This is a genomic window from Streptomyces sp. NPDC007095 (assembly GCF_040634475.1).
In the GTDB taxonomy this organism is placed as follows: Bacteria; Actinomycetota; Actinomycetes; order Streptomycetales; family Streptomycetaceae; genus Streptomyces.
Window position 1 is genome coordinate 57,060 of sequence record NZ_JBEYFS010000006.1, and the last position, 55,082, is coordinate 112,141.

The following is a 55,082-nucleotide window of genomic DNA, read 5'->3' on the forward strand; positions in this document are numbered from 1 at the left end:
AGGGCCGGGGTGCCGGTGGTGTACGTCGATCCGGCGTACACCAGCCAGGAATGCTCCCGATGTCATCACATCGAACGCGGCAACCGGCCCTCCCAAGCCCGGTTCGCCTGCCGGTCCTGCGGATTCGTTGATCACGCGGACCACAACTCGTCCCACAACATCGCCCACCGCGGGTGGATGGCGTGGGTCTGCGGGGTCCAGTCAGCGGCCCCTGAACTCACGCTCATCGCGTGAGTTCTGGACGCGGCCGGCGCCATCACCGCCAGTGATGGTCACGAGCTGCAAGCCCGGGAATACATTCTCGGGTCGTTGACGTACTGGTCCATGCCCGGAACCCTCGTCCTTGCCCCAGGGGCAGGGTCAACCCAGCGCCGCCATGTCCTCGGCGGTGAGCCGCACCGCGCCCGCGTCGAGGTTCTCCTCCAGATGGGCGAGGGATCCCGTGCCCGGGGTCGGGCAGAGCACCGGGGAGCGGTGCAGCAGCCAGGCCAGGGCGATCTGCCCCGGTGCCGCCCCGTGCGCGGCGGCGATCCGGGCGCACTCAGGGTCGGCGGTGAGGGAGCCGTTGCCCAGCGGGAACCAGGGCAGGAAGGCGATGCCGCGCGCCTCGCACAGCTTCAGCAGCGGCTGCGAGTCGCGGTCGAGCAGGTTGAATCGGTTCTGGACCGAGGCGATGTCGGTCAACTCCAGTGCCTCTGCCAGCTGTTCGGGGGTGACCGTGTCGAGCCCGATGTGCCGGATCTTGCCCTCTGCGCGCAACTCGTCGAGCGCGCCGAGCTGTTCGGCCATCGGTACGGCCGGGTCGAGCCGGTGCAGCTGGTACAGGCCGATCGTGTCGAGCCGCAGCCGCCGCAGGCTCGCCTCGCACATCGCCCGCAACCGCTCGGGCCGCCCGGCGACGTGCCAGGCACGGTCACTGGTGCGCACGACGCCGCCCTTGGTCGCGATCAACAGGTCCTCGGTGTACGGGTGCAGGGCTTCGGCGACCAGCTCCTCGGCGATCGCGGGACCGTAGTTGTCGGCGGTGTCGACGAGGGTGACCCCGCGCTCGACGGCCCGCCGCAGCACGGCCACCGCGTCCCGGGCGTCCCCGCGCGGCCCCCAGTAGCCGGGACCGGTCAACTGGGCGGTGCCGTAGCCGAGCCGCCGCACGGGCGGCTCCCCGCCGAGTGCAAAGTCCGGCGAGAAGCCTGCTGCGGAGTCGGTGGCAGATCTTCCCGGAACCATTTCATGGAGGGTACACGCGACTGTGCGAGGCTCGTTTCAGGCGTTACCTGGATTCATCCGCAGCGCACCGGTCTTGAGGCGGGTGGTGAAGCGGATCACGTGATTGCGGTGCGGAGCGCCGCGGAAGTGTCCCGGTGGAGTTGGGGGAGCGCTCCGTCCAGGCTACCGAATCGTTGCGGAAGATCCGGATTCGACCGATCGGGTACTGAGTGTCGGTGGTGGGTGTTAGCGTCCGGATCATGCAGCTGCGGTATGCCTTCCGTCTCGACCCGGGTCCGCGCCAGCGCGTCGCACTGGCGCGGGCGTTCGGGTGTGCGCGGGTGGTGTACAACGACGCGGTCGCCGCCCGTGAGCGGGCCCGGCGGGAGGGCGCCGCGTACCCGGGTGCGGCTGAACTGTCGAAGGTGCTGATCACCCGGGCGAAGACCATGCCGGAGCGGGCTTGGCTGTCCGAGGTGTCGGCGGTGGTGTTGCAGCAGGCATTGCGGGATGTCGAGCGTGCTTACACCAACTTCTTCTCCTCCCTCAAAGGCGCGCGGCAGGGGGCGCGGGTGGGGGCGCCGCGTTTCAAGTCGAAGCGCGATGCCCGACAGACGATCCGGTTCACTGCCAATGCCCGCTGGAAGATCACCGAGGCGGGGCGGCTGCTCCTGCCGAAGATCGGCGAGGTGCGGGTGGAATGGTCCCGCACTCTGCCGTCCGTTCCTTCGAGCGTGACGTAGATCCGCGATGCGGCTGGGCGGTTCTTCGCCTCCTTTGTGGTGGAGACCGACCCGAATGCAGATCTGGCGCGGATGCCCGGGGCCGATGACCTGCCGAGTGTCAGGATCGACCTGGGACTGACCCATTTTGCGGTCTTGTCCGACGGGACGAAGACCGACAGCCCGCGATTTCTGCGGCGGGCGGAGAAGAAGTTGAAGAAGACCCAGAAAGAGCTGTCCCGCAAGCAGAAGGGCAGCAGGAACCGGGAGAAGGCCCGCCTCCGAGTCGCCCGCGCGCATGCGCAGGTGGTCGATGCCCGCCGGGAGTTCCACCACCAGCTCTCCACCCAGTTGATCCGCGAGAACCAAGCGGTCGCGGTGGAGGACCTGGCGGTCAAGGGGCTCGCGCGCAGCCGGCTCGGCAAGTCCGTCCATGACGCCGGATGGGCGTCTTTCCTGGCGATGCTGGAGTACAAGGCGCAACGGTACGGGCGCGCGTTTGTGAAGGTCGGCCGGTTCGAGCCGACCAGTCAGGTGTGCTCGGTCTGCGGCATCAAGGACGGGCCCAAACCTCTGCACGTACGGGAGTGGACCTGCACGTACTGCGGTGCCCGGCACGACCGGGACCACAACGCCGCCAAGAACGTCAAACAGGCCGCCGGACTGGCGGTGACAGCCTGTCGAGCGCAGGTAAGACCAGAACCTAAGGTTCCGGCGCAGCGCGAAGAAGCAGGAAGCCACGGAATCCGGTCCGGTGCCGTGCCGCTATGTGGCACGGCACCGGACCGGAAGGCCGGAATCCTTGGGCTTTAGCCCGAGGAGCAGGTCAAATCATCATCGGAGCGGGAGCGGTCGATGGCACCATCGAGGCCGACTACCTCAACGGCGAGATCGTCCTCCTCGGCCGGCTGCACGGTGTGCCGACCCCGCTCGACGAGCTGCTCCAGCGGCTCGCGAACACCTTCGCGCGCGAGCGCAGGGCTGCGGGGTCGCTGCCGGTCGCGGAACTCGTACGCCTGGCCGACGAGGCTGTCGCGTTTGTTCAAGAGGAGCGCGCGCCGCGTCCCTAGCGTGGAGGGCATGAGCAATCCGTACAAGAACGTGCATCCGTACATGGTGGAATGCGCCGCCGAGGCGGCCCGCGTGGCCGGCGGTGTCACGGTGGCGCAACTGGCGCAGCCCGGTCCCACGCACTGCCCGGACTGGGACCTGCGCGCCCTGGTGAACCACTGGGTCCTCTACACCTCGCACGGCCTGGAGCGCCGTGCGCTGCGCAAGCAGCTCTCCGAGGAGCTGACCGGCCGTGACTTCACGGCGGATCCCGGCTGGGCGCGGGCGTACGCCGAGCAGCTCGACCGTGCCGTGGCCGCCTGGGACGACCCCGAGGTGTGGGAGGGCGAGGTCGAGCTCGGGACGGCGAAGATGCCCGCCGCCGACATCGCCTCGATGATCGTCAAGGAGATGGCGGTGCACGGCTGGGACGTCGCGACGGCCACCGGCCAGGAGTTCCGGATCTCGGACGGCGCGGCCAGGTTCGTCCTGGACGTCGTCGACACGCACGCCGAGCTCTACCGTCAGTACGACGGCTTCGCCGACCCGGTACCGGTGTCCGACGAGGCACCCGTCTTCGAGCGCGCCCTCGCCCACAGCGGCCGGAATCCGCACCTGGCCCACACCGCATTGGACCAGTAATTCAGAGCGGAATTGGATCGTGTCGCTGTGCCATTGGCTGGCTAGCCTCGACGGTATGACGAACCCGAGGACGGACGACTCGCCCACCCGCGTCGACTTCTACTTCGACCCGGCCTGCCCCTTCGCCTGGATCACCTCACGCTGGATGCTGGAGGTCGAGCGTGCCCGCCCGCTCGACCTCCGCTTCCGTGTGATGAGCCTCCACCTGCACAACCTGGGTAATGAACTCCCTGGCTGGTACCGGGAGTTGGTCGACAAGTCCGTCGGTCCCGTGCGGGTCGCGGTGGCCGCCGCCGGACAACACGGCGAGAAGGTGCTGCGCGACCTCTACACCGCCTTCGGCACCCGCATCCACGACCGAGGGGTCGAGGACTTCGACGCCGTGGTCGCCGACTCCCTCGCCGAACTGGGGCTCCCGGCCGAGTTGGCCGCCGCGGCCCACGACCGCGCGTACGACGAGGCGGTACGCCGCAGTCACGAGGCGGGGCGGGAGCCCGGCTCGGACGGCTATGTGGGGACCCCCACCCTCCACGTCGACGGAACGGTGTGGTTCGGCCCCGTCCTGCGGGCCGTTCCACGGGGCGAGCGCGCGGCGGAGCTCTTCGACAGCTTCCGTGTCCTCGCCGCCGACCCGGACTTCTTCGAGCTCAAGCGGACGAGGACGGGAGGACTGTCCTTCGACTGAACGGTGGTCTGGCATATGAACGTTGCTCGGATGAATAGGTGCCCAATAGAAGGGAGTTGGGTAGTTCTCTGTCGCATTCATTGACGATGGCGCGTCATAGATCCTACCTTTCTCGGCGTTGGGTACAGGCTGATCCCACGGGAGGGGAACATGCCCATGCGCCGAAGAGCCGCCTTAGTCACCCTGATCTCCACGGTCCTGGCCCTCGGAATTCCGGGCGCCGTGTCCTCCGCCCAGCCCGCGTCGTCCGACCTCTACGTCTCACCGAGCGGGAACGACCACGCCAACGGCACCGCCCGCCACCCCGTACGCACCCTGGAACGCGCCCGCGACCTCGTCCGCAAGCGCGTCACGGGGATGAAGGGCGACCTGACGGTCCACCTCGCGTCGGGTACGTACCGGCAGACCGCACCCCTCACCCTCGACGCCCGGGACTCGGGTACCGGGGGCCACCAGGTGATCTGGCAGGGCACCGGGAACACCGTCGTCAGCGGTGGTCGGCAGGTCCAGGGCTGGAGCCAGGTCACCGGGAGGCCGGGCCTGTGGTCCGCGCCCGCCCCCCAAGGCCTCACCGACACCCGGCAGCTGTACGTCGACGGGGTGCGCGCCCAGCGGGCCCGCGGGGCCGTGCCGGTGACCCTCACCCAGACCGCCACCGGGTACACGGCGTCCTCCGACACCCTCGCGCACTGGAAGCACCCTTCCGACGCCGAGTTCGTCTACACCAGCGGCGAGTCCCTGTGGAACGTCGAGCGCAACGGCCTGGGCCAGTGGACCGAGCCGCGCTGCCGCATCGCCGCCGCCGAGGGCACCACGATCACGATGGTCCAGCCGTGCTGGGACAACTCCAACAAGCGGGTCGAGTTCCCGGACATCCCCGGCCGCACGGTCAGCATGGTCGGGCCCGGCCACCTCACCAACGGCGGCAGGGCGACCTACGTCGAGAACGCCTACGAACTCCTGGACCAGCCCGGCGAGTGGTATCTCGACCGCACCGCGCACCGGGTCTACTACCTGCCCCGCAAGGGCGAGAACCTCGCCCGCGCCGACGTCGAGGCGGCACAGGCCGAGAAGCTGATCGACGGACGGGGCACGGCCGCCGCGCCCGTCCATGACCTCGCCTTCCGTGGCCTGCAGTTCAGCTACGCCACCTGGCTCACCCCCTCGGGGCCCGAGGGCTTCTCCGAGATCCAGGCGGGCTACACCATCACCGGCGAGAAGGGCTGGGCGACGCAGGGCCTGTGCCAGTACGTCGAGGGCGGCACCTGCCCCTTCGCGTCCTGGACCAAGATGCCGGGCAACGTCTCCTTCGCGTACGGACAGCGCATCGCGTTCAGCGACGACGTCTTCGCCCATCTCGGCGCGTCCGGCCTCGACCTGGGCACCGGCTCGAAGGACTCCACGGTCAGCGGCAGCGTCTTCACCGACATCTCCGGCAACGGACTGGAGATCGGCGGGGTGGACGGACAGACCCCGGCCTCCGGAGTCCAGGTGACCGACAATCACCTCTACGGACTGCCCCGCGAGTACCACGGCGGCGTGGCGATCCTCAACGGCTGGACCCAGCGCACCACGATCGCCCACAACCAGATCGACCACGTCGGCTACAGCGCCGTCTCCCTCGGCTGGGGCGGCTGGCCCGACAAGATCGGCGACCCGGCGACCCCCAACCCCAGCCACGACAACGCGGTCCGCGACAACCTGATCTTCGACTACATGCAGATGCTCGACGACGGCGGCGGCGTCTACACCCAGGGACTGACGGGCACCTCGCTGGCCGACGGCGAGAAGGTCACCGGCAACGTCATCCACGACCAGTGGGGCCTGGGCAAGAACGTCTACACCGACAACGGCTGCACCTACGAGACGGTCGAGGGCAATGTCCTCTACAACGCCTCGTACGCCAACGTCGCCTCCCGCCACACCGACTACCGCGACACCCTCGGCAACAACGACCCGACCCTCGTCAAGGACAACTGGTGGGAGGAGGGGACCTCCGACGGCGACAACAAGGGCCTGGTGACGACCGGCAACAAGATCATGGCGGCCCCGTCCGACGTACCGCCGGAGATCCTCGGCGACGCGGGACTCGAACCCGCCTACCGAGGACTGCTGAACCGCAGCGTCGGCGCAGTCTCCACCCCGCAGGCGCCCTCGCGCGTCGGTACGAGCACGGCGGGCGCCGACGCCCTGTACGTCACCTTCAACCCGAGCTTCGTGGACGGCGGTTCACCGGTGACGGGCTACACGGCGCGGGCGTACGACGCTTCCGGACACCAGGTGGGCGAACAGGCCATCGGCGCGGCCGAGTTCAAGCGCACGGCGGTCGTGCGGATCGGCGGACTGCCCGCGCCGGCCGGCCCGCTCACGGTCACCGTCAGCGCGAGCAACGCCCACGGCACCAGTGCCCCGTCGCTCGCCTCGCTCCCGCTGACCCCGACGGCCGTGACCGTGCTGCCGGGCGCACCGACCGGCCCCAAGCTGCGTGCGGCGTCCACCGCGGCCACCGTCGCCTGGACCCCGCCGACGGCCACCGGCGACGCCAAGGTCGTCGGCTACCGGGTCACCGTCTCCGACGGCCGCGCCCCGATCGACGTCACGGGCCGGGACGTCCTGGTCGGCCAGCCCTCCGCGAAGGGCATGTTCCGGGTGATCGGAGGCCTCAGGCCGGGCACGGCGTACACCGTCACGATCGCGACGGTGACGGCGGCGGGCACGGGACCGGCGGCCACCGTGACGGCCACCACCAAGTCGTGACGGCTCAGGCGCCGAGCGCCGCCAGTACCGGGACGCGTGTCTCGTCGTAGCGCTCCAGCAGGACCCGTGCCACCTCCGGTGCCGGGCCCAGTACGTCGGCCAGTACGTCCGCCTCGGCGGCGCCGCGGGCGATGCGGTCCGGGAGGAAGCCGGGGGCGAGGACGTAGGGGGCGACGGCGACACGTTCGCAGCCGAGGGCGCGCAGTTCGCGCACCGCGTCCTCGGTGCGCGGAAGGGATGCGGAGGCGAACGCGGGCCGCACGGCGCACCAACCGGTGTGCCGCCACTCCCGCGCGATTTCTGCGATCACCGCGATCGCCTCCGGGTCGGTGGACCCCGCGGAGGCCAGCACGACCCCCGTCGAGGACTTGTCGGCGGGGGTCAGCCCCGCCTCGTACAGCCGGCGTTCGAGCGCCGCCGTCAGCAGGGGGGAGGGGCCGAGCACCTCCGTCTGACGGATGCGCAGGCGCGCCGGTGCCTCCCGCAGGACAGCCGGGATGTCCGCCTTCGCATGGAAGGCACGGGTGAGCAGGAGGGGGAGGGCGACCACATCGCGTACGCCCTCCGCCGCCAGGGACTCCAGCACCCCCGGTACCGAGGGGATGTTGAAGTCGAGGAAGCCGGTCTCCACACGCAGGCCCGGACGCCGGGCCCGCACACGCCGCACGAGGGCGTGCACCGTCGCGGCATGACGCGGATCGCGGCTGCCGTGGGCGATGACCAGGAGGACCGGCTGATTCGTCATGGCTTGGCTCAGCTCTTCACCAGGAGACCGCGGCTGCGCAGCACCCACCGCTCCAGCGGGCTGAAGATCAGCAGGTCGATGGCGATACCGACGAACAGGATGAGGAAGATGGCGAGGAAGACCATCGACATGGAACTGGCAGTGCGGCCGTTCTCCAGCAGCTGACCGAGGCCGATGCCCAGGTCGGGGGAGGAAGCGATGATCTCCGCCGCCATCAGGGAGCGCCAGGAGAACGCCCAGCCCTGCTTCAGACCGGCCAGATAGCCGGGCAGCGCGGCCGGCATCACGATGTGCCAGGTCCCGCGCAGGCCCGTCGCGCCCATCGTGCGGCCCGCCCGCAGGAACAGCGGCGGCACCTGGTCCACGCCCGACACCAGGCCGTTGGCGATGGACGGGACGGCGCCGAGCAGGATCACCGCGAACATCATCGAGTTGTTCAGGCCCAGCCAGATGACGGCCGGCGGCACCCATGCCACGGAGGGCAGCGACTGGAGGCCGGAGAGGATCGGGCCGATCGCGGCGCGGACGAACTTCACGCGGGCCACCAGCAGACCCAGCGGGGTGCCGATCACCAGGGCGAAGAGGAACCCGAGCAGACCGCGCGAGACACTCGTCCAGATGTAGCCGAGCAGTGTGCCCTGCAGCCAGGCGTCCTTGACCTCGCCCCAGACGTCGGACGGGGAGGGCAGCTTGCTGGGGTCGGTGACGACCTTGAACGAGATCAGCGCCTGCCACACCACCAGCACCAGCGCGATGGCGACGAGCGGCGGCAGTATCTTCTCGACGAAGGTCTGGCGGAACGTCGGCCGGCCCGTGTGGCCGGTCGTCTCCAGGGCGTCGAGGCCCGCTTCCAGGCCCGCCATGTCGCTGCCGGGGCTGTCCTCGACGGGCTGGTCGGCCGCGTCGGCCTTCGTCTCAGTGCTGGCCATGGCGGCGGATCTCCCCACGCAGTTGTTCGGTGATCTCGACGGACAGCTCCGCCACGGCCGCGTCCTCGATACGGCGCGGCTGCGGGATGTCGACCCGCCACTCGTGGGCCACCCGGCCGGGGCGGGAGGACAGCAGGACGACCCGCTCGGCCAGCCGCACCGCCTCACGCACGTTGTGGGTGACGAAGAGGACGGACAGCTGGGTCTCGCGCCAGATCCGGGTCAGTTCGTCGTGCAGGACGTCGCGCGTGATGGCGTCCAGCGCCGCGAACGGCTCGTCCATCAGCAGGATCTGGCTGTCCTGGGCGAGCGCGCGGGCCATCGCGACGCGCTGGCGCATACCGCCGGACAGCTCGTGCACCCGCTTCCCGTACGCGCCCTTCAGACGGACGAGTTCGAGCAGCTCCTCCGCCCGGTCGCGGCGCTCGGACTTCGCCACGCCGCGCAGCCGCAGGGCGAGTTCGATGTTCTTGCCCGCGGTCAGCCACGGGAAGAGGGCGTGCTCCTGGAACATCAGGGCCGGACGCCCGTTGGTCGTGATGCTGCCCGAGGTCGGGGCGTCGAGGCCCGCGACCAGGTTGAGCAGCGTCGACTTCCCACACCCCGAGGCCCCCAGGAGGGTGACGAACTCGCCCGGCGCGACATCGAGGGTGATGTCGTCGAGGACGAGCTGCTGCCCTGCCGGTCCGGCGAAGGACTTCGAGACATGCTCGATCCGGGCGGCTTGCTCCACCACTTCGGCGCCGTCGGCGGCCTTGGCGAGGGTCGTGGCCATGGTCGTCACCTCCTGGGAACTCATCGGTGTGGGTCCTTACTTGACGCCGAGACCGGCGTCGGCGACCGTGCTCTCGCCCGCGGCCCCCAGGACCTTGTTCAGGAGCGTGAGGTCGTAGATCCCGTTCAGGTCCGGCTTCTCCAGCAGGCCCGCCTTGACCGCGTGCTCCGCCTCGGTGCTGAGGGTGGCGGCCAGCGGGTCATTGGTGATCTGGATGGACTTCCAGGCCGGATCGAGGACGTTCGCCGGGAGCTCCTTGCCGGAGTCGACCTTCAGCTGGGCGTTGGCCGCGGCCTTCGCCTGGTCGGGGTTGGCGTTGATCCACTTGTTGGTGTCGACCGAGCCCTTCAGCACGGCCTCGACGACCTTCGGGTGCTCCTTGAGGAACTTCTGCGACACGATGACGTTCGTGATCACGAACTTCTTGTCGGGCCACAGCGAGGCCTCGTCGAGCAGGACCTTGCCGCCCTCGGCGACCAGCTTGGACGCGGTCGGCTCCGGCACCCAGGCGCCGTCGATGGAGCCGGACTTGTAGGCGTCCGGGGTGATCTTGTTGTCCGTACGGACGACCGAGACGTCGCCCTTGCCGCTCTGCGCGTCGACCTTCCAGCCCTGGTCCGCGATCCAGTTGAGGAACGCCACGTCCTGGGTGTTGCCGAGCTGCGGGGTCGCGATCTTCTTGCCCTTGACGTCCTTCAGGGACTTGATCTTCTTCGGATTCACCACGAGCTTCACGCCGCCGGACGCCGAACCGCCGATGATGCGCAGGCTCTTGCCCTGGGACTTGGTGAAACCGTTGATCGCCGGCGAGGGGCCGATCCAGCCGATGTCGATCGAGCCCGAGTTCAGGGCCTCGATCTCGGAGGGGCCCGCGTTGAAGATGGAGTACTCCGCCTTCGTGCCGCCCAGCGCCTTCTGGAAGAGACCTTCCTGGCGGCCGACCAGCGCGGTCGCGTGGGTGAGGTTGCCGAAGTAGCCGATCTTCACGGTGTCGAGGCCGTCGATCTTCGAGGATCCGGCGGCGACCTTCTCCTTGGAGGAGGAGTCGCTCTTCGACTCGGAGCCGTAGCTGCAGGCGGCGAGCGCGAGCAAGGGGAGTGCGACGGCGGCGGCTATGCCACGGCGTACAAGGTTCGAGCGGATGGCAGGCACGGGAGGGGTTCCTCTCGTTGGCCCGGCGGTCACGTTTTCAGGTCGTGGCCGGGAGGTCGGCAGGTCTTCGTCGTCGCATCCGGGACGTCGGGTGGGGGGACGGGGCGCGCAGGCAGTGCGCGTACGTCATTCCGCACATCGCGCCACTCCGCCCTGCCCGCTGCCGAGGGCGCCGCTGCCGACGCGGCCGCCCTCCTTGGCGAACGTGGAGTAGAAGTCGGTGGACGTCATGTCAGAAGTCCCACCCGTCGTCGTCGCCCTCGTCCTTGACCGGCTGCGGCGCGGCGAACGACTCGCCGACCATGCCGGCGGTCAGCGTGGTGCCGTCCGCCGGGTCGATGAGGATGAACGCGCCGGTGCGCCGGGAGTCGGCGTACGAGTCGAGCGGAAGCGGTTCGGCGGCACGGATCTTGACGCGGCCGATGTCGTTGGCGACGAGCTGGCCCGGGTGCGGGTGCAGCGACAGGTCGTCCAGTGTCAGCCGGGACGGGATGTCCTTGACGATCGCCTTCACCGTGCGGGTGCCGTGCTTGAGCAGCACCCGGTGGCCCACGGTGAGCGGCTGGTCGGCCACGTGACAGACGGTCGCCTCGACGTCCTGCGTGGTCGGGGGAGCGTCCTTGCTCGGCACGATCAGGTCGCCGCGCGAGACGTCGATGTCGTCCTCCAGCAGGAGGGTCACCGACTGCGGGGTCCATGCCACGTCGACCGGCTTGCCCAGCAGATCGATCCCGGCGACCTTCGTGGTGCGCCCGGAGGGCAGCACGGTCACGCTCTCGCCGACCCGGAAGGTACCGGCGGCGATCTGACCGGCGTACCCCCGGTAGTCGGGGTGCTCGGCGGTCTGCGGGCGGATCACGTACTGCACGGGCAGACGGGCGTGGCAGTGTCCCAGGTCGTGGCTGACCGGGACCGTCTCCAGGTGTTCCAGGACCGTCGGGCCGCCGTACCAGTCCATGTTCGCGGAGGCGTCCACCACGTTGTCACCGGCGAGCGCCGAGATCGGGATCGCGGTGATCTCGGGAACGCCCAGCTCGGAGGCGTACGCCGTGAACTCCTCGGCGATCGCCGCGAAGACGGACTCCTTGTACTCGACGAGGTCCATCTTGTTGACGGCGAGGACCACGTGCGGGACGCGCAGCAGCGCGGCGACGGCCGCGTGCCGGCGGGTCTGTTCGATGACGCCGTTGCGGGCGTCGACGAGGACGACGGCCAGGTCGGCGGTCGAGGCGCCGGTGACCATGTTCCGGGTGTACTGCACATGCCCGGGGGTGTCGGCGAGGATGAACCGGCGGCGCGCGGTGGCGAAGTAGCGGTAGGCGACGTCGATGGTGATGCCCTGTTCGCGCTCGGCGCGCAGGCCGTCGGTGAGGAGGGCGAGGTCGGGGGTGTCCTGGCCACGGCTCGCCGAGGCCCGTTCCACGGCCTCCAGCTGGTCCGTCAGGACCGACTTGGAGTCGTGCAGCAGACGTCCGACCAGCGTGGACTTGCCGTCGTCGACGGAGCCGGCGGTCGCGAAGCGCAGGAGCGTGGTGGCCGACAACTGCTCGACCGACAGCGGCTCGGTGGGTTCGGTGGTGCTGGTCATGTCTAGAAGTACCCCTCGCGCTTGCGGTCTTCCATCGCGGCCTCGGACATCTTGTCGTCGGCGCGGGTGGCGCCCCGCTCGGTGAGGCGGGAGGCGGCGATCTCGGTGATCACGGCGTCCAGCGTGGTCGCGTCGGAGTCGACGGCGCCCGTGCAGGACATGTCGCCGACGGTCCGGTAGCGGACGAGCCGCTTCTCGACCGTCTCGCCGTCCTTCGGGCCGCCCCACTCACCGGCGGTCAGCCACATGTCGGACCGCTGGAAGACCTCGCGCTCGTGCGCGAAGTAGATCTGGGGCAGTTCGATGCCTTCGCGGGCGATGTACTGCCAGACGTCCAGTTCGGTCCAGTTGGACAGGGGGAAGACGCGGACGTGTTCGCCGGGTGCGTGGCGGCCGTTGTAGAGCTGCCACAGTTCGGGGCGCTGGCGTCGGGGGTCCCACTGGGAGAACTCGTCGCGCAGGGAGAAGACGCGTTCTTTCGCGCGGGCCTTCTCCTCGTCGCGGCGTCCGCCGCCGAAGACGGCGTCGAAGCGTTCGGACTGGATCTTCTCGGTGAGGGGCACGGTCTGCAGGGGGTTGCGGGTGCCGTCGGGGCGTTCGCGCAGGATTCCGCGGTCGATGTAGTCCTGTACGGAGGCGATGTGGAGGCGCAGTCCGTGCTTCTCGACCGTGCGGTCGCGGTATTCGAGGACTTCGGGGAAGTTGTGTCCGGTGTCGACGTGCAGCAGGGTGAAGGGGATCGCGGCGGGGGCGAAGGCCTTCAGTGCGAGGTGCAGCATGACGATGGAGTCCTTGCCGCCGGAGAAGAGGATCACCGGCCGTTCGAACTCGCCCGCGACCTCGCGGAAGATGTGGACGGCCTCGGACTCCAGGGCGTCCAGGTGCGAGAGCGCGTACGGGGTGCTGTCCGTCTCCTCGGAGACACTGGCGACGGTCGTCATGCGAGACCCCTTTCGGTGAGCAGCGCATGGAGCGCGGCCGCGGACTCCTGCACGGACTGGGTGTGCGACTCGATGCGCAGATCGGGCGACGCGGGCTCCTCGTACGGGTCGTCGACGCCGGTCAGCCCCGAGATCTCACCCGCGGCCTGCTTGGCGTAGAGGCCCTTCACATCGCGTACGGAGCAGACCTCGACCGGGGTCGCCACGTGCACCTCCAGGTAGGGGGTGCCGCCGCTCCGGTGACGCCCCCGGACCGCCTCACGGCTGTCGGCGTACGGCGCGATCACCGGGACGAGCGCCTTGACGCCGTTGCGGGCGAGCAGCTCGGCGAGGAAACCGATCCGCCGCACGTTCGTGTCACGGTCCTCGCGCGAGAAGCCGAGACCCGACGAGAGGAACTCGCGGATCTCGTCGCCGTCGAGCACCTCGACGCGGTGGCCCTCGTCGCGCAGCCGGCCGGCCAGCTCGTACGCGATGGTGGTCTTGCCGGCGCTCGGCAGACCCGTGAGCCAGATGGTGGCTCCGGTCGTCACTTGCTGCTCCTGAGAGATCTGGGTGGTCGTGGTCATCCGTGCAGCCCGCACTCGGTCTTGGATCGTCCCGCCCAGCGTCCGGCGCGGGCGTCCTCGCCCTCCAGAACACGGCGGGTGCAGGGTGCGCAGCCGACGGAGGCGTAGCCGTCCATCAGCAGCGGGTTGGTGAGGACGCCGTGCTCGGCGACGTACGCGTCCACGTCGTCCTGTGTCCACCGGGCGATCGGCGAGATCTTGACCTTCTGCCGCTTCTCGTCCCAGCCGACGACCGGGGTGTTCGCCCGGGTCGGGGACTCGTCGCGGCGCAGTCCGGTCGCCCAGGCGTCGTACCTGGTCAGGCCCTCTTCCAGGGGCTTGACCTTGCGCAGGGCGCAGCACAGGTCGGGGTCGCGGTCGTGCAGCTCGGGGCCGTACTCGGCGTCCTGCTCGGCGACGGTCTGGCGCGGGGTGAGGGTGATGACGTTGACGTCCATCACGGCCTCGACCGCGTCCCGGGTGCCGATGGTCTCGGGGAAGTGGTAGCCGGTGTCGAGGAAGACTACGTCGACTTGGCTGTCGCCTGGCTGGGCGCGGGAGGCGAGGTGGGCGACGACCGCGTCCTCCATGGAGGAGGTCACGCAGAACGTCTTGCCGAAGGTCTCGACGGCCCACTGGAGGATCTCCAGAGCCGAGGCGTCCTCGAGGTCACGCCCCGCCTGCTCGGCGAGCCGCTTCAGATCCTCGGCCGTACGGTCTTCCCGGTCCTTCTGAATCGTCGTCATATCTCGTCCCCTCCGCCTTCGTTGCGCTGAACCCCACGGGCGAGCAGCCCGAGGAACTTCAACTGGAAGGCTCGGTTGCATGCCGCGCATTCCCACGCGCCGTGGCCCTGCTCGCTCGGACGGAGGTCTTCGTCGCCGCAGTAGGGGCAGTAGAAGGGAGCGGCCCGCTCGCTCATGACAGCGACTCCTCAGAGGCGCGGGTGGCCCACGTGGCGAAGCGCTCGCCGTCCTCGCGCTCCGCCTGGAAGCGCTTGAGGACCCGCTCGATGTAGTCGGGCAGTTCGTCCGAGGTGACCTTCAGGCCACGGACCTTGCGGCCGAAGCCGGCTTCCAGGCCGAGCGCGCCGCCCAGGTGCACCTGGAAGCCCTCGACCTGCTCGCCCTGGTCGTTGAGGACCAGCTGGCCCTTGAGACCGATGTCCGCGACCTGGATACGGGCGCAGGCGTTCGGGCAGCCGTTGATGTTGATGGTGATGGGCTCTTCGAACTCGGGGATACGGCGCTCGAGTTCGTCGATCAGGGAAGCACCGCGCGCCTTGGTCTCGACGATCGCGAGCTTGCAGTACTCGATGCCGGTGCAGGCCATCGTGCCGCGCCGGAAGGTGGAGGGCCTGACGGTCAGGTCGAGGGCTTCGAGGCCCTCCACCAGCGAGTCGACCTGGTCCTCCGTCACGTCGAGCACGATCATCTTCTGCTCGACGGTGGTGCTCAGCCGGCCCGAGCCGTGTGCCGCGGCCAGCTCGGCGATCTTCGTGAGGGTGGTGCCGTCCACGCGGCCGACGCGCGGCGCGAAGCCGACGTAGAAGCGGCCGTCCTGCTGGCGGTGCACCCCGACGTGGTCGCGCCAGCGGGCGACCGGCTGGTCGGGCGCCGGGCCGTCGACGAGCTTCCGCTTGAGGTACTCGTCCTCCAGGATCTGGCGGAACTTCTCCACGCCCCAGTCGGCGACCAGGAACTTCAGACGGGCACGGGTGCGCAGGCGCCGGTAGCCGTAGTCGCGGAAGATCGAGATCACGCCTTCGTAGACGTCCGGGACCTCGTCCAGCGGGACCCAGGCGCCGAGGCGCTGGCCGATCTTCGGGTTGGTGGAGAGGCCGCCGCCGACCCAGAGGTCGAAGCCGGGGCCGTGCTCCGGGTGGTTCACGCCGACGAAGGCGACGTCGTTGATCTCGTGTGCCACGTCGAGCAGCGGCGAGCCGGAGATCGCGGACTTGAACTTGCGGGGCAGGTTCGAGAAGTCCTTGTTGCCGATGATCCGGCGGTGGATCTCGTCGATGGCCGGGGTGCCGTCGATGATCTCGTCCTCGGCGATGCCGGCGACGGGCGAGCCGAGGATGACGCGGGGCGTGTCACCGCAGGCTTCGGTGGTGGACAGCCCGACGGCTTCGAGCCGGTTCCAGATCTCGGGGACGTCCTCGATACGGATCCAGTGGTACTGCACGTTCTGGCGGTCGGTGAGGTCGGCGGTGCCGCGCGCGAACTCCTGCGAGATCTCGCCGATGACGCGCAGCTGGTCGGTGGTCAGCCGGCCGCCGTCGATGCGGACGCGCAGCATGAAGTACTTGTCGTCCAGCTCCTCCGGCTCCAGGATCGCGGTCTTGCCGCCGTCGATCCCGGGCTTGCGCTGGGTGTACAGCCCCCACCAGCGCATACGTCCACGAAGGTCGTTGGGGTCGATCGAGTCGAAGCCGCGCTTCGAGTAGATCGTCTCAATGCGTGTCCGCACATTGAGACCGTCGTCGTCCTTCTTGAACTGTTCGTTTCCGTTGAGCGGGGTGAAGTGACCCACGGCCCACTGACCCTCGCCGCGGTGACGACTCACCTTGCGGCGGGGCGCGGCGGCGGGATTCTGCGGGGTGGCGGCCATGGCTGATACGTCCTTCGGGACTGCGGGACAGGAAGGAGAACGGCTCTCATCTGCGCATGCGGGCGCATACGGAAGTGCGCGCGCGTCATTGCGCAGAGGGAGGCAAAAGGGAGAATGTCGGCTGGGCCGGGGCTGTCAGCTCGCCGGACAGATGGCGCTGGACATGCGGCCGAGGTCGACGTGCCGCCGACTCACCAAGGCAATTCCAGTTCCAGACATGACGGAAGCGTGTCACGGGGATCTCGGACCAGTCCACCGTCATCCATCATGTGGACACCCTTGTCCCGAATGGCGAGACAAAGGTGTTGTCGGTCACACGGCTGGGCATGAATGGACGATCCGACGGCCCGGTGCCCGCCGGATGGCGGGCCGAGGGTCGGTCCGTGGCAGGTCAGAGCGCCCGTGCGCCCGGCCAGGGTCCGGGTGTGGCGACCTCCGGCTCCTCCTCCACCTTGGTGTCGAAGAGCTTGAAGCCGCGGCGCAGGTAGTTGTCCATCGCGTGCTCCCCGTCCTTGCTGCATGTATGCAGCCAGACGCGCTTCGTCTCCGGCCGTCCCGGCCAGCGCTCCGCCAGGTCCCAGGCGCGTGCCACCCCGTAGGAGAGCAGGTGCCCGCCGATCCGGCGGCCCCGGAAGGCCGGGATCAACCCGAAGTAACTGACTTCCACGACGCCGTCGTCCTGCGGGTCCAGCTCGACGTAGCCCGCGGGCGTTCCCCGGTCGTGGGCGACCCAGGTCTCCACGCCGGGGCGGTCCAGGAACCCCAGCCACTGGGGGTACGTCCAGCTCAGGCGGTCGGTCCAGCGGATGTCTCCGCCTACGGAGGCGTACAGGAAGCGGCTGAACTCGGGCGAGGGGACTTCGGAGCGCACGATCCGGACGTCGCCGTCGGGCGCGATCGCGGGGAGCAGGTCGCTCGACGCGGTCTGCTCCAGGGACCAGGTGGTCACAGTGACGTTGCTCATGGGGGCCAGGGAACCACGGGGTTGCGCCGCGCTCCAAAGCGGGCCAGGTGTCTTCGACGGGCCGGGAGTCGCGCGCCGACGCCCTTCAAGGGGCGCGGGGAACCGCGCTACCAGCCCCCACCCACCCGCAGCCGAAGAACCCCCTCCAGGCTCTAGCCCAGGGACTTGTCCACCGCGGTCAAGGGGACCGCGTACAGCACGCGCTCGGGTGTCGTGTCCGGGTCCGCACCGGTAAGGGTCCACAGTTCGCCGGTCTCCTGCCAGTAGGACAGGGAGGCGGTGTGCTGGCCCCAGCAGGCGTAGGACTGGTCCCCGGTGCACTGCACCGCCTCGGCGGTGTGCCCGCTCTGGCGCCACAGCGTGCCGTGCCGGCCACCGCTGGCAGGGGTGTGGCCGACATACCAGTCGGCCCTGCGCGCCCCGGCCGGCGTGTACGAGAGGACGCCCGAGAGCCCGGCGGCCTTGGTCGTGTAGGCCTCGCGCGCGTCGACCCGCCCCAGGGAGTCGCTGCCGAGCAACCCCGCCCGGCCGGCGACGGTGCTGTACGAGTACCGCCAGATCCGGGTCCGCTCCGTGCCGTCGGCCGGTGCCGCCTCGGCGGCGACCAGGCTGTCCGGCGTCGAGGTGCGGTCCAGCGAGAGGGAACCGAAACAGGGGTTCGCCCGGGCCTCGCCCGAGCCGCACGTGCCGCCCGCCGGGCTGTACGAGCCGACGGCCGGCAGCACGTACTGGTAGCCGTGCGCGGAGTAGCCGCCGCGTACCTTGCCGATCGCCCCGCTGTTCACGCCCGCCTTCAGGAGGTGGCGCAGGTCGAAGACGAGCAGGGAGTCGTCCTGCCCCGCGCCGTTCTGCGCGGTGACGATCAGCTTGCCCTGGTACCAGACCATGCCGCCCATCCGGGAGCGGACCGCGCCGAAGTCCCTGCCGCCGTCGCGCGGCGCGACCAGCAGCACCCAGCGGTACCTGAGCGCCGCCGGGTCGCTCGCGTCGATGAAGGCGACCCGGGCCAGGCCCCGGTCCGTGGCGGAGGCGCCCGCGGCCCGGTCGTCGTGGTTCCAGCCCGCCAGGATGACCCGCTGGCCGCCCCACCGGCCGTCGTCGTCCGCGTCACCTGAGGTGGTGACGGAGGCGGGCGCCCACTGCTGGGTCTGCGCGTCGTCCGAGGCCCAGCAGTACGCGCGGGTGGCGACCGGTTCGAGCGGCAGCGCGGCCCGCTCGGTCCCGGAGCAGTCGGCCTCGTCGCGCATCGTGTGGTCGGCGCTCGCCAGCACGCCGGAGACCCCGACGTTCCCGCCCATGTTCCGGCTGAGCGTGCTGAGGGTGTCCCCGGCGACCAGGTTCTCGTGCAGCCGGAGCCTGCTGGTCTCGGAGGCCGAGGTGAGCGGGGTCAGCGCGCCCGGACTGTTGCTGCCGGTGGCCTGGGAGGTGCTGATCAGCGTGGCGGCCGCGGTGAGCGCGAGGGCGGTTCCGGCCAGGGTGGCGCGCAGCGCCTGTCCCCTTCGCCTACGACGGTGCCTGCCGCGGTGCTTCATGCGTCCTCCCGAGGTAGGCCAACTGCCTCTCATGATCAGAACGTTGACGGAGAGACGGGTGGGGTGGCCTGTGGAGGGATGCTACGTCAGAGAGTCACGTGCCTGGTCAAGGACCCCGGAAGACGGTCCCGAAATACGCTCCTTGCCTCCCGCAGGGGGCATATTCGGCCGGTCGGGTGACGCGTCGGGGCCCGGTGCGGTACAAGGGGGCCCGGATTTCCGCGCCCTGCGCACCGCCGGCGCCGTCGAATGGGGGAGCAGGTCCCGGGGGTCCTCCGGGAGCACCAGCTGGACCTCCGCGGCCTCGCAGAAACGATACGGCCGGTGTTCCAGAAAAGCCCCGAGATACCGCCGTACGCGCGACATCTCGGCCCGCACCGTCACCGTACGACCGGGGTCGTCGAACAGGTCGTCGGCGAGCCCGGAGGCGCTGCGCCCGGCGGGCCGGACGGCCAGCAGATACAGCAACTCGGCGTGGCGGGGGCTCAGTTCGTGGCACCAGGAGCCCGCTTCGGACGAGACGGTGACCGAGGAGCGGCGCGGGTGCGCCAGGTCCAGGACGATCCGCGCGGCCCGCCGGGGTCCCTGCTCGTCGGCGGCCCGGAGCAGCCAGCCGCCGGGCAGTGGCTCCACCACGCACAGCCCGAGCGTCGGCAGCCAACTCCGCCCGGCAGCGAGCGCCTTGGGCAGTGCGAGCCTTCCGGTGTACGGCATCCCGGTGACCGCGGCCGTCCAGCCGTCCTGGTCCACGGCGAGGGCGCGTCCGCCGAGCCGGGCGAGCACCGGCGCCGCCACCGCGCGCAGCCCCTCCAGCGAGGTCAGGTGCAGCTCGCGCAGGCGCGCCTCGGCGAGCTTGGCCACCGAGCCGACCAGGGCGAGCGTCGCCGGGTGCAGGGTGTCCAGCGGCCCGCTCACGTCCACGACGCCGATCAGACTGCCGTCGCGCGGGTCGGTGATCGGGGCGCCGGTGCAGGTCCACGAGTGGTGGGTGCGCACGAAGTGCTCGGCGGAGAAGACCTGGACGGGGCGCCGGGCGACCAGCGGGGTGCCCACACCGTTCGTACCGACCATGCCCTCGCGCCAGTCCGCCCCGAGTTCGAAGCCGAACCCGTCGGCCTTGCGCAGCACGGACGCACTGCCCTCCCGCCACAGCACCCGGCCCTCCGCGTCCGCGACCACCATGATGTGGTGCGCGACGTCCGCGACCGAGACCAGGCCCTCGCGCAGCACCGGCAGGACATGCCGCAGCTGCGAGGCCTGGCGCCGCCGCTCGACCTCGTCGCGGACCAGCAGCCCGGCCCGGAAGTCGTGGTCGGGGTCGACCCCGCTGCGCAGCATGCGCTCCCAGGACTGCTCGATCACCGGGCGCGGCGCGAGGCGGGCGGGCTGTCCGGAGAGCGTGGCGTCGCGCACCTTGCGCAGCACACGGGCCGCCTGGGCGGCGTCCAGGGCGGCGAGCCGCGTCACGTCGATCGGCGAGTGCGCCACGGAGTCCTCCCCGGACGGGCTCGGGCACCGGTGGCCCACCACTGCCCGGCCCTTTTCGGCCACGGTCACCCGGGCCCGTACTGACTGCTGTTCTCATAGTGCCGCCCGGCGCCGACGGAGGGACACAGTCCGGCCACAGAAGCCGGAAAAGTTGCAACCCCCTGCAACCCTGGCGAACAGCCGTACGGGGTCGGAAACTTGAGCAACGCCGCCCGTGCGGCGTTCGCGCTCCTCACAACGGGGCCAGAGAGCGGGGGTGGTGCCGTGTCGGCGCAGCACCACCCCCGCGCCACCGGTGCGGAGACCGGATCAGGAAACCGGTCGGGCCCGTTCCACCACCGTGGCCAGATCGAGACTGTGCGGCAGGGTGCCGAAGGCCGAGCCCCAGTCGCCGCCCAGCCGTGAGGCGCAGAACGCGTCGGCGACCTCCGGAGGCGCGTACTGGACGAGCAGCGACCCCTGCAGCACCAGCGCGACCCGCTCCGCGAGCCTGCGCCCGCGCCCCTCGATACCGTCCAGGTCGGCGAGTTCGCCCAGCAGGTTCTTGATCGCGCCGTCGAGCCGGTGGTCGGCGCCTCGGGCCCGGCCCACCTCCTGCAGGAACGCGTTCAGCGCCTGCGGCTCCCGCTGGAGCGCGCGCAGCAGGTCGAGGGCCTGCACATTGCCCGCTCCCTCCCAGATGGAGTTGAGCGGCGACTCGCGCAGCAGCCTCGGCATGCCGGACTCCTCGACGTACCCGTTGCCGCCCAGGCACTCCAGCGCCTCCACCGCCACCGAGGTGCAGCGCTTGGTCACCCAGTACTTGGCGGCCGGCACCGCGAGCCGCAGGAACGCCCGCTCGTCCTCGCCGCCGTTGTCGTAAGCCGCCGCGAGACGCATCGCCAGTGTCGTCGCCGCCTCCGACTCCAGCGCCAGGTCCGCCAGCACGTTGCGCATCAGCGGCTTGTCGATCAACTTGCCGCCGAAGGCCTCCCGGTAGGTGCAGTGGTGCACGGCCTGCGCCACGGCCTGCCGCATGATCGCCGCGGCGCCGAGCACACAGTCCAGCCGGGTCACCGCGACCATCTCGATGATGGTGCGCACTCCGCGTCCCTCGTCCCCGACCCGGCGTGCCCAGGTCCCGTCGAACTCGACCTCGCTCGACGCGTTCGACTTGTTGCCGAGCTTGTCCTTGAGCCGCTGGATGCGGAACACGTTGCGGGTCCCGTCCTCCAGCACCCGAGGCACCAGAAAACAGGTGAGGCCGCCCGGGGCCTGCGCGAGCACCAGGAACCCGTCCGACATCGGCGCCGAACAGAACCATTTGTGCCCCGTCAGCTCATACGCGCCGTCCTCGGCGAGGGGCCGCGCCTCGGTCCTGTTCGCCCGTACGTCACTGCCGCCCTGCTTCTCCGTCATGCCCATCCCGAAGAGCACACCGGCTTTCTGGGAGGCGGGCCGCAGCCCCTGGTCGTAGACGGTGGACGTGAGCAGCGGCTCCCAGAGGGCGGCGAGCGCCGGGTCGGTGCGCAGGGCGGGCACCGCCGCGTGGGTCATGGACAGCGGGCAGCCGTGGCCCGCCTCGGCCTGCGACCACACGACGAAGCCGGCCGCGCGCCTGAGGTGACCGCCGGGACGGCTCCAGGCCGCCGTCAGCCCCGCAGAGACCCCCTTGCCGAGCAGTCGGTGCCAGGCGGGATGGAAATCGACCTCGTCGACGCGGTTGCCGTAGCGGTCATGGGTGCGCAGCTTCGGTGGGTTCTCGTTGGCCAGCACCCCCCACTCCTGCACCTGCGCGGAGCCCGTCGTGCGCCCGAGCAGCGACAGCTCCTCGCGTGCCTCGTCGAGAAGCCCTGGATCAAGATGCCGGTCGACCGCCTCCACGAGGGCCCGGTCGGCGGCAAAGACGTCATATCCGACCAGGGGCGGAGCCTGGTTGGTCACGGTGTGGGTGCTGGCTGCCATACGGATACGGTAAGGACGTGCACCAGGCAAAAGAAACACCTGAACGGCCTCCCGTGGGCCGCTTTCACCGCGCTCGCGCGCTGTACAGGAACGTGTCGAAGCGCAGGACCGCCTGGCTGCTGCTCAAGGACACCGTCAACTCCTGCATGGAGTACCGGATCCTGGGGCTGGCGGCCGAGGCCGCCTTCTTCACACTCCTGTCCGTGCCGCCTCTGCTGCTGAGCCTCATCGGACTGCTCGGCTACGTCGACGACTGGACCGGCGCGCACTCGATCGCGAGCCTGGAGTCCAACATCCTGGAGGCCTCCCGCACGGTCCTGACCGACAAGGGTGTCCACCAGATCGCCGAACCGATCCTTCACGACGTGATGAAGGGCGGCCGGCCCGACATCATCTCCATCGGTTTCCTCTTCGCCCTGTGGTCGGGCTCACGCGCGGTGAACGTCTTCGTCGACACCATCACCGTGATGTACGGCCTCGACGGCACCCGGGGGATCGTGGCGACCCGCGTGATGTCGTTCCTGCTGTTCATCGTGGCGCTGCTGATCGGCTCGATCGCGCTGCCGCTGATGGTCGCGGGCCCGGACGCGGTGGTGCAGATCGTGCCGTGGTCGGCGACGCTCGTGCAGGTGTTGTACTGGCCTGTCGTCATCGTGCTCTCGGTCGTCTTCCTGACCACGCTGTACCACGTGTCAGTGCCCGTCCGCTCACCCTGGGTGGAGGACGTACCCGGTGCCCTGGTCGCCCTCGCCATGTGGGTCTTGGGCAGCTTCCTGCTCCGCATCTATCTGACCAGCACGGTCGAGGGCCCGACGATCTACGGCTCACTCGCCGCCCCCGTGGCCGTCCTCCTGTGGATCGGTGTGTCCGCGTTCGCCGTCCTCGTCGGCGCCGCGGTCAACGCAGCCATCGACCGGGTCTGGCCGGCCGCCGCCACGGCCGCGGCCCGCGCCGCGAACGAGCGTCTGCGTCAGGAGCAGGCCGCCGAGTACGTCGCCCGCGCCGCCGCCCACCGCGCCGCCGACCCCGACCCCGACGACCCGGACATGCCCTCCGAGTTCCCGGAACGCTGGTCCCGCTTCCTCCCCCCGGAGGACGTGACCTCCCGCCTCCGCACCCACGTGAAGAGCTCCCACCACCCCCGCAAGCACGACGACGACCACTGCGCGGACGAGTAGCAGCCGGTGGGGAGCGGGCGCCGGATGCGGGGCGCAGCCCCCGCCCGAGGGGCGCGGGGAACTGCGCGCTCAACCCCCACCACCCGCACCCGAAGAACGCACCCCGGAGTTCCGCCCGAATCTACCCCTTCCAGACACCCGCCCCCGCCGCCTCCCGAGCGAACGCAGTGAAATCGCGCGGCTCCCGCCCCAGAACCTCCCGCACACCCCCCGAAAGGTAGGAGTTGCGCCCGTCGAGCAGGCTCTCGAAGAGCTCGACGAGGAACGTGACCTCCTCCGCCGGCACCCCGAACCCGGCGAGCCGATCGCCGTACTGGCGCGCCGTCACCGGGAGATAGGTCAGCTCACCCCCCGTCGCTGCCGCGATCTCCGCCACCGCCTCCCGAAAACTCAGCAGCCGGGGCCCGGAGACGGCGAGCTCCTGCCCGGCATACCGGTCGCCCTCGGTGAGCACGGCCACCACGACGTCCGCGATGTCCCGCACATCGATGAACGGCTCCCGCACCTCACCGGCGGGAAACACCAGCTCCCCGCGGAGCAGCCCCTCCACCAACGGCCCCTCGCTGAAGTTCTGCGCGAACCACGCGGCCCGAACGACCGTCCAGTCGGCGCCCGACGCCCTCAGCGCCTCCTCGGCCGGCCGCGCCCGCTCCTCACCCCGCGAGGACAGCAGCACCAGCCGCCGCACCCCCAGCCCGACCGCCTCCCGTGCCAGACCCCCGACCACCTCGGCCGCGTCGGGCGAGCCGACGTCCGCGGGGTGGACGAGATACGCCGCGTCGGCACCCCGAAGGGCGTCCGCCCACGTCGACCGGTCCATCCAGTCGAACCCCGCCGCGCGGGACGCGGCCCGCACACCCAGCCCCGCCGCCCGCGCGGCCTCGGCCACCCGCCGCCCGGTACGCCCCGTGGCGCCCGTGACCAGCACCGTCATGTCCCGTACGTGCTCTTCGCGTGCCCTGTTCTGCGTCATACCGCCAGTGAATCGCCGCCCGGGCAGGACTCCCATCGCCGAGGAAGTCATTCCCATAAGCGGACGTCTACGTCCCCTCCCCTCAGACGTCTACGCTGACGCCATGGACGCACTCGCCGGCCTGCTGGAGGGCCCCCGGGCACGTGGCGCCTTCATGATCCGTGCGTGCTTCGACCCGCCCTGGTGCGTACGTGTCGAGGACCGCGCCCCTCTCACGATCATGCTCGTGGTGCGCGGCGAGGCCTGGATCGTGCCGGACGCGGGGGAGCGCGTGTTCCTGCGGGCCGGTGACCTCGCGATCGCCCGCGGCCCGGACCCGTACACCTGCGCGGACGCCCCGGGGACCCCGCCCCAGGCGGTGATCCTGCCGGGCGGCGAGTGCACCTACCCCGACGGGCGGTCCCTGAAGGGCCGGTGGGACCTGGACGTCCGCACCTGGGGCGACCGGCTCGACGGCTCCACGGTGTTGCTGATCGGGACGTACATGATGCGGGGCGAGATCAACGGCAGACTGCTCGACGCCCTGCCGCCGCTGCTCTCCCTCACCCAGGACGTGTGGGACTGCCCGCTCACCGCGATCCTCACCGAGGAGATCGTCCGCGACGAGCCGGGCCAGGAGGTGGTCCTGGACCGGCTCCTCGACCTCCTCATGATCGCCGCGCTGCGTGCCTGGTTCTCCCGCCCGGAGGCCGCCGCCCCCGCCTGGTACCGGGCGCTCGCCGACCCCGTCGTCGGCCGGGTGCTGCGGCTCGTTCAGGACGACCCGGCACACCCCTGGACCGTGGCGACGCTCGCGGCGAAGGCCGGGGTGTCCAGGGCCGCGCTGGCCCGCCGCTTCAGCGAACTCGTGGGCGAGCCCCCGATGGCGTACCTCACCGGCTGGCGCCTCGCCCTCGCCGCCGACCGGCTGCGCGAAACGGACGACACCCTTGAGGCGATCGCCCGTCACGTCGGCTACGGCAGCGCGTTCGCCCTGTCCAGCGCCTTCAAACGGGTGTACGGGGTCAGCCCGCAGGAGCACCGGACGCGGGCGGCGTAGCGTGACGTACGGGTACGTGGAGCGGGCTTCCCGGTTGGCCGGCGCCGTCGTGTGGTCCCGTGGAACGTCCGGTTCCACGGTGGGGGCCGTGCTTCCCGACGGCTGCATGGACCTGCTCTGGCACGAGGGGCGACTGCTCGTCGCCGGGCCCGACACCCAGGCGTACGTTCCCGGGGACGCGGCCGGGCACTGGGCGGGTGTCCGTTTCTACCCCGGCACGGGGCCGACGTTCCTCGGTGTACCCGCCCACGAACTCCGCGACCTGCGCGTCGACCTGGCGGACCTGTGGCCCGCCTCGGAGGTCCGGCGCCGCACCGCGCGGGTCGCCGCGGCCGCGGACCCGGCGACCGCGCTGGAGCAGGTGGCGCTGGACCGGGCGGCTGCCACCGATCCTCCCGACCCGCTGCTGCGGGAGGTCGTGACGGCCCTGGACGCGGGCCGGTCGATCGCGGCGACGGCCGACCGACTCGGCCTGAGCGCACGTCAGTTGCACCGCCGCTCGCTGACCGCCTTCGGCTACGGCCCCAAGACCCTCGCCCGCGTCCTGCGACTGCAGCGGGCGCTCGCCCTCGCCCGCGCCGGGGTCCCCTTCGCGGAGACGGCGGCCCGCTCCGGCTTCGCCGACCAGGCCCATCTGGCCCGGGACGTAAGGGAGTTGGCAGGCACCCCACTGGGTGAACTACTCGCGCGCGGGTAGCGGCGCGAACAGATCGACGCCATTGCCGTCCGGGTCGTGCACGACCGCGTACCGCATCCCCCAGAACGCGTCCCATGGTTTGAGCTCGCCGTGGTACCCGGCGCCGACCAGGTCCTCGTAGACGGAGTCGACCTCCGCCGGGCCCTCGCAGCCGAAGGCGAGCGACATCCGGCCGCCCCCGTCGGCCGGCGGCCGCCACCCCGCGTGGAACGAACGGATCGTCTCCTCGGTGTCGATCGCCAGCCGGGAGCCGCCGGGCAGTTCGGCCTCGACGTGCGGCTGGTCCTCGGCGCCCTCGGGGAAGACGAGGCCGAGGCGGCGGTAGAAGGCGAGCGTGGCGGCCATGTCGGAGGCGACCAGGTCGATCACGGCGAATCGTGGAGTCATGGGGACACCGTAGGCAGGGGGCGGGAAGCGGGTCTTGAACGAATCGGACAGAGTCCCTCTGGGGCGACCGGAACCGGCCTCACCGGGCCGACCGTGCCCGTGATCCGTCCGCCGCACAGCCCGCAGCGGGCCGCAGAGTGCGGATGTGGCGGCACATGACGGGACCGGTGGCCGTCAAGGCGTTCGCGGCAGTGGCCTTCCTCGCGGTGGGCGTGTTCACCGCCGTGAACTGACGTGTATCTGTGCAGACATGCACCTGTGGAACACCCGTGCGGCAGGATGGCTGCCACGATCCGACCTGTGCGCGTGCTGTTGCTCCCGGTGGTGAACTCGCCGCCGTCCTGCCACCGGCTCCGACGACGGCCACGGCGCCGGTGGAGCGGGGCGACCTGCCGTCGACGGGGGACGGGGCACCCAACAACGAGGCGGGTACCACGCGTTGAGCGTGAGTTGCCTCGCCCCCGGCCGCTTCCCCGGGGCTTCGCCCCCACCCCGCAGCCGAAGACGATCCCCAGGCGTAGGCTCGCGCCCGTGACCACCCGTGTTCTCGCCTACACCCGGACCACCGCCTACCGGCACGACTCCATCCCGGCCGCCGTCGCCGCCGTACGCTCCCTGGGCGCGACCCACGGCTTCGGCGTCGACGCCACCGAGGACCCGGCCGCGTTCGAGACGCCCCTCGACCCGTACGTGGCGGTCGTCTTCCTCTCCACCAGCGGGGACGTCCTGACCCCGGAAGGACGGACCCGGCTCGCGGCGTACGTCGAGGGCGGCGGCGGGTTCGTCGGAGTGCATGCCGCCGCCTGCACCGAGTACGACTGGCCGTACTACGGCGAACTCCTCGGCGCGCGCTTCGACCGGCACCCGGAGTACCAGCCGGGCAAGGCCGTCGTCGAGGACCGCGGACATCCGGCGACCGGACATCTGCCGCCCGTCTGGGAGTTCACCGACGAGTGGTACGACTTCCGGACCAGCCCGCGCGATGCTGTCCGCGTCCTCGCCTCCGCCGACGAATCCTCCTACGAGGGTGGCGGCATGGGCCGGGACCATCCCCTCGTGTGGTGCCGGGAACAGGGCGCGGGCCGGGTCTTCTACACTGCGCTCGGGCATGCCTCGGAGGCGTTCGAAGACCCGGACTTCCGTGCGCATCTGCTCGGCGGCATCACCTGGGCAGCCGCCCTCTGAGCGATTCGGCCGCTCTCCCACTGCCCGGTGCCGGCCCCGTACTCGCCCGTTCCACCAGACGCGTCGACAACTCCGTACGGTTGCCCTCGGGTTGCTCGCCCGCCATCATCCGCACGAGCAGGCGCAGTGCCGTCGCGGCCATCTCGGAGAGCGGCTGGCGCACGGTGGTGAGGGCCGGGGTGGCCCAGCGGGACTCGGGCAGGTCGTCGAAGCCGACCACACTGATGTCGTCCGGGACGCTCAACTCCCGTTCGGACAGGGCTCGGTAGGTGCCCAGGGCCATCCTGTCGGAGCAGACGAAGACTGCGGTGGGCGGCTCGGGGAGGTCGAGGAGTTCCCGCATGCTGCGGTGGGCGCCGGTCTCGCTGAAGCCGCCGTGACGGACGTACTCGGGGCGGTGTCCGATCCCGGCCGAGGCGAGGGCCGAGCGGTAGCCGGCAACCCGGGCGCTGCCGCACATCTTGCGACGGAAGCCGCCGATGACGGCGATGCGTTCGTGGCCGAGGGAGAGGAGGTGCTCCGTAGCCAGCACCCCGCCCTGCCAGTTGGCCGCGCCCACCGACACGACACCGGCCGGCGGTTCGAGCACCGGGTCGATCATCACGAACGGGATGCGGTGCTGCTCCAGCCAGGCGTACTGGGACGGGGTGAGCTCGGCCAGGTTCAACAGCACGCCCGCCGAGCCCCGCGTGGTGAGCTTGTCCAGCCAGCCGCGCTCCGGGCGCCCGCCCCTGGTCCGGGTCAGACCGGCCGAGACGACCACCTCCAGGCCCGCGTCGTGCGCCGCGCCCTCCACCCCGTGCAGCACCGCGCCCGACCAGGAGCTCTCCAGCGAGTGCACCACGAGGTCGACCAGCCCCGGTGGCTTTGCCGCCTCGAAGCGGGGTCTGCGGACGTAGCCGAGCCGGTCGAGCGCCTCGGTGACCCGGCGGCGGGTCTCCGGCGCCACGTCCTCCCGGCCGTTGACCACCTTCGACGCCGTCGGCACCGAGACCCCCGCCTCGCGGGCGACGACCGCCAGCGTCGGCCCGGTCACGCTTCCCGTACGCACCACGAGAGCCCGCCTCCCCGGCCCGCCCGAGGGCCCGTCGAAAGTTTCGAACAGCACTGCTCGCGCGACCGGTACCGCGACCGCGTAGCAACCGCTTTCTACATTAAGGCCGCCTCAACACGGCGTGAAGGGGAGGGGATTGACGGAAGTTCACGGGACTCCTCGCGGGCCGAAACTTTCGAAATACCGAACGTGCGGCTGGGTAGTGCCCAACATGCGACCGGCCGAGATCGGTCGCGTCCCGGTTCGTGCGCTGGTGACGTGCCTCGACGACCCCGGGACCGCAGTCCCGTCGGATGATCTCGGCGTCTTCCTTCGCGATGCGCACCAAAGAGAGCTCCTCGGACGGCTCTGACCGGACGGATCGGCCTTCCGTGAAGCCATGGACGACACGGGGAAGGTCCTGAAATCTGCCGACCGTCCGGCCCGCCGACGGCGATCGACGTGGCGTCAGGCGGCCTTCCGCAGAACCTCCTTGGGCTCGCCCGGGTTCCGGTCGACCGTCGTCCGCCGACCCGCCATCAGCAGTGTCGTGCCCAACAGCAGCCCCAGCGTGGGCAGGACGGGGAACCGGCCGTCGGGTGCGAAGCCCCGGGTGGCGAAGCGGGTCAGGGAGGTGACGGCCGTCGTCAGGCCGAGCCAGGGCAGCCACAGGCGGGGCGAGTCGGGATCCGGGCGAGTCCGTTCGTGGAGGAGGGCCAGCCCGCGCTCCAGTGGACGCAGCGCCCGCACGACACCGGTCAGGACGGCGCCGAGCACGAGGAGCCACGGCAATCGGAGTCCCCACCAGGCCGCGGACCCGAGGGTGGGTTCGGGCGCGAGGCCGGTCAGATAGAACGCGGCGGCGACGATCAGCACCGGCAGCATGTGCCACAAATACAGCGTCATGCTGGCACCGCCCACGGGGCGCACCGCCCGCCACACCCGCTCTCGGTCCAGCAGCCGCCGTACCGCGGGCGCGGCCAGCAGGCACAGACCGACCTGGGCCACCGCCCACGCCAGCATCGCCGCCGACGGCGGATCGGTGTTGCTGGGGGTCTGCCCGGTCACCAGGATCAGACTGACCGGGAACGGCCCGAGGGTGATCAGCGCGGTGAAGGCCAGTCCGCCGCCCGCCGCCAGCGCGGCCGTCAGCGGCCGGCGCTCCGTCAGCAGGCCGTCCCGCCAGCAGAAACCCAGTTGGTAGGCCACGCCCCAGACGAGCACGTAGTCGAGCAGTCCGACGTACGGCGTGTGCACCGTCACCACCAGGGTGCCGGCCACGAGGGCGACCGCGCCCATCGCCACCGGGACGAGGAGCCCCCAGCGCCGGTGCGCCGCGTGCAGCGGCGGGGTCAGTGCGCTGAGCAGCAGATACACCGGAAGGAACCAGAACTGCATCGCCATCGCCCAGCCCACCAGTTCAAGGGTGTTCGGGTCCACGCCGACCGTCGAGCAGATCCCTACGGCGGACAGCACAAGAATGCTGTACACGGCGGCCGGAAGCAGCAGCCGCAGCGCCCGCGCTCCGACCCATCCGGCGGCCGTACCGCCCGCCGCCCGGGCCCGTGTCCAACTGCCGCCCGCCGCATAACCCCCGGCGAGGAAGAACAGCGGCATGATCTGAAACCCCAGCGTCAGCCACTGGGTCCAGGGCACGGTCGCCAGCAGCTCCGGCGCGCGGATCTCTCCGTCCGGCTCCCGGACCAGGGCGGTGATCAGCCAGTGGCCGAGCACCACCAGGCCGATCGCCCACGCACGCAGGAAGTCGACATAGCGGTCTCTGCTCATGGGCTGTCATGCTGCCGCAGTGCCGCCGCCGGCCGTCGTGGGAAGTCCTGGCCGCAACCAATTCGTGCCCGGTACGACATCCCCCGCAGGTAGGAGCCCGGCAGGGATGCGGTCAAGGGCTGGTCATGACGGCGGTGACCGGGGCGGGGGAGACGTAGTCTTGCCACGGTTTGACGGGACACCTCGTTCGGTGAGGCGTCCGCACGTGCGTGGACCGGGAGGAGGCGTGATGGACAGTAGTCCGGGTCATAGTCGGCCCCTGCCCGCGTTGTCCTCGTTCTTCTCGCCGTCCTTCCGCGGCCCGGGACAGCCCCTCCCCGCCCCGTCCGGCTGACCGTACCCCGCGGTCCGCGCCGTGTCCGCTGTCGGCCGTACCCGCCCGGCCCGTGCCCAGCGGGACGTCGTGGTGTGTGCGTGCGGTCCGACGCCGCCGGTCACCGGGGGAGTGCCGTCCCGTGCCGCCCTGCCGCCCCGCCATGCCGGGGCCAGGGGGTGTTCACCTTGGCCGCCAACACTCGGCTCATGTCCACCACGGCCCGCCTGCGCGACCGCAGGGTCCATCTGGAGCGCCGCGCCACCGCCTCCAGGGCGGTCCGCGCCTCCCTCGTCTCGCTGGCCGGGCTGATCGGCGCCCCGGTCACCCACCAGGCCGGCGAGGAGGTCGGCCGTGTCGTGGACGTGGTCGCCCGGCTCTACGGACCCGAGCCGTACCCGCCGGTCACCGGCCTGATCATCCGTATCGGCCGGCGGCGGGCGTTCCTGCCCGCGGACGCGCTGGAGAAGGTGCACGCCGGTCATGTGCGGCTGCGGTCCGCGCGCGTGGACCTGCGCGACTTCGTCCGCCGCCCCGGTGAGGTGCTGCTCGCCCGGGACGTACTGGACCACCAACTCGTCGACGTGGACGGCGTGCAGGTCACCCGGGCCGCCGACCTGTACCTCGCACCGCTCGTCGACAAGGTGGTGCTGGTCGGTGTGGACGTCTCCCTGCCGACCCTGCTGCGGCGGCTGGGCCCGCGCCGCTGGCAGGCCAGGCCGACCCCGGAACGGGTGCTGGACTGGCAGTCCGTGGCGCCGTTCGCCGAGCAGGCCACCGACGGCCCCGCCGAGGTACGGCTGCGCGCCTCCCGCTCCGCGCTGCACCGGCTGCGCCCGGCCGACCTCGCCGACATCCTCGAGGACCTCGGCCGCAGCGAGCGCCAGCAACTGCTGGGCTGGCTGGAGCCGGAGCAGGCCGCCGACGCCCTGGAGGAGATGGAACCGGCCGAGCTGGAGAACCTGCTGCGCGAGGCCCGCCCCGAGCACGCCGCCCGGCTGGTCGACGAGATGGAACCGGACGAGGCCGCCGACGCCCTGCGCGACCTCACCCCCGACGAACGCGAGACCCTGCTCACGCGCATGCCCACCGCCGAGGCGGCCGAGCTGCGGGGACTGCTGACCCACCGTGAGGGCACCGCGGGCGGCGCGATGACGACCGTGCTGATCACCACGACGAAGGACCGGACCATCGCCCAGGTACGGGCGGCTCTGGCCGCCGAGGCCGAGCACCGTACCGAGATCGACGCGGTCGCGGTGCTCGACGACGACGGCCGCCTGATCGGCGACATCTCCCTGTTCGACGTGGCGGTGGCCGACGACACCGCCTCGGTGGCCGATCTGGTGGTCTGGCTGGCCCAGTTCGGGCCGCCCGCCGTCGTACACCCCGACACCCGCCTGGCCGAGGCCGCCGACCAGCTCGTCGCCGCCCGCGCCTCCTCGCTCCTCGTCGTGGACGACGCCGAGCGCCCGCTCGGCCGGATCCTGGCCGACGACATCCTCGACGCCGTGCTGCCCGAGCGCGGCCGGCTGCACTTCCGGAGGTTCCTGCAGTGACCCGCGAACTCGATGCCGCCGCCTCGGTCGAGGCAGTCGTCCCCGTCGATGCCGCCGCCTCCGTCGAGGCGGTCACCAGGTCCCCCGTCGGCCGCAAGGGCCTGCGGCGCCTGGCCGTCGTCGCGACGGTCGCGGGGCCCGGTCTGGTCGCCGCGAACGCGGGCAACGACGCCGCCGGCATCGCCACGTATGCCTCCGCGGGCGCCCAGTTCGCCTACGGCACGCTGTTCTTCATGGTGCTGGTGACCGTCGCCCTGGTCATGGTCCAGGAGATGGCGGTACGGCTCGGCGCGTACACCGGCAAGGGCCTCGGCGCGCTGATCCGCGAACAGTTCAGCCTGCGCCTCACCGCGCTCGCCGTGTGCTGCCTGCTGCTGGCCAACACCGGCCTGGTCGTGAGCGAGTTCGCGGGCATCGGCGCCGCCTTCGAACTCCTCGGCGTCCCCAAGTGGGCCGTCATCCCCCCGGCCGCCGTCCTGCTGTGGTCGCTCGTCCTGTTCGGCTCCTACCGCTGGGCCGAACGCATCTTCCTGATCATGTCGCTGGCCTTCTTCACCTACCCCGTCGCGATGATCCTCGGCCACCCGCACTGGGGCCAGGTCGGCTCCCACCTGGTGCTTCCCCACATGGCGGGCAGCAAGGCCTTCATCCTGCTCGCGGTCGCGCTGATCGGTACCACCGTCAGCCCCTACATGCAGTTCTACGCCGCCGCGGGTGTCGTGGACCGCGGCGCCAAGCCCGAGGACTACCCCCTGATCCGGGCCGACGCGATCCTCGGCGCGGTCTTCGCCTGCGTCATCAGCCTGACGATCATCATCGCCACCGCCTCGGCCATCGGCGGCACCGGACCGCTCACCTCCGCCGCCGAGGCCGCCAAGGCGCTCGAACCGGTCGCGGGACAGAGCGCCGAACTGCTCTTCGCCCTCGGCCTGATCGGCGCGTCGGCCCTCGCCGGAGCCGTGGTCCCGCTGTCCGCGAGCTACGCCGTCGGCGAGGCCGCGGGTGTGGAGCGCTCGGTCTCCCGCAGCTTCCGTGACGCCCCGCTGTTCCTCGGCCTGTTCACCGCCCAGATCGCCCTCGGCGCCACCGTCGCCCTCACGCCCGTCAACGTCATCCAGCTGCTGATCGGCACCCAGGTCCTCCAGGGCCTGATCAGCCCCGTCGTCCTCGTCTACCTGCTGGTCCTCACCAACCGCCGCTCCCTGCTCGGTCCCGCGGCCAACAGCCCGCGCTACCGCGTCGCCGCCACCACCGTGGTCGTCGGTGTGGCCGCCATGTCCACCGTTCTCCTCGTCCAGACCGTCCTGGGCTGGTTCGGCCTCGCCTGATCACCCGTGGCCTGCCGGGGAACGGGCGGAGGCGGTGTGATGCTCTGCTGTGGAAGGAAACGACGCGCCGGGTGAGGAGCTGGTGGGCGGATGGCGGTGGACGCGGTGGACTCGGTTCCACAGACGCACGACCCGGTGGTCACCACTCCCTACGGAGCGGTGCGCGGCCGGTACGAGGACGGGATCGCCGTGTTCCGCGGCATCCCCTACGCGGCCCCGCCGTTCGGCGCCCGCCGCTTCCGGCCACCCGTCCCGCCCGAGCCCTGGGACGGTGTGCGCGACGCGGGGGAGTTCGGGCCGACGCCGCCCAAGCCGCCCTACTCCGAGGCGTTCGCGCGGCTCCTCGCAGACCCCGTGGTCCCCGGCGACGACTGCCTCAACCTGAACGTCTGGACACCGGAACCCGGCCCCGGCGCCCGGCTGCCGGTCATGGTGTGGATCCATGGCGGCGCCCTGACCCGCGGCTCGTCGGCCGTGCCCGTCTACGACGGCCACGCCTTCGCCCGGGACGGTGTCGTCCTCGTCTCGATCAACTACCGGCTGGGGGTGGAGGGCTACGGCCTCTTCCCGGACGCGATGCACGCGGCGTGGGTGCGGTTCGCGGTCGAGGGCGACCCGGGCTGGCAGGCCTGGGACGCCTCGCACCCGGTCCGGATCTTCGGCGCGGGCGCACCGCACACCGTACTCGGACCGCGCGACCGTGAACTGGCGCTGTGGGACGCCGAGTCGGGGCGGCTCGGTGCCCCGCTCAGCTCCCCGGCGTCCACCCCTTCGTCACGCCCGCGCCGACCCCGCCGGGTCATGGCCGTCAGGCCGAGTTCGTGGCCACCTCTTCCGCCGAGAGCCGGGGGCGGGCGATCACGGCCTTGAGGCGCGCGGCGGCCGGGACCGGGTCGGCGGGCCGCCGCGTGTGCCAGTCGGTGACCGCCTGATACGCGGCGGCGACCTCCAGCAGCCGGTCCTCCTCGTAGGGCTGCCCGCCGAGGATCGCCCCCACCGGCACCCCGCCCGCGTCGAAGCCGATGGGGAAGGCGATCTCGGGCAGCCCCAGGATGTCGAAAGGGACGGGGCCGGTCTGCAGGAGCACGTCGCAGCGGTTCATGACCCCGTCCAGGACCTCCCGCAGCAGATGGTTCTTGGCGCGCTGGGCAGTGATCCACTCGTCGCCCGAGAGCATCAGCCCCTGGAGCCAACTCAGCAGCGAGACGCCGAACTTGGCCGGGTCCTCGCGCAGCCAGTGCCGGAACGGCTCGGTGCGCTCGGCGAGCCGGGCCGCGTTGAAGGTGCCGGTCAGGAGGGTCCAGTCGGCGGGGTAGGCGATGTCGACGAGGGTGACACCGGGGATCGCGTCCAGCTGGTTCAGGAGGGCGGTGCGCAGCTCCTTCTGCGCGGTCAGGAAGTCCGACGGCACCCCGATCCGGGTGGCCCGGCGTATCCGCAGGGCCCCGCCGCGCGAGAGAACGGGCGTGGCGGCCCGTACGAGATCGGGCACGGCCGGAAGTCCCAGCGTGCGCGGGTCCTTCGCGTCGGGACCGGCCATGACCTGGAGCATGAGCGCCGCGTCCATGGCGTCGCGGGCGAGCGGGCCCGAGTGGTCGCGGGTGAAGGACAGCGGGATGACGCCGTGGATGGACACCCGGCCCATGGTCGGCTTCAGACCGGTCAGGTTCTGTTGGTTGGAGGGCAGCACGATGGAGCCGCCGGTCTGGGTGCCGATCGAGGACGCCGCCATGCGCCCGGCGACCGAACAGGCCGGCCCGGTCGAGGAGCCGCCCGGGTCGACGCCCGGGTCCCCGGGCGTCCACGCGTTGACCGTGGTCACCGTCCCGTTCGGCTTCGTCGCCCGGGTGGTGGCGAGCGGGCCCATCTGCCCCTTGCCGAGCACGATCCCGCCGGCCGCCTTCAGCCGGGCCACGGCCGTCGCGTCCTCGTCCGGCACGAAGTCCTCGAAGATGGAGGAGTTGCAGCGCGTCGGCACGCCTCGGGTGAAGTAGTTGTCCTTGATGCAGAGCGGGATCCCGCGCAGTACGCCCCGGGCGCCCTGCCCCCGGTCCGCCTTGCGCGCGGCCGAGAGCGCCGTGTCCGCGGTCACCTCCGCGTACGCCTGATACGTCCCGTCGTACCGCTCGATCCGGTCGAGGTAGGCCTCGGTGAGGGTCGTCGAGGTCAGCTTTCCGCGCCGCATGAGCACGACGGCCTCGGTGAGCGTGGCCTCGGTGGGGTCGGCGAGGGCCGCCTCGCGTACGTGGATGTCGGGGACGCGGGGAGTCGTGGAGGCCTGGGCCGCGGTGGCCGTCGGCAAGGCGACCCCGCTCACCACGGCCGTCGAACTCGCAAGGAACACCCGGCGGTTGAGGGATCTGCTCATCGGGCGTCCGCCTTCCCCGTCCAGGCCTCCGTGATGGAGGGGTAGATGAGGGGCGGTGAGGCCTGCTGCGCGTACGCGGGGCCCTCGGCGGGCGGTGCCCAACCGGAAATCGCGCCGGGAGTGGAGGCCACGAACGACCGCAGGTTGGCCAGTACCTGGTCCCGTGTGGGCACCCCCGTCGCCGCGTCGAACACCTCGGGCAGCAGGGAGAGGTCGAACCCCGCGAGCGCGAGGCGGGTCCGTACGTAGGCGTCCAGTTGCTCGGTGGTGGGCTCGTTCAAGAGGGCCTCCATGATCGGCTGACGAGTACGGGGACTCCATCACCCGTCCGTGAAGCCCTCATTGAGCGCGTGCTTCACGGGAGTTACTGCACGGGCGTCAGCACCTGATCACCGCACAGGTGCCGGCACCCGATCACCGCACCGGCGTCAGCGCCCGGGTGATCCCCGTGATGGCTCCCGGTCCCACCCGGCAGCACCCCCCGATCAGCCGCGCCCCGCCCCGCCGCCAGCCGGTCACCTGCTCGGCCGTGAAGGTCGAGAGCCCGTTCCAGGCCCGCGCCTCGGCGTCCCAGACCTCGCCGCTGTTCGGGTACACCACCACCGGCTTCCCGGTCACCCGCGCCGCCGTCTCCACCGCGCCGTCCACATCCTCGGGTGCGCAGCAGTTCACGCCGACCGCGATGATCTCGTCCGCGTCGGCGGCCAGGGCGAAGGCCTCCTCCAGGGGCTGCCCGGCCCGCGTACGGTCCCCGGCGACGGTGTACGACAGCCACGCCGGTACGGCCAGCCCGCGCACCGCCCGCAGCAGCGCCTCGGCCTCGTCGGCGTCGGGCACGGTCTCCAGGGCCAGTACGTCGGGCGCGGCGGCGGCCAGCACCTCCAGGCGCGGGCGGTGGAACCGCTCCAGTTCGGCGACGCTCAGCCCGTACCGGCCCCGGTACTCCGAACCGTCCGCGAGCATCGCCCCGTACGGGCCGGCCGAAGCGGCCACCCACAGCGGCCGGGTCGCACCCTTCGCGTGCGCGCGACGGGCCGCCTCCCGCGCCAGCTCCACGCTGAGGCCGAGGAGTTCGGCCGCCCGCCCGTGCGGGATGCCGCGCTTCGCGAAGCCCTCGAAGGTGGCCTGGTAGCTGGAGGTGATCGCCACGTCCGCGCCCGCCTCGAAGTACGCGAGGTGCGCCTCGGTGATCGCCTCGGGCCGCTCGGCGAGCAGACGGGCCGACCACAGCTCGTCGCTCAGGTCGTGCCCGGCCGACTCCAGCTGGTTGGACATGCCGCCGTCCAGGACGACCGTTCCGTCGGCGAGGGCGTCGGCGAGGGAGGGGGAGGAAGCGCTGCGGGAGGTGTCGCTGGTCATGTCACGACGCTAGTCGATCGGGACGGCCGAGCCCCGTTATGTCCGTCTGATGAGCAGAACGACCACGATGCGGAACGCGAGAGTCCGGCCTGTCCGGCCGGACAGGCCCTAGCCTGGGGGCATGCGTGAAGTCGATCAACTCGACACCGAAGGCGGTGAGATCCTCCGCGCCGAAGTGCGGGAGATCCTCGGGGCCCCGGCGGACCGGGCCGTTTTCGAATCCCTCGTCCACAACCTCAAGAACGGCGTCACCGGTGGCGTGTGGCGGGTCACCGTCGATGATCGCTCCGTCGTCCTGAAGGTACTCACCCGGGGCAAGGACACCGGCGGCGCCTGGGACGCGACCGACGACCCCAGGCACTGGAACTTCTGGCGCCGCGAGGCCCATGCGTACGAGTCCGGGCTCGCCCGGAGCTGGCAGCCGTGGGGCATCACCGCCCCCCGGCTGCTCGTCCACGACTGTCCGTCCATGACCGGCCTCGGCGGTCTCGCCGGCCTGCCCGCGCTGAGCGAACTGGCCGTCCTGGACTGCGCCCTGCTCACGGACGCCGACGGCCTGGCCGGCTCCCCCCTGCGCGAGGCGGTCTTCTCCCGCAACCGCGTCCTGGACTCGCTGCGTGCCCTGGCGGACTGCCCCGACCTGCGGAGTCTGAGTCTGATCAGCTGCCCCCGGGCGCAGGACATACCCGCCGGGGGAATCGAGACGCTCTGTCTGTCCGGCCTGGACTGTAAGGACCTGTCCCGCCTGGCCGGCCACACGAGCCTTCGCGAACTCGACATCCGGGGCCTGTCCGAGCTGCGGGACCTCGGTGCGCTGACGGGACTGTCCGGACTCACGGAGATCAACCTGGGGCCACTGCCGCGACCTGGAGGACTGCCGTCCCCTGCTCGGCATGCCGTCCCTGAAGCACGTCACCATGCTCTACCGCATGTGGTACAGCGAGTACCACGGAGATCCCGATCCCGTCATGACGGAACTCGCGGAACGCGGGGTGACCGTCGTCCACCCATGACTCACCGGGAGGCCGCGTGCCGCCGTCCGCCGCGCCGCCGTGACCGCCCCCGCCGGACGATCGGCACGGCGAGCGCGGCCAGAAGCGGTGCGAGCAGCAGCGGCCACCACGAGTTCGCGTTCTCGCTGTCGCCGACGGCGGTGGAGTTCTTCACGGACGGAGTCCCGGACGTGGAAGGGGACGGGGCCGCCACGGTCCGATGGTTCGACACGGCCTTCAGAGTGACGTCGTTGCCGTCGCCCCCGCGATAACTGATCCGGTACGTCGTGTCGGCGAGCGCGAGCGCGGCGCCCTCGCGCAGGCCGGAGAAGGCGCCGGTCGTCCTCGCCCGGCCGGTGTGGTCGAGCACCCTGATCTCGCGGGCGGGGTCGGTCCCGGCGGCCGACAGATCGAGGTCCCCGGCCAGCCGTACCCCGCCCGTCACCTTCAGGGGCCGATCGCGCAGGACCAGCGTGCCCTTCGCACCCTGGGTGTAGTCGCCGGTCACCGTGAGGGCGCCCGAGACCTCGCCGTCGTTGACGACCGCACCTCGTACCGTGCCCTTGCCGCTGAGGGACGTGGACACTCGAAGTCCCGTCGTCCGCACGTCCAGCCGCGCGCCGGCCGAGGTGAGCCGGATCGCCTTGCTGTGCGCGAGCGTGGCGCCGGAGGCGAGGGCGAGCGTGCCCTTGGTGATTGTCGTCGGGCCCGTGTACGACACCTCGCCGCCCGTCAGGGTCGTCGTCGCGGAGCCGGACTGGGTGAGCCCGCCGATGCCGCCGACACGGGTCAGTGGCAGGGGAGTTGCGGTGTTGCGGACGATCAGCGTGCCGTTGTCGACGATCCGTCTGCGCTCGGTGCCGCTCAGCAGCGAGCCGTCAGCGCCCCGCGCGCCCGAGCCCAGCCGCAGCACGGCGCCCTTCTCGATGGTCGTCGACCCGTCGTAGTACTGCTGTGCCGCGAAGGTCACGTCGTTGCCGGGCGTCCCCTTGATCACGACGTCCCCGGCGCCGGGCGCGGCGAGTGTGTCGTGGTACCGGCCGCCGCCGATGGGCGCGCCCAGGGTGACGGGACCGTCGTAGGCGAAGGTCAGCCGGGACCGGACGCCGCTCGCCATGTGCAGGTTGATGTAGACGGTGTCCTTCGTCCCCGGCATGAAGATCTTGTGGGTGGTCCCGTCGCCCCACTGGACGTCCGCACCCTCGATGTTGGTGCCGCGTTTGTTCAACTGATGAGCAATGGGACGCCAGTTGATGCCCGGGTCGCTCAACGACGGGTCGGTGTCGCCGCCCTGGTCGCTGTAGCCGTACTGGCCGGTGAGCACGACCTTGCTGCCTGGCCGCGAGTGCACGTTGACATCGCTGCCGTACGCGCGCTGGTAGAAGTTCTGGCGCAGGGTGATCGTCTGGTGCAGCGGGGTGTCGATGATCCAGGAGCCCTGGTTGAGAATGGCGCGGGCGTTCGGGAGCGCCACCGGGTATTCGGGGCGGCCCACCGCCATGCCGGTGCCGTTGTCGATCACTCCGGAGAAGGGGTGGGTGCCGGCCAGGTCGAGGGTGCCCCACATGTTGCGCGGCTGGGTGACCAGGCCCGAGCCGCTGATGGTGCCGATGTTGAAGGTGCGGGTGAGGGAGAGGCGCAGGGTGCCGTCGACGCGCACGTTGAGCTGGTTCAGCTGGTAACCGGGCGTGTTGTAGGGGAAGTGGCCGATCAGACCGGTGCCGCCGCCGGTGCCGTACTGGAGGGTGGCGCCCCGCTCGACGGTGATCGCAGGCGGGTCGGGGTTGCTCACGGTGGTGTACGGGTGGTTGCCGCCCTGGGTGGTCACCTTCTGCCGCTGCCGGGCCGCCGGGAGCGTGAAGTCGCTGTCCTTGTTGAGGATCAGCGTGCCGCCGCCGCGCACGGTGAGGGTGCCCTGGCCGCGGAACACCCCGTCGTACGTCGTCGTGCCGGACGGCACGGTGACCACCGTGTCGCCGGTGAGCGTGATGTCCCGGTCCGCGAGGACGTCGGCGGTGGCGTCACGGCCGCCGGCGGCCGAGGCCGCCGCGACCGAGCCGGAGGGGCTCTCGACACCGGCTGGAGCGCCCCGGAGGCGAACGGAGCCAAAAGAGGGAGGCGCGGTGACCAGGAAGGCGACGGTCGCGAGGGCGCCCACGGCGGCTGCTGTCTTGTGGGTATGGCTGCGCACGTCATCGGAGACGTACGCGGACGGTGGCGATAACAGAAAACTCGCGTCCATCTTTGTCACGCGCGACCCGTTGACCTTCCCGTAACACACCCTTACCTTTTCGGCGTTCGTAATGACAGATGCCGTACGAAATCTCGAACCCCCTCCGAGAGGCGTCAGATGAGACGTGTGTACGCAATCCTTGTCGCCCTGTGCTGTGCGTTCGCCGTAGCACTGGTGACCGCCGGACCGGCCCAGGCAGCCGCCCAGACCATCACCAACGGCACCCAGTTCACCGACACTTCGGGCAACGCCGTGCACGCGCACGGCGGTGGGGTCATCAGGGTCGGCAGCTACTACTACTGGTTCGGCGAGGACCGCAACGCCGACAACACCTTCCGGTACGTGGACGCCTACCGTTCCACGGACCTGAAGAACTGGGAGTTCCGTAACCACGTCCTGACCCAGTCCAGCGCCTCCGAGCTGGGTACCGCCTACATCGAGCGGCCCAAGGTCATGTACAACGCGTCCACCGGCAAGTTCGTCATGTGGATGCACAAGGAGAACGGCGTCGACTACAGCGAGGCGCGCGCCGCCGTCGCCGTCTCGGACACGGTCGACGGGAACTACACCTACCAGGGCAGCTTCCAGCCGCTCGGCCAGTACATGTCCCGTGACATCACGACCTTCGTCGACACGGACGGCACCGGCTACATGGTGTCGGCGGCCCGCGAGAACTACGACCTCCAGATCTACAAGCTCACCGCCGACTACACGGGCATCGACAGCCTGGTCGCCAACCCGTGGGTGGGCGGCCACCGCGAGGCACCGGCGCTGTTCAAGCGCAACGGCGTCTACTTCATGCTGACCTCGGCAGCCACGGGCTGGAACGCCAACCAGCAGCAGTACGCCACCGCGACCAGCATCGCCGGTCCCTGGACCGCGATGGCCGACGTCGGCGACTCGACGACGTACAACTCGCAGACCGCGTACGTCCTTCCGGTGCAGGGGACTTCGGGCACCTCGTACCTCTACATGGGCGACCGCTGGGGCAACTCCTTCGGCGGCACCGTCAATGACTCGCGCTACGTCTGGCTGCCGTTGACCTTCCCGACCTCCACCTCGATGTCCATGTCCTGGTACCCGGAGGTCTCGGTCGACACCGCCGCCGGCACGGTCAACGGGACGAGCGCCACGTACAACACCCTCGTCGGCCGGTCCAGCGCCAAGTGCGCGGACGTTCCCAGCCAGTCGCTGTGGCAGGGTGTCGCGATCAGCCAGTACACCTGCAACAGCGGCACCAACCAGAAGTGGTGGTTCAAGGACCTGGGTACCGGCTACTACGAACTCATGGGCCGGGGCAGTTCCCTGTGCCTCCAGGAGAACTCCGCCACTGTCACCCAGGAGAACTGCACCGGCGCCACCGCCCAGCAGTGGAGCCTGTCCACGTCCGGCAGTTATGTGCTCGTCAAGGCCCGGGCGAGCGGTGAGTGCCTGGACGTGTCCGGCGCGTCCACCGCCAACTCCGCCGCGATCATCACGTACACCTGCAACGGAGGTACCAACCAGCAGTGGACGCGCGGAACATGACGTCAGGTCAGTAGGTCGACGGCGTCGACGGAGGTGCCGGCGCTGAGGAAAGACGCCGACCCCGAACCGCTCGCCACGTAGATCTTCAGCGTGTTGTACGCACTCGTGTCCGTCAGCCAGGCGGACGCGGGAACGCTGTAGCTGAACGTGTAGTTGTTGCCCCGGTACGAGCCCACCGTCAGCGAGCGGGTGCTCGGCTGGGCGGGCGGCGAGGGGACGGCCGAGGTCCAGGTGTCGTTGACCACGATCTGCGGGCGGCCGTTCGCGTAGGCCGTGGTCACGCCGATGCGCAGGGTGTGCGCGGCGGCGGCCTGGGCGGCGGTCAGCTTGAAGTACACGATGATGCCGCTGTTGACGTCCTTCCACAGGTAGCAGGGGAACGCCGAGGTCTCGCCGCCGCTGCCGACGACGACGTTGCCGGTCCAGGACGCGGCCCGTACGTCCGACGGATGCGCGTACGTCATCAGGTCCGCGTTCTTGAACCCGCCAGGCGTGCCGTCCCAGTTGCCGATCCGCCAGATCGCGCTCGCGTTGGACGGGTCGTTGGAGGAGGGGATCGCGATGCTGTTCAGCGTCGTGGTCCCGCCCGCCGTGACCGTCACCGACGTCGTGTGCACGGCGAGTTCGCCCTTGAAGACCGTGAGGGTGTACGACCCCGGCAGCACGCCCGCGATCGAGAAGTAGCCGTCCGAGGCCCGTGCCGGACCCCAGTACTGCGCGGCCGGGTTGGCGAGAGCGACCGTGTACGCGTACGCCGTGTCGCGCCCCGAGATGCCCACGCCCGCGACCCGGCCCCGGCCGCTCGCGGCCGTGTACCCGGAGATGCCGAGCGAGTCCGCCCAGGGGGTGGTGAGATTCCCCGCGTACAGCGAGGAGGGGGGCGCGCCGCCGTCCGTGAAGGCGATGACGTACGGACCCTGGAGGCCGAAGCGCTCCGACTCGGTCTGGTTCTCGCCGTAGTACAGGATCTCGTACAGCCCGCCGCCGTCCGCGCTCTGGTGCCGCAGCAGGGAGCGGTAGAACGGACCGCCGGAGGCCTTTTCGTGGTTGCTGCGCACGATCCACAGGCCGACGCTTCCGGTGGTCCAGCCGATGTGGTCGTAGTCGATGACGCGGAGCTTCGAGTAGTGCTTCGAGCGGGTCTGGCCGTCGGATTTCGCGAAGACGTCCGCGGACTCGATGGTGGTGGGCGCGTACGTGTAGGAGTCCGGCTCGTCGTTGAGGAACAGGCCCGCCTTGACGCGCACGATGTAACGGGTCGCGCTGACCGACGTGTCGGCCTTGTTGGTCCACAGATAGACGTTGTTCTCGCCGCTGCGGGCCGCGTAGTAGTGCTTGAGCGTGCCGTACGCGACGGAGACGAGGATCGTCGAACCGGACTGAGCGATGGTCACGGTGGAGGTGCCCAGGCCGGACTCGACGTGCGAGTTCTTGCCGCCGTAGCCCTGGTACTCGGTGCCGCGGTAGACGAGCGAGGTCAGGTCGCCGTTGGTCTTGCTGACCTTGAAGACCAGGTTCGCGCCGGTGTCGACGACGTAGTTCGAGCCGTCGTCCGTGTAGCCGAAGCTCGCGGCGGCGGCCGTCGGGGTGAGGGCCGTCGCGCTCACGGCCGCCGCGGTCGTGCCGAGGACGAAGGTGCGGCGTCCGAGGGATCTGTCGGTGGATCCGGACATGGGGGTGCCTCCTTCGGAGGTGGGGGTGTGCGGGTGTCCGGAAGACTGGCAGTTGAATCGATTTCGCGAAAGGGCTTTCGCCGCTTGGGAGTTGGCAATCATGTGAAAACGCGTCGAGTACTAGAAAGCGCTTGCGGAGAGCGGTACGGTCCAGCCGCCAGGTCTTGTCGTCCTGTTGGAGGAGCCGCAATGAGACGTTTCATCCAAGGCGACCCCGGGGAAGTTCAGGCACGCCCCCACGCCGCCCGGCACGCACTCTCGCCGCACCGGCCAAAGGCCCAAGTAGCTCCGCTACGAGGACCTTCGTCCGGCACGCCGACAGCACGCACCGAACGACGCGGGAACGCACCCGCACTTCTCCGGGGCCGCCTGGCCGGAGTGGCCGCGCTGGCCGCTGCCACCGCGCTGTCGGCCACACCGGCGCAGGCGCACGGAGGGTTCCGCGCCCTCGGCCTGGAGAACTGCACCGCGACCGCCTGCCACTTCGACGTCGCGCCCGGCACGTACGACGTGCGCGTACGGCTCGGCGGGGAGGCCGTGGCGAGCACGAGCGTCAGCGGTGAGACGCGCCGCGCGCTGCTGCCCGAGACCGCCACCGCGGCCGGGAGGCCCGTGACCCGCAGCTTCACGGTGAACGTCCGCACTCCCGAGGGCGAGCCGACCGGTCCCGACGGCACCCCCGGCCTGGACCTGGTGCTCGGTGGCTCCGCGCCCGCGCTCGCCGACATCAAGGTGACGCCGGCCGTCCCCCGCACCCGTCAGATCTTCCTGGTCGGCGACTCCACGGTCTGCGACCAGCCCGGCGACCCCTACTTCGGCTGGGGCCAGCAGCTGCCCCAGTACCTCCGCAAGGGCGTCTCGGTCGCCAACTACGCGGACTCCGGGGAGAGTACGGTCACCTACCTCGAGAACCCCGCGCTCTTCCCGACCGTCCAGCCGCTCATCCGGCGCCACGACCTGGTCCTCATCCAGCTCGCCCACAACGACAAGACGACGGACGAGCCGACGTACCGCGCGAACCTGGAGACCCTCGTCGCCGGGGTCCGAGCGCGGGGTGGCGACCCGGTCCTGGTCACCCCCATCGTCCGCCGCTGGTTCAACGCGGACGGCACCCTGAACAACGACACCGCCCTGCTGGTCAACGGCCTCGGCGTGAACCACCCGGCCGTCATCCGCTCGGTCGCCGCCGCCGAGCACGTGCCCCTCATCGACCTGACGGCCAGGACCAAGGCCCTCGTCGAGTCGCTGGGCGTCGAGGGCTCCAAGGCCATCTACCTCTACAACGAGAAGCGGGACAACACGCACACCTCCGTGCACGGCGCCACGGTCTACGCAGGCCTCGTCCGCGACGAACTCCTCGCCCAGCATCTGGTGCCAGAGCGCCAGGTGAGGGTGGGATGAACTCCTGGGGCGTTCCGTCCGGAACCGGGGCGCCCCAGGTACCACCCGACCGAGCCGCCGAACCACGGAGCGCCACTGATGCCCGACGAGGACCGCACCCTCAGCCCGTACACCGGCTACACCCGCGCCCACTGGGAGGCGACGGCGGACTCCCTGCTCGCCGCGGTCGCCCCGTACGCGACCGAGAACGGCTCCCTCTACCACCTCCCCGGTGAGCACACGAGCTGGTCGGGCCGGCTCTCCGACGGCCTGGAGGGCTACGCCCGCACCCTGCTCCTGGCAGCCTTCCGTCGCGACGAGAAAGCTCTGGAGCGGTACGCCGACGGACTCGCCGCCGGTACGGCCGGTGTCTGGCCGCGCGTGGCGGACCGCAGCCAGCCCCTCGTCGAGGCCGCGTCGATCGCTCTCGCGCTGCGGCTCACCCGGCCGCTGTTGTGGGACCGCCTGGACGACGGTGTCCGGCAGCGGGCCGCGGCCTGGCTCGGCGACGCGCTCACGGCCGAACCCTGGGCCTGCAACTGGGAGTTGTTCCCGGTGACGGTCGGCGGCTTCCTGGCGGAGATCGGCCACGAGCCCGAGGCGTCGCGGGCCGCGATCGACCGGGGCCTGGAGCGGATCGAGGAGTGGTACGTCGGCGACGGCTGGTACACCGACGGCCCCGGCCGCGCCTTCGACTACTACAACGGCTGGGCGATGCACCTGTACCCGGTGCTGCACGCGTGGCTCGCGGACGACACCCGGCTCCTCGACCTGTACGGCGGCCGGCTCTCCCGCCATCTCGCCGACTACGCCCGGCTGTTCGGCGGTGACGGCGCCCCGATGCGCCAGGGCCGCTCCCTCACCTACCGCTTCGCGACGACCGCCCCGCTGTGGCTCGGCGCCCTCACCGGCCGTACGCCGCTGTCGCCGGGCGAGACCCGACGCCTGGCGTCCGGTGCGCTGCGCCACTTCCTCGACCGGGGCGCGGTCGACGACCGTGGCCTGCTCACCCTCGGCTGGCACGGCCCCGACGAGACGGTCCTCCAGGGCTATTCGGGCCCGGCCTCGCCGTACTGGGCGAGCAAGGCCTTCGTCGGCCTGCTCCTCCCACCGGACCACGAGGTGTGGACGGCGCGGGAGGAGCCGGGCCCGACCGGCCGCGCCGACGCCGTCACCCCCGTAGGACCGCCCAACTGGCTCCTCCAGACGACGACTTCGGACGGCCTGGTCCGACTCCACAACCACGGCAGCGAGGACGTCCGCTACGACCCCTACTACACGCGGCTCGCATACTCGACCGCGACCGCGCCCTCGGCGTCGTACGACAACAGCGTGATCGTCGGTGACGATCCGAGCCGGACGGGCATCGAACCGCTGGGCGCGGGGGACGGCTGGGTGGCGTCCCGGCACACGGCGGGTGGGGGAGCGCGGGTGGTGAACCTGGTCGTCGCGCGGGGAGCGGTGGAGGTACGGGCCCACCTGGTGGCGGGAGCGGCCCCGGGAACGCCGGTACGCGTCACGGGGTGGCCCGGGGACGGCGGCGTGCACGCCGAACTCCTCCCCGTGCACAACCTGTTGGACTCCGCCGGTGTCACGGGACCCGGCGCCACGCTCTTCGTCGCCCTCGCCCGGCTCACCGGCGAGCCGGACCCCCTGCCCCTCACAGAATCGGTGTCCGTGGACGTGTCCGTGTCCGTGTCCGTGGACGTGGACGTGGAGGGGCAGGGGCAGGGGCAGGGGGAGTACGACCTCCGCGTGAGCTGGCCTTCGGGCCCCTCGACATGCTTCCGGTTCAGGGCTTCAGACGGGCGACCTTCAGCGTCGTCGTGGTCGGTGAGGCCCCGGTGAGGGCGCTCGCGTAGGACGGGGTGACGGGGGCGTACGCCCACGTCAAGGTTCCGTCTTTCAGCGTCGCGCTTCGCGGCGATCGGTACGACGAGCCTCGGTGTCGCCGCGGCGGCCGGACTGCTGGACGGGGCCGCGGTGACCCGGGATCCGACCGTGCGGCTCGCGCGGCAGCTCGGCACCGGCCCGTACCTGCTGTCCGTCGACGCCGAGGACGGATACGCCCAGGACCCCTCAGAGGTGGCGGAGTTGGCGAGCGGGCTGGCTGCCGCCGGGGCGGTGGGCATCAACCTGGAGGACGGCCTCGGCCCCGCCGACCTGCACGCGGCGAAGATCGCGGCGGTCAAGGCGGCGGTACCGGACCTCTTCGTCAACGCCCGCACCGACACCCACTGGCTCGGCGACGGCGCGGACGAGCGGGAGACCGTCCGCCGTCTCGACGCCTACCAACAGGCGGGCGCCGACGGCGTGTTCGTCCCCGGACTGACCGACCCGGCCCGCGTCACCGCCCTGCTCAAAACCCTCGACGTACCGCTGAACATCCTCTACTCACCCGCGGGCCCGCCCTTCTCCCACCTCGCCGACCTCGGCGTACGCAGGATCAGCCTGGGCTCGTACCTCTACCGGCGGGCCCTGGGCGCGGCGCTGGACGCGATGGCGGACATCCGGTCCGGCCGCCCGCCGCGGGGCACCGCGCCGACGTACGACGAGGTGCAGGCACTCAGCGCCCAGGACAGGGCCTAGGCCAAGGCCAAGGCCTAGGCCTGCTTCAGCTTCTTGACCTGCGCGGAGACCAGCCCCTCCGGCACTTCGGCCTGAGTCGTGGGCCCGCGTGGTGGGGCTTAGTGTGGATGTTGTACGAGGAGGCGTTGTCATGCCCCTCACCCGAGCGGCGAAGGTGGCCGCGGGCTGGTGACGGCCAAGGGCGGGGAGGGTGCCGTCACGTTCCTCGCGTTGCGTCGCACGCGATGTCGGGGAGCTGCCGACCGCCCCTGACGAAAGGGAATCCCGTGCGAACCAAGAGCAATCGAATACGCCGTGTCTGCGTTGCCGCGTGCGCGGCCCCTCTGCTGGTGCTCACCGGAGCGGCCGGAGCCGGTGCCGTGGCGGCGACGACGCCGACAGGCACCGCGCCACTCGCTCGTCCCGGCGTCGCGCAGCAGAGTTCCGCGAGCGAGATCCTGTCCCTGGTCAACGCGGAGCGCGCCAAGGCGGGTTGCCCGGCACTGAAGGAGAACGGGAAGCTCACCCAGGCCGCCCAGACCCATGCGAACGACATGGCCGCGCACCATCTGACCGGTCACACGGGGTCCGACGGATCCAATGAGGAGACCCGGCTCGACCGCGTCGGCTACAACTGGCGGAGCTGGGGCGAGAACGTCTCCGGACCTGGCTACAACTCGGCGAAGGCCCACGTCGACGGCTGGCTGGGAAGCTCCGCGCACAAGTCCACCATGCTGAACTGCAGCTTCACGGAGACCGGCGTCGGGACGTCCGGCGAGTACGCGGTCCAGCTCTTCGGGATTCCCGGGTAGCGGGGGCCTACTCGGCCGCCGTCGCGGGAGCGAGTTCCTCGGTCAAGCGGTCCGCGAAGGCGACCGGGTGCTGGAGGACTCCGAGGTGACCGCCGGGGAACTCGACGAAGTCACCGCCGCTGAGCTCGGCGAGCAAGGCGGCGGTGCGGAAGGGGAGTTGGCCCCGTGAGTCGCGTCCGGCACCGAGCGTGAGCCGGGAGGACAGACCCTTCAGGGCGTCCAGGTCCAGGGCGTGGGAGGTGAAGGGGCGCAGGACGTGGCCGAGGAAGATGTCCATGGGCGTGTTCTGCGTCTCTTGGGAGTCCGGCGTGTTCTGCCCGCTCTGCGTCTTCTCGCCGCCGTCGGCGGCAGCCGACGCGGGGCGTGGGCCGGGCTCCCAACTCCGGCCCTCCAGACCGGCGCCGAGCCGGGCCGTCGCCGCCGCCACCCCCTTCGTACGGTGGATCTCGTGCACCTCCGTGATCATCGCGTGCTGCCGGACCGCGTCCGGCAGCACTCCGATGCTCGGCGGCTCGTGCGCGACCACGCGCCGCAGCCGCTCCGGGTAACGGGCCAGCAGGTCGAGGGCGACGATCCCACCGGAGCTGCTCCCGAAAACGCAGGCGGACTCGCCGTCCGGGAGGAGGGAGTGGAGCAGTTGGTGGGCGCGGTCGCTCCACACCTCCACCCGCTGGTCTTCGACCGGCCCGTCGAGCGGGCCGCGGGACAGCCCGAGCGGGTCGTACGTCACCACGGTGAAGCGCTCGGAAAGGTGCGTGACGGCGCCCTCCAGCCCCATGGGGTGACCGGCCCCGCCGGGAATGACCAGCAGCAGGGGCCCGCTGCCCCGCACGTCGTAGTGCCCGTCGTAGTGCCTGTCAAGCATGATCCTCTTCCTTCCGCTCGCTCCGGGGCCAGTACTCCAGGGCCGTGTGCAGGCCGTCGAGGGCCCGCTCCCACGAGGTCTGCACGTCCCTGGTCGCGTGAAATCCGCCGATCGCCTCCAAGGCGCAGAAGCCGTGGAAGGTGCTGCGCAACAGCCTTACGGCGTCGGTGAGGTCGGGTTCGGACAGGCCGTACGCGTGGAGCATGCCGTAGGTGATCTCGGCGGTACGCCGGAACGCGTCGGACGCGGCGCCGACGGCGGGGTCGATCGGCGTGTGCGTGGCGGTGTAGCGGCCGGGGTGTGCGAGCGCGTACGTCCGGTAGGCGCCCGCGAAGGCGACGAGGGCGTCCTTGCCGGCCCGTCCGGCGACCGCCGTGGCGATCCCGTCGATCATCTCGCCCGCGGCCAGCAGGGCGACCCGCGTCCGCAGATCCTGCAGGTTCTTGACGTGCGAGTACAGGCTTGCGTCCTTCACCCCGAACCGGCGCGCCAACGCGGACAGGGTGACGTTCTCGAACCCGACCTCGTCGGCGAGATCGGCCGCGGCCTCGACGACACGGTCGGCCGTGAGCCCGGCACGGGCCATGGGGACCACCTCTGGAGCACTGGCTTGTCTGGTTCTGTGCGGCTTGTCCTGCCTGATTGCCTAGGAGCCCTAGGCAGAGGGCTAATATACACAGGCATGTGGGGAGTGAGAGGCTGTAGCGGACCGGGGAGGACGTAGTGATGTTTGAGCAACTGCCCGAAGGGATCGTCACGCCTGCGCTGGTGGTGGACGTCGACGTGCTGGACCGGAACATCGCCCGCATGGCCGAGGCGGCGAGGACCGGCGGTTTCGCTCTCCGGCCGCACGCCAAGAGCCACAAGTGCGCGGAGATCGCGGGGCGGCAGCTCCGGGCGGGTGCGCGCGGGCTTTCGGTGGCGACCCTGAGCGAGGCGGAGGCGTTCGCGGCGGCGGGCGTGGACGACCTGTTCGTCGCGTATCCGCTCTGGCCGGACCAGGACAGGGCGCGTCGCCTGCGCCGACTGGCCGACGTGGTCGCGCTGCGGGTCGGCGTCGACTCGGTGGAGGCGGCGCGGCGGCTGGGGGACGTGGTGCGCGGGAGTGACCGCGCGGTGGAGGTGCTGGTCGAGGTGGACTGCGGGACGGCGCGGACCGGGGTGCCGGCCGCGGACGCGGGGCGGGTGGCTCGCGCCGCGTCGGACGCCGGGCTGAGCGTGCTCGGCGCGTTCACCTTCCCCGGACACGGATACGGCCACGACCCCGACGCCCGGGAGCGGGCGGCCCGCGACGAGGAACGGGCCCTGTCCGAGGCGGCGGAGGCCCTGCGTGAACTGGGCCTGGTACCCCGGGTGTTGAGCGGCGGATCGACTCCGACGGCGGGTCGCTGGCGCCCCGGCCCGGTGGACGAACTCCGCCCCGGCGTCTACGTCTTCAACGACGCCCAGCAACTGGCCATGGGCTGCTGCGGTGTCGACGACCTGGCCCTCGCGGCCGCCTCGACGGTCATCAGCGTCCCCGCCCCGGACCGCTTCGTCCTCGACGCGGGCAGCAAGGTCCTCGGCGCGGACCGCTCCGCGTGGGTGACCGGCCACGGCTACCTCCCGCAGTACCCCGAGGCCACGATCACCGCCCTCTGGGAGCACCATGCCGTGGTCCACCTCCCGGAGGGCGTCCCCGCCCCCCGCCTCGGCTCGGTACTCGCCGTCGTCCCCAACCACGTCTGCCAACCGGTGAACCTCGCGGACGAGCTGGTGATCGCCCGCCAGGGGGTGGAACTGGACCGCTGGCGGGTGGCGGCACGGGGCGCCAACACCTGATCGCCAGATCGCCAAATAAATTCTGCAAAAATACTTTTGGAAAGTGTCGGGTGCGCTCTAGGCTCCCGGCATGGTCAGCGACGAGCACAAACGCGTACTCGATCCCGAGCGGGACGCCGGGGCCCTGAAGGCGCTCACCCACCCTCTGCGCATCCGGCTGCTCGGGATGTTGCGACAGGACGGTCCGGCCACCGCGAGTGAACTCGCGGTCAGGACGGGGGAGTCGTCCGCCTCCACCAGCTATCACCTGCGGGTTCTGGCGAAGTACGCGTTCGTCGCCGAGGCCGCGCACCGGGACGGGCGGGAGCGCCGCTGGCAGGCGGTGCATTCCGTGACCTCCTGGAGCAACAAGGCCATGGAGGCTTCGCCGGCCAGCCGCGATTTCCTGAGCCTCTCGCGCAGGCGCCAGATCGAGCACCTGGAGGCGTCGCTCGTACGGTACGAGGCGGATGTCGCCGAAGGGCGGTTGGGCCAGGAGTGGCGGGAAGCGGCTGGGATCACCGACCTGATGCCCCGTCTGACCCCCGAGTCGCTCACCGAACTCTCGGAGGCGATCGACCGGAAGCTGGAGGAACTGGCCGCGCGTGACGCGGAGGATCCGCGGGCCGAGCGGGTCGTGTTCGTCGCGGCGGGGCTGCCGCTGGCGCCGAGCGGGCCCGACGCGGAGCCGGGAAGAGAGGGGCCGGGTGCGGCGGGGTCGGGGACCGAGGGCGGTTCCGGGTCATGACGACGTCGCTGGACTTACATGCCGCCCGCCGCCGTTACGTCACGGCCTGCGCCCTCTTCTGGCTGCCCGCGGGGCTCACCACCGCTCCCCTCATCCTGCTCTTCACCGAGCGGGGCATGACCATGGCCGCCATCGCGGGCTTCTTCGCCGCTCACTCCCTCACCGCCGCCGCGCTGGAACTCCCCACCGGAGGACTCTCCGACGTACTCGGCCGCCGCGCCGTCCTGGCCGCCGCCGGACTGCTCAACCTGACCGCCCTGACCCTCCAGGCCCTGGGCACCACCGCCTGGGTCCTCACCCTCGGCATGGTTCTGATGGGCACGGCCCGCGCCCTGTCCAGCGGCCCCGCCGAAGCCTGGTACGTCGACACCGTCCACGCCCACGCCGGCCCCGACGCCGAACTCCGTACGGGACTCGCCCGCGGCGGCTCCGCGACCTCCGCCGCGCTCGCCACCGGCACGCTCCTCGGCGGCGCCCTGCCCTGGCTCCTCGGACTCGGCCCCGACCTCGGGGCGGGTCTCTCGGGGGCGACCTCCGGGCTCGTACTGCCCCTCTCCGTCCCGCTGCTCCTCGGCGCGCTGGTCGACATCGCCTTCGTGCTGTACGTCCTGACCGCCCTGCGCGAACCGCCCCGCGCGAAGACCACCGTCCGCGACATCCTCCAGGGCATCCCGGCCACCGTCGTGGGCGGACTGCGGCTGGGCGCACGGGACGCGCTCGTCCGGCGCGTGTTCCTCAGCGCCGGGGCCACCGGCTGCGCCCTGGCCGCGCTCGAACTCCTCACCCCCGGCCGCGCCGCCGCCCTCACCGGAGCCTCGGAGTCCGGCGCCGTCGTCTACGCCGTCATCGCCTGCCTCGGCTTTGTCAGTTCCGGCGTCGGCAGCCACCTCGCTCCGCTCACGGCCCGGCTCGCGGGCAGTGGCGAGCGCGCGGTCATGGTGAGCCTCGGCGCCGGGGCGAGCGGGCTGCTTCTGCTCGGCGCCACGGCGGTGTCCACGGCACCGTTCGCCACGGTCCTCGCCGCCGGCGGTTACGCCCTCGTCTACCTCGCCATCGGGGCGGCGGCGCCAAGCGAGAACGAGCTCCTGCACCGCCGTGTCCCCAGCGCCGGGCGCGCCACGGCGTTGTCCGTCCAGTCCCTGGCCCTGCAACTCGTGGGTGCGCTCAGTGGTCTGGTCGTCGGGGTGCTTCCGTCGGGTCCGCTGCCGTGGCTACTCGGGGGCACGGCGCTGGCGGTGGGCGCCGCGCTGTGGATTCAGCGGGACCGGTCCACGCCCTCGCGTACGGCGAACTCCACGAACTCGGTCCAGGTGGTGGGGGAGAGGGCGAGTTGAGGGCCCGAGGTGTTCTTGGAGTCGCGGAGGTGGATGCTGGTGGGGCAGGTGGCGACCTCGACGCAGTCGCCTTCACTTCCACTGCTGTACGTCGACTTGCGCCAGGAGAGGGCCACTTCGACGCAGTCGTCACCCTCGCTGCCGCTGTACGTGCTCTTGAACCAGGCCAGTTCGGTGGTGCTCATAGCGCTCCTCGCATCTCCCGGAGCAGGCTCGCTGTGTCTTCGGGGGTGAGAGCCTGTGAGCGCATCTTGGCATACCGCTGCTGGAGCACGCTGATCGCTTTACGGTCACTGATCAGGTGCCCGGTCTTCTGGCCTTCGGCGTACGCGAGCCACTCATTCTCCGGGGTCTCCAGCAAGTGCATGGGGCCGTCAAGACCCGCGTGCACCGGCTGCCGGAGCGGCATCAACTGGATCTCGACGTTCCAGTGCCGCTCGGTCACCTCCAGCAGGTGGTCGATCAGGACTCGAGTGACCTCCCCGCCGCCCGTGTGCCGCTCCAACACCGCCTGCTCGATGATGAAGTTGAACGCCGTGGGCCGCTTCCGGCTCGAACTGAGCAGTTCCTGTCGCGCGAAGCGCGCGGCCACGCGTTGCTCGATCTGCTCGTCGGTCGGCCGCTGAGGCACGTTCCACATCACCGCCCGCGCGTACCCGTCCGTCTGCAACAGGCCCGGCACCAAGCGGCATTCGTACGTGTAGAGACTGATCGCCTGCTCCTCCAGCTCCGCCCACTCGCGGAACCAGGACGCCAAACCCGGCTGCCGCGTCGCGTACTTCGCCGCTGCCCGCAGCACACCGAACGCATCCAACACCTCCTCCGCCCGCTCCACATACGCCCGCGGCGGCAGTCGTCTCCCCTGTTCGATCGACGCGACCGTGGACGGCTGGTACCCCACCAGGGGAGCGAACTCCTCCTGCGTCAGCGCCGCCCGCTTGCGGCAAGCCTTGTGGACCAGGCCGAACGTCTTCAGACTGTCCGACGGCTCGGGCTCGTTCGTGGTGCTGTTGGTCATGATGGGCATGGTCACGGACGGTGACTCGTACTGTCCATAGCGTGAACTCCTACAGAATCCGGCGTACGAGTGGCGTCGCTGGTCGACGCCCATGACACCCGGGACCGTTGGGCCATGCAAGGAGACATCCGGGCCCAGGAACCGGTCACCGTACGTACGTTCACGCAACTCTTCAGCAGCACGCCGCGAGGCGCCCGGCTCGCGCGGCGGCTGGTCGCGAACCGGATGGACGTGTGGGGGTTCGCGTACGACAGTGAGGCCAGCGAAGACGTGAGCCTGGTCGTGGCGGAGCTGGCCGCGAACGCCGTACGGCACGGGAGCGTGCGCGGGCGCAGCTTCCGCGTACGGCTGGTGCTGCGCGACGGCGTCGTACGCGTGGAGGTCGCCGACGGGCGGACCGAGCGGCTGCCGGTGCTGCGGGAGCCGGACGGCGAAGGCGGGCGCGGGCTGGTGCTCGTCGCGGCGCTGGCCGAGCGGTGGGGTGTGGAGCCCCGGATCGGGATGGCCCACAAGGTCGTGTGGGCGGAGCTACTGGTGGGCCTGGGTGGGTAGTTGAGGTGGGCGGGGCGGGGGGGGGGGCCCCCCCCCCCCCCCCCCCCCCCCGCCGCCGCGCGGCGGGGACCTTGGGCACCGAAAAAACACCAGGG

The 55,082-nt window shown here is 71.1% G+C and carries 46 protein-coding genes and 5 pseudogenes (1 of these 51 only partly in view); 22 read left to right on the plus strand and 29 right to left on the minus strand.

All coding sequences use genetic code 11. The annotated features are described in order from the left end of the window. A pseudogene (locus tag ABZ656_RS03675) lies at nt 1–234 on the plus strand (transposase); its annotated part reaches 96 nt to the left of the window's first position; the annotation flags it as partial. A 126-nt stretch (nt 235–360) separates the two neighbouring features. On the opposite strand, the gene ABZ656_RS03680 reads toward ABZ656_RS03675, so the two are convergent. After that, on the minus strand, nt 361–1,227 hold the full coding sequence (locus ABZ656_RS03680; RefSeq protein WP_101401582.1) for an aldo/keto reductase: 867 nt from the start codon (nt 1,225–1,227) through the stop codon (nt 361–363). Nucleotides 1,228–1,466: 239 nt separating this feature from the next. Here ABZ656_RS03680 and ABZ656_RS03685 point away from each other — a divergent pair. The 5 genes and pseudogenes from ABZ656_RS03685 (at nt 1,467) to ABZ656_RS03705 (ending at nt 7,062) form a co-directional block, all read left to right on the plus strand. Further along, a pseudogene (locus ABZ656_RS03685) lies at nt 1,467–2,741 on the plus strand (RNA-guided endonuclease TnpB family protein). A gap of 44 nt (nt 2,742–2,785) precedes the next feature. Then, nucleotides 2,786–2,998: pseudogene (locus ABZ656_RS03690) on the plus strand (ketopantoate reductase family protein); the annotation flags it as partial. Between the two features lie 10 nt (nt 2,999–3,008). Next, nucleotides 3,009–3,620, plus strand: a complete 612-nt coding sequence (locus tag ABZ656_RS03695; RefSeq protein ID WP_360264108.1) for a TIGR03086 family metal-binding protein — start codon at nt 3,009–3,011, stop codon at nt 3,618–3,620. Nucleotides 3,621–3,675: 55 nt separating this feature from the next. Next, entirely contained in the window at nt 3,676–4,305 is a 630-nt protein-coding gene (locus tag ABZ656_RS03700; RefSeq protein ID WP_101401583.1) for a DsbA family protein, read from the plus strand. Nucleotides 4,306–4,461: 156 nt separating this feature from the next. Next, entirely contained in the window at nt 4,462–7,062 is a 2,601-nt protein-coding gene (locus tag ABZ656_RS03705; protein ID WP_360264111.1) for a fibronectin type III domain-containing protein, read from the plus strand. Nucleotides 7,063–7,066: 4 nt separating this feature from the next. On the opposite strand, the gene ABZ656_RS03710 is transcribed toward ABZ656_RS03705, so the two are convergent. The 15 genes from ABZ656_RS03710 to ABZ656_RS03780 all read right to left on the minus strand — a co-directional run bounded on the left by ABZ656_RS03710 (nt 7,067) and on the right by ABZ656_RS03780 (nt 22,281). Next, nucleotides 7,067–7,807, minus strand: coding sequence for a sirohydrochlorin chelatase (locus tag ABZ656_RS03710; protein WP_101401585.1), 741 nt, complete (start codon nt 7,805–7,807; stop codon nt 7,067–7,069). Nucleotides 7,808–7,815: 8 nt separating this feature from the next. After that, complete coding sequence (locus tag ABZ656_RS03715; protein WP_101401586.1) at nt 7,816–8,736, minus strand: ABC transporter permease; 921 nt, start codon at nt 8,734–8,736, stop codon at nt 7,816–7,818. Continuing rightward, nucleotides 8,723–9,511, minus strand: coding sequence for an ABC transporter ATP-binding protein (locus tag ABZ656_RS03720; RefSeq protein WP_101403836.1), 789 nt, complete (start codon nt 9,509–9,511; stop codon nt 8,723–8,725). Before ABZ656_RS03720 ends, ABZ656_RS03715 begins: the two co-directional genes overlap by 14 nt. Nucleotides 9,512–9,547: 36 nt before the next feature. Continuing rightward, on the minus strand, nt 9,548–10,663 hold the full coding sequence (locus ABZ656_RS03725; RefSeq protein WP_101401587.1) for an aliphatic sulfonate ABC transporter substrate-binding protein: 1,116 nt from the start codon (nt 10,661–10,663) through the stop codon (nt 9,548–9,550). 232 nt (nt 10,664–10,895) lie between these two features. Then, nucleotides 10,896–12,251: a GTP-binding protein gene (locus tag ABZ656_RS03730; RefSeq protein WP_101401588.1), complete on the minus strand. Its 1,356-nt coding sequence runs from the start codon at nt 12,249–12,251 to the stop codon at nt 10,896–10,898. 2 nt (nt 12,252–12,253) lie between these two features. Next, nucleotides 12,254–13,192, minus strand: coding sequence for a sulfate adenylyltransferase subunit CysD (gene cysD / locus ABZ656_RS03735; protein WP_101401589.1), 939 nt, complete (start codon nt 13,190–13,192; stop codon nt 12,254–12,256). After that, a complete protein-coding gene (gene cysC, locus ABZ656_RS03740) occupies nt 13,189–13,761 on the minus strand; it encodes an adenylyl-sulfate kinase (RefSeq protein WP_360264116.1) in 573 nt (190 codons plus the stop codon). Before cysC ends, cysD begins: the two co-directional genes overlap by 4 nt. After that, complete coding sequence (locus ABZ656_RS03745; RefSeq protein ID WP_101401591.1) at nt 13,758–14,486, minus strand: phosphoadenylyl-sulfate reductase; 729 nt, start codon at nt 14,484–14,486, stop codon at nt 13,758–13,760. Before ABZ656_RS03745 ends, cysC begins: the two co-directional genes overlap by 4 nt. Continuing rightward, nucleotides 14,483–14,662 carry a hypothetical protein gene (locus ABZ656_RS03750; RefSeq protein ID WP_079090235.1) on the minus strand — a complete coding sequence of 60 codons (180 nt, stop codon included), beginning with the start codon at nt 14,660–14,662 and terminating at the stop codon, nt 14,483–14,485. Before ABZ656_RS03750 ends, ABZ656_RS03745 begins: the two co-directional genes overlap by 4 nt. Beyond that, entirely contained in the window at nt 14,659–16,353 is a 1,695-nt protein-coding gene (locus ABZ656_RS03755; RefSeq protein ID WP_360264120.1) for a nitrite/sulfite reductase, read from the minus strand. The genes ABZ656_RS03750 and ABZ656_RS03755 overlap by 4 nt, the downstream gene beginning before the upstream one ends. 135 nt (nt 16,354–16,488) lie before the next feature. Further along, nucleotides 16,489–16,572 (minus strand): putative leader peptide, encoded by an 84-nt coding sequence (locus tag ABZ656_RS03760; RefSeq protein WP_309486338.1) that lies wholly within the window; start codon nt 16,570–16,572, stop codon nt 16,489–16,491. A gap of 172 nt (nt 16,573–16,744) precedes the next feature. Beyond that, on the minus strand, nt 16,745–17,317 hold the full coding sequence (locus tag ABZ656_RS03765) for a GNAT family N-acetyltransferase (RefSeq protein ID WP_360264123.1): 573 nt from the start codon (nt 17,315–17,317) through the stop codon (nt 16,745–16,747). Between the two features lie 152 nt (nt 17,318–17,469). Beyond that, nucleotides 17,470–18,849, minus strand: coding sequence for a hypothetical protein (locus ABZ656_RS03770; protein ID WP_101401594.1), 1,380 nt, complete (start codon nt 18,847–18,849; stop codon nt 17,470–17,472). A gap of 81 nt (nt 18,850–18,930) precedes the next feature. Further along, on the minus strand, nt 18,931–20,337 hold the full coding sequence (locus ABZ656_RS03775) for a GAF domain-containing protein (protein WP_101401595.1): 1,407 nt from the start codon (nt 20,335–20,337) through the stop codon (nt 18,931–18,933). Nucleotides 20,338–20,646: 309 nt separating this feature from the next. Beyond that, on the minus strand, nt 20,647–22,281 hold the full coding sequence (locus tag ABZ656_RS03780) for an acyl-CoA dehydrogenase family protein (protein WP_101401596.1): 1,635 nt from the start codon (nt 22,279–22,281) through the stop codon (nt 20,647–20,649). 17 nt (nt 22,282–22,298) lie between these two features. On the opposite strand from ABZ656_RS03780, the gene ABZ656_RS03785 reads away from it, so the two are divergent. Continuing rightward, nucleotides 22,299–23,459 (plus strand): YihY/virulence factor BrkB family protein, encoded by a 1,161-nt coding sequence (locus tag ABZ656_RS03785; protein WP_101401597.1) that lies wholly within the window; start codon nt 22,299–22,301, stop codon nt 23,457–23,459. 121 nt (nt 23,460–23,580) lie between these two features. Here ABZ656_RS03785 and ABZ656_RS03790 read toward each other — a convergent pair whose 3' ends face one another. Continuing rightward, complete coding sequence (locus tag ABZ656_RS03790) at nt 23,581–24,432, minus strand: NAD(P)H-binding protein (RefSeq protein WP_360264127.1); 852 nt, start codon at nt 24,430–24,432, stop codon at nt 23,581–23,583. A 103-nt stretch (nt 24,433–24,535) separates the two neighbouring features. Here ABZ656_RS03790 and ABZ656_RS03795 point away from each other — a divergent pair, with 103 nt between their 5' ends. Both ABZ656_RS03795 and ABZ656_RS03800 read left to right on the plus strand, forming a co-directional pair. Continuing rightward, nucleotides 24,536–25,471, plus strand: coding sequence for an AraC family transcriptional regulator (locus ABZ656_RS03795; protein WP_360264130.1), 936 nt, complete (start codon nt 24,536–24,538; stop codon nt 25,469–25,471). 1 nt (nt 25,472) lies between these two features. After that, nucleotides 25,473–26,168: a helix-turn-helix transcriptional regulator gene (locus tag ABZ656_RS03800; protein WP_101401600.1), complete on the plus strand. Its 696-nt coding sequence runs from the start codon at nt 25,473–25,475 to the stop codon at nt 26,166–26,168. Here ABZ656_RS03800 and ABZ656_RS03805 read toward each other — a convergent pair. After that, nucleotides 26,151–26,555 (minus strand): VOC family protein, encoded by a 405-nt coding sequence (locus ABZ656_RS03805; RefSeq protein WP_360264133.1) that lies wholly within the window; start codon nt 26,553–26,555, stop codon nt 26,151–26,153. The two genes, ABZ656_RS03800 and ABZ656_RS03805, sit on opposite strands and share 18 nt — an antisense overlap. A 531-nt stretch (nt 26,556–27,086) precedes the next feature. Here ABZ656_RS03805 and ABZ656_RS03810 point away from each other — a divergent pair. Further along, a complete protein-coding gene (locus ABZ656_RS03810) occupies nt 27,087–27,740 on the plus strand; it encodes a ThuA domain-containing protein (RefSeq protein WP_360264136.1) in 654 nt (217 codons plus the stop codon). Here ABZ656_RS03810 and ABZ656_RS03815 read toward each other — a convergent pair. After that, nucleotides 27,718–28,794, minus strand: a complete 1,077-nt coding sequence (locus tag ABZ656_RS03815; RefSeq protein ID WP_101401603.1) for a LacI family DNA-binding transcriptional regulator — start codon at nt 28,792–28,794, stop codon at nt 27,718–27,720. The genes ABZ656_RS03810 and ABZ656_RS03815 overlap by 23 nt on opposite strands. Nucleotides 28,795–29,241: 447 nt before the next feature. Continuing rightward, a complete protein-coding gene (locus ABZ656_RS03820; RefSeq protein ID WP_360264140.1) occupies nt 29,242–30,561 on the minus strand; it encodes an acyltransferase in 1,320 nt (439 codons plus the stop codon). Between the two features lie 522 nt (nt 30,562–31,083). On the opposite strand from ABZ656_RS03820, the gene ABZ656_RS03825 reads away from it, so the two are divergent. From ABZ656_RS03825 to ABZ656_RS03835, 3 genes and pseudogenes are all read left to right on the plus strand, one after another. Continuing rightward, nucleotides 31,084–32,430 (plus strand): CBS domain-containing protein, encoded by a 1,347-nt coding sequence (locus tag ABZ656_RS03825; protein WP_360264143.1) that lies wholly within the window; start codon nt 31,084–31,086, stop codon nt 32,428–32,430. Further along, complete coding sequence (locus tag ABZ656_RS03830) at nt 32,427–33,758, plus strand: divalent metal cation transporter (RefSeq protein WP_360264146.1); 1,332 nt, start codon at nt 32,427–32,429, stop codon at nt 33,756–33,758. Before ABZ656_RS03825 ends, ABZ656_RS03830 begins: the two co-directional genes overlap by 4 nt. Nucleotides 33,759–33,848: 90 nt before the next feature. After that, a pseudogene (locus ABZ656_RS03835) lies at nt 33,849–34,334 on the plus strand (carboxylesterase family protein); the annotation flags it as partial. Nucleotides 34,335–34,566: 232 nt separating this feature from the next. Here ABZ656_RS03835 and ABZ656_RS03840 read toward each other — a convergent pair. The 4 genes from ABZ656_RS03840 to ABZ656_RS03855 form a co-directional block, all read right to left on the minus strand. After that, nucleotides 34,567–36,126, minus strand: coding sequence for an amidase (locus ABZ656_RS03840; protein ID WP_360264149.1), 1,560 nt, complete (start codon nt 36,124–36,126; stop codon nt 34,567–34,569). Beyond that, entirely contained in the window at nt 36,123–36,407 is a 285-nt protein-coding gene (locus tag ABZ656_RS03845; protein WP_218977875.1) for a hypothetical protein, read from the minus strand. Before ABZ656_RS03845 ends, ABZ656_RS03840 begins: the two co-directional genes overlap by 4 nt. Nucleotides 36,408–36,540: 133 nt before the next feature. Next, nucleotides 36,541–37,485 carry a homocysteine S-methyltransferase gene (gene mmuM, locus ABZ656_RS03850; protein ID WP_360264152.1) on the minus strand — a complete coding sequence of 315 codons (945 nt, stop codon included), beginning with the start codon at nt 37,483–37,485 and terminating at the stop codon, nt 36,541–36,543. A 1,014-nt stretch (nt 37,486–38,499) separates the two neighbouring features. Further along, nucleotides 38,500–40,668, minus strand: coding sequence for an autotransporter (locus tag ABZ656_RS03855; RefSeq protein ID WP_360264155.1), 2,169 nt, complete (start codon nt 40,666–40,668; stop codon nt 38,500–38,502). 159 nt (nt 40,669–40,827) lie between these two features. Here ABZ656_RS03855 and ABZ656_RS03860 point away from each other — a divergent pair, with 159 nt between their 5' ends. After that, nucleotides 40,828–42,237 (plus strand): RICIN domain-containing protein, encoded by a 1,410-nt coding sequence (locus ABZ656_RS03860; RefSeq protein ID WP_360264158.1) that lies wholly within the window; start codon nt 40,828–40,830, stop codon nt 42,235–42,237. A 2-nt stretch (nt 42,238–42,239) separates the two neighbouring features. On the opposite strand, the gene ABZ656_RS03865 is transcribed toward ABZ656_RS03860, so the two are convergent. Then, on the minus strand, nt 42,240–43,910 hold the full coding sequence (locus ABZ656_RS03865; protein ID WP_360264161.1) for a rhamnogalacturonan lyase B N-terminal domain-containing protein: 1,671 nt from the start codon (nt 43,908–43,910) through the stop codon (nt 42,240–42,242). A 369-nt stretch (nt 43,911–44,279) separates the two neighbouring features. Between ABZ656_RS03865 and ABZ656_RS03870 the strand changes: the two genes are divergently transcribed. The 4 genes and pseudogenes from ABZ656_RS03870 to ABZ656_RS03885 all read left to right on the plus strand — a co-directional run bounded on the left by ABZ656_RS03870 (nt 44,280) and on the right by ABZ656_RS03885 (nt 48,670). Then, complete coding sequence (locus ABZ656_RS03870) at nt 44,280–45,311, plus strand: rhamnogalacturonan acetylesterase (RefSeq protein WP_101403839.1); 1,032 nt, start codon at nt 44,280–44,282, stop codon at nt 45,309–45,311. Nucleotides 45,312–45,389: 78 nt separating this feature from the next. Continuing rightward, nucleotides 45,390–47,138 carry a DUF2264 domain-containing protein gene (locus tag ABZ656_RS03875; RefSeq protein WP_360264164.1) on the plus strand — a complete coding sequence of 583 codons (1,749 nt, stop codon included), beginning with the start codon at nt 45,390–45,392 and terminating at the stop codon, nt 47,136–47,138. A gap of 69 nt (nt 47,139–47,207) precedes the next feature. Continuing rightward, nucleotides 47,208–47,879: pseudogene (locus ABZ656_RS03880) on the plus strand (isocitrate lyase/phosphoenolpyruvate mutase family protein); the annotation flags it as partial. A gap of 266 nt (nt 47,880–48,145) precedes the next feature. After that, on the plus strand, nt 48,146–48,670 hold the full coding sequence (locus ABZ656_RS03885) for a CAP domain-containing protein (protein ID WP_180362152.1): 525 nt from the start codon (nt 48,146–48,148) through the stop codon (nt 48,668–48,670). Between the two features lie 7 nt (nt 48,671–48,677). Here ABZ656_RS03885 and ABZ656_RS03890 read toward each other — a convergent pair whose 3' ends face one another. Together ABZ656_RS03890 and ABZ656_RS03895 are read right to left on the minus strand one after the other, a co-directional pair. Continuing rightward, nucleotides 48,678–49,535 carry an alpha/beta hydrolase gene (locus ABZ656_RS03890; protein ID WP_101401613.1) on the minus strand — a complete coding sequence of 286 codons (858 nt, stop codon included), beginning with the start codon at nt 49,533–49,535 and terminating at the stop codon, nt 48,678–48,680. Further along, nucleotides 49,528–50,121, minus strand: coding sequence for a TetR/AcrR family transcriptional regulator (locus tag ABZ656_RS03895; protein ID WP_101401614.1), 594 nt, complete (start codon nt 50,119–50,121; stop codon nt 49,528–49,530). Before ABZ656_RS03895 ends, ABZ656_RS03890 begins: the two co-directional genes overlap by 8 nt. Before the next feature lie 140 nt (nt 50,122–50,261). On the opposite strand from ABZ656_RS03895, the gene ABZ656_RS03900 reads away from it, so the two are divergent. The 3 genes from ABZ656_RS03900 (at nt 50,262) to ABZ656_RS03910 (ending at nt 53,417) form a co-directional block, all read left to right on the plus strand. Beyond that, nucleotides 50,262–51,356, plus strand: coding sequence for an alanine racemase (locus tag ABZ656_RS03900; RefSeq protein ID WP_101401615.1), 1,095 nt, complete (start codon nt 50,262–50,264; stop codon nt 51,354–51,356). 70 nt (nt 51,357–51,426) lie between these two features. After that, nucleotides 51,427–52,083, plus strand: coding sequence for a helix-turn-helix domain-containing protein (locus ABZ656_RS03905; RefSeq protein ID WP_360264170.1), 657 nt, complete (start codon nt 51,427–51,429; stop codon nt 52,081–52,083). Further along, a complete protein-coding gene (locus tag ABZ656_RS03910) occupies nt 52,080–53,417 on the plus strand; it encodes an MFS transporter (RefSeq protein WP_360264173.1) in 1,338 nt (445 codons plus the stop codon). The genes ABZ656_RS03905 and ABZ656_RS03910 overlap by 4 nt, the downstream gene beginning before the upstream one ends. Here the strand turns inward: ABZ656_RS03910 and ABZ656_RS03915 are convergent. Both ABZ656_RS03915 and ABZ656_RS03920 read right to left on the minus strand, forming a co-directional pair. Further along, nucleotides 53,339–53,602: a DUF397 domain-containing protein gene (locus ABZ656_RS03915; protein WP_101401618.1), complete on the minus strand. Its 264-nt coding sequence runs from the start codon at nt 53,600–53,602 to the stop codon at nt 53,339–53,341. The two genes, ABZ656_RS03910 and ABZ656_RS03915, sit on opposite strands and share 79 nt — an antisense overlap. After that, the gene (locus ABZ656_RS03920) at nt 53,599–54,435 is read right to left on the minus strand and encodes a helix-turn-helix transcriptional regulator (RefSeq protein ID WP_360264177.1); all 837 of its coding nucleotides are present in this window, start codon (nt 54,433–54,435) and stop codon (nt 53,599–53,601) included. Before ABZ656_RS03920 ends, ABZ656_RS03915 begins: the two co-directional genes overlap by 4 nt. Nucleotides 54,436–54,549: 114 nt before the next feature. On the opposite strand from ABZ656_RS03920, the gene ABZ656_RS03925 reads away from it, so the two are divergent. After that, entirely contained in the window at nt 54,550–54,987 is a 438-nt protein-coding gene (locus tag ABZ656_RS03925; RefSeq protein WP_060898683.1) for an ATP-binding protein, read from the plus strand. Nucleotides 54,988–55,082 lie beyond the last annotated feature (95 nt).

Coding starts and splice junctions, on each gene's coding strand:
- ABZ656_RS03680 (WP_101401582.1), bottom strand. CDS start 1,227: ATGGTTCCGGGAAGATCTGCCACCGACTCCGCAGCAGGCTTCTCGCCG.
- ABZ656_RS03695 (WP_360264108.1), top strand. CDS start 3,009: ATGAGCAATCCGTACAAGAACGTGCATCCGTACATGGTGGAATGCGCC.
- ABZ656_RS03700 (WP_101401583.1), top strand. CDS start 3,676: ATGACGAACCCGAGGACGGACGACTCGCCCACCCGCGTCGACTTCTAC.
- ABZ656_RS03705 (WP_360264111.1), top strand. CDS start 4,462: ATGCGCCGAAGAGCCGCCTTAGTCACCCTGATCTCCACGGTCCTGGCC.
- ABZ656_RS03710 (WP_101401585.1), bottom strand. CDS start 7,807: ATGACGAATCAGCCGGTCCTCCTGGTCATCGCCCACGGCAGCCGCGAT.
- ABZ656_RS03715 (WP_101401586.1), bottom strand. CDS start 8,736: ATGGCCAGCACTGAGACGAAGGCCGACGCGGCCGACCAGCCCGTCGAG.
- ABZ656_RS03720 (WP_101403836.1), bottom strand. CDS start 9,511: ATGGCCACGACCCTCGCCAAGGCCGCCGACGGCGCCGAAGTGGTGGAG.
- ABZ656_RS03730 (WP_101401588.1), bottom strand. CDS start 12,251: ATGACCAGCACCACCGAACCCACCGAGCCGCTGTCGGTCGAGCAGTTG.
- cysD (WP_101401589.1), bottom strand. CDS start 13,192: ATGACGACCGTCGCCAGTGTCTCCGAGGAGACGGACAGCACCCCGTAC.
- cysC (WP_360264116.1), bottom strand. CDS start 13,761: ATGACCACGACCACCCAGATCTCTCAGGAGCAGCAAGTGACGACCGGA.
- ABZ656_RS03745 (WP_101401591.1), bottom strand. CDS start 14,486: ATGACGACGATTCAGAAGGACCGGGAAGACCGTACGGCCGAGGATCTG.
- ABZ656_RS03750 (WP_079090235.1), bottom strand. CDS start 14,662: ATGAGCGAGCGGGCCGCTCCCTTCTACTGCCCCTACTGCGGCGACGAA.
- ABZ656_RS03755 (WP_360264120.1), bottom strand. CDS start 16,353: ATGGCCGCCACCCCGCAGAATCCCGCCGCCGCGCCCCGCCGCAAGGTG.
- ABZ656_RS03760 (WP_309486338.1), bottom strand. CDS start 16,572: ATGTCTGGAACTGGAATTGCCTTGGTGAGTCGGCGGCACGTCGACCTC.
- ABZ656_RS03765 (WP_360264123.1), bottom strand. CDS start 17,317: ATGAGCAACGTCACTGTGACCACCTGGTCCCTGGAGCAGACCGCGTCG.
- ABZ656_RS03770 (WP_101401594.1), bottom strand. CDS start 18,849: ATGAAGCACCGCGGCAGGCACCGTCGTAGGCGAAGGGGACAGGCGCTG.
- ABZ656_RS03780 (WP_101401596.1), bottom strand. CDS start 22,281: ATGGCAGCCAGCACCCACACCGTGACCAACCAGGCTCCGCCCCTGGTC.
- ABZ656_RS03790 (WP_360264127.1), bottom strand. CDS start 24,432: ATGACGCAGAACAGGGCACGCGAAGAGCACGTACGGGACATGACGGTG.
- ABZ656_RS03795 (WP_360264130.1), top strand. CDS start 24,536: ATGGACGCACTCGCCGGCCTGCTGGAGGGCCCCCGGGCACGTGGCGCC.
- ABZ656_RS03805 (WP_360264133.1), bottom strand. CDS start 26,555: ATGACTCCACGATTCGCCGTGATCGACCTGGTCGCCTCCGACATGGCC.
- ABZ656_RS03820 (WP_360264140.1), bottom strand. CDS start 30,561: ATGAGCAGAGACCGCTATGTCGACTTCCTGCGTGCGTGGGCGATCGGC.
- ABZ656_RS03825 (WP_360264143.1), top strand. CDS start 31,084: ATGTCCACCACGGCCCGCCTGCGCGACCGCAGGGTCCATCTGGAGCGC.
- ABZ656_RS03840 (WP_360264149.1), bottom strand. CDS start 36,126: ATGAGCAGATCCCTCAACCGCCGGGTGTTCCTTGCGAGTTCGACGGCC.
- mmuM (WP_360264152.1), bottom strand. CDS start 37,485: ATGACCAGCGACACCTCCCGCAGCGCTTCCTCCCCCTCCCTCGCCGAC.
- ABZ656_RS03860 (WP_360264158.1), top strand. CDS start 40,828: ATGAGACGTGTGTACGCAATCCTTGTCGCCCTGTGCTGTGCGTTCGCC.
- ABZ656_RS03865 (WP_360264161.1), bottom strand. CDS start 43,910: ATGTCCGGATCCACCGACAGATCCCTCGGACGCCGCACCTTCGTCCTC.
- ABZ656_RS03875 (WP_360264164.1), top strand. CDS start 45,390: ATGCCCGACGAGGACCGCACCCTCAGCCCGTACACCGGCTACACCCGC.
- ABZ656_RS03890 (WP_101401613.1), bottom strand. CDS start 49,535: ATGCTTGACAGGCACTACGACGGGCACTACGACGTGCGGGGCAGCGGG.
- ABZ656_RS03895 (WP_101401614.1), bottom strand. CDS start 50,121: ATGGCCCGTGCCGGGCTCACGGCCGACCGTGTCGTCGAGGCCGCGGCC.
- ABZ656_RS03900 (WP_101401615.1), top strand. CDS start 50,262: ATGTTTGAGCAACTGCCCGAAGGGATCGTCACGCCTGCGCTGGTGGTG.
- ABZ656_RS03905 (WP_360264170.1), top strand. CDS start 51,427: ATGGTCAGCGACGAGCACAAACGCGTACTCGATCCCGAGCGGGACGCC.
- ABZ656_RS03910 (WP_360264173.1), top strand. CDS start 52,080: ATGACGACGTCGCTGGACTTACATGCCGCCCGCCGCCGTTACGTCACG.
- ABZ656_RS03915 (WP_101401618.1), bottom strand. CDS start 53,602: ATGAGCACCACCGAACTGGCCTGGTTCAAGAGCACGTACAGCGGCAGC.
- ABZ656_RS03920 (WP_360264177.1), bottom strand. CDS start 54,435: ATGACCAACAGCACCACGAACGAGCCCGAGCCGTCGGACAGTCTGAAG.
- ABZ656_RS03925 (WP_060898683.1), top strand. CDS start 54,550: ATGCAAGGAGACATCCGGGCCCAGGAACCGGTCACCGTACGTACGTTC.